This is a genomic window from Erythrobacter donghaensis, assembly GCF_001557325.1.
GTDB lineage: Bacteria > Pseudomonadota > Alphaproteobacteria > Sphingomonadales > Sphingomonadaceae > Erythrobacter > Erythrobacter donghaensis_B.
In genome coordinates, this window is sequence record NZ_LSJS01000059.1 from 1 (window position 1) to 42,284 (window position 42,284).

At 68.2% G+C, this 42,284-nt stretch carries 42 protein-coding genes and 1 tRNA gene; 14 read left to right on the forward strand and 29 right to left on the reverse strand.

All coding sequences use genetic code 11. The features are described 5' to 3' along the window. Positions 1 to 51 precede the first annotated feature (51 nt). The 10 genes from AX692_RS02445 to AX692_RS02485 form a co-directional block, all read right to left on the reverse strand. Positions 52 to 2,016 carry a potassium transporter Kup gene (locus AX692_RS02445; protein WP_073975800.1) on the reverse strand — a complete coding sequence of 655 codons (1,965 nt, stop codon included), beginning with the start codon at positions 2,014 to 2,016 and terminating at the stop codon, positions 52 to 54. A 152-nt stretch (positions 2,017 to 2,168) separates the two neighbouring features. Further along, positions 2,169 to 2,825, reverse strand: a complete 657-nt coding sequence (locus tag AX692_RS02450; RefSeq protein ID WP_073975799.1) for a tetratricopeptide repeat protein — start codon at positions 2,823 to 2,825, stop codon at positions 2,169 to 2,171. Beyond that, on the reverse strand, positions 2,822 to 3,271 hold the full coding sequence (locus tag AX692_RS02455; RefSeq protein ID WP_073975798.1) for a cytochrome c-type biogenesis protein: 450 nt from the start codon (positions 3,269 to 3,271) through the stop codon (positions 2,822 to 2,824). The genes AX692_RS02450 and AX692_RS02455 overlap by 4 nt, the downstream gene beginning before the upstream one ends. Beyond that, entirely contained in the window at positions 3,268 to 3,792 is a 525-nt protein-coding gene (locus AX692_RS02460; protein ID WP_073975797.1) for a DsbE family thiol:disulfide interchange protein, read from the reverse strand. Before AX692_RS02460 ends, AX692_RS02455 begins: the two co-directional genes overlap by 4 nt. A gap of 8 nt (positions 3,793 to 3,800) precedes the next feature. Further along, entirely contained in the window at positions 3,801 to 5,798 is a 1,998-nt protein-coding gene (locus AX692_RS02465) for a heme lyase CcmF/NrfE family subunit (protein WP_073975796.1), read from the reverse strand. A gap of 28 nt (positions 5,799 to 5,826) precedes the next feature. Continuing rightward, the gene (gene ccmE, locus AX692_RS02470; RefSeq protein WP_073975795.1) at positions 5,827 to 6,288 is read right to left on the reverse strand and encodes a cytochrome c maturation protein CcmE; all 462 of its coding nucleotides are present in this window, start codon (positions 6,286 to 6,288) and stop codon (positions 5,827 to 5,829) included. An 8-nt stretch (positions 6,289 to 6,296) separates the two neighbouring features. Beyond that, the gene (locus AX692_RS19950) at positions 6,297 to 6,437 is read right to left on the reverse strand and encodes a hypothetical protein (RefSeq protein WP_196489934.1); all 141 of its coding nucleotides are present in this window, start codon (positions 6,435 to 6,437) and stop codon (positions 6,297 to 6,299) included. Next, on the reverse strand, positions 6,437 to 7,192 hold the full coding sequence (ccmC, locus tag AX692_RS02475; RefSeq protein WP_073975794.1) for a heme ABC transporter permease CcmC: 756 nt from the start codon (positions 7,190 to 7,192) through the stop codon (positions 6,437 to 6,439). Before ccmC ends, AX692_RS19950 begins: the two co-directional genes overlap by 1 nt. A gap of 101 nt (positions 7,193 to 7,293) precedes the next feature. Further along, positions 7,294 to 8,361, reverse strand: a complete 1,068-nt coding sequence (locus AX692_RS02480; protein WP_073975793.1) for a Leu/Phe/Val dehydrogenase — start codon at positions 8,359 to 8,361, stop codon at positions 7,294 to 7,296. A 66-nt stretch (positions 8,362 to 8,427) separates the two neighbouring features. Next, positions 8,428 to 8,504: transfer RNA gene (locus AX692_RS02485), tRNA-His, on the reverse strand. Positions 8,505 to 8,737: 233 nt separating this feature from the next. On the opposite strand from AX692_RS02485, the gene AX692_RS02490 reads away from it, so the two are divergent. Further along, complete coding sequence (locus AX692_RS02490; protein WP_073975792.1) at positions 8,738 to 9,373, forward strand: prolyl hydroxylase family protein; 636 nt, start codon at positions 8,738 to 8,740, stop codon at positions 9,371 to 9,373. Positions 9,374 to 9,511: 138 nt separating this feature from the next. Here the strand turns inward: AX692_RS02490 and rpmE are convergent, their stop codons facing one another. From rpmE to pyrH, 10 genes are all read right to left on the reverse strand, one after another. Then, a complete protein-coding gene (gene rpmE, locus AX692_RS02495) occupies positions 9,512 to 9,739 on the reverse strand; it encodes a 50S ribosomal protein L31 (RefSeq protein WP_073975791.1) in 228 nt (75 codons plus the stop codon). Between the two features lie 208 nt (positions 9,740 to 9,947). Continuing rightward, entirely contained in the window at positions 9,948 to 10,421 is a 474-nt protein-coding gene (gene fabZ, locus AX692_RS02500; RefSeq protein ID WP_073975790.1) for a 3-hydroxyacyl-ACP dehydratase FabZ, read from the reverse strand. Positions 10,422 to 10,443: 22 nt separating this feature from the next. Then, the gene (locus AX692_RS02505) at positions 10,444 to 11,133 is read right to left on the reverse strand and encodes an OmpH family outer membrane protein (protein ID WP_073975789.1); all 690 of its coding nucleotides are present in this window, start codon (positions 11,131 to 11,133) and stop codon (positions 10,444 to 10,446) included. After that, positions 11,133 to 13,880 carry an outer membrane protein assembly factor BamA gene (gene bamA / locus AX692_RS02510; RefSeq protein WP_073975788.1) on the reverse strand — a complete coding sequence of 916 codons (2,748 nt, stop codon included), beginning with the start codon at positions 13,878 to 13,880 and terminating at the stop codon, positions 11,133 to 11,135. The genes AX692_RS02505 and bamA overlap by 1 nt, the downstream gene beginning before the upstream one ends. Before the next feature lie 184 nt (positions 13,881 to 14,064). Beyond that, positions 14,065 to 15,162 carry an RIP metalloprotease RseP gene (gene rseP, locus AX692_RS02515; protein ID WP_081095085.1) on the reverse strand — a complete coding sequence of 366 codons (1,098 nt, stop codon included), beginning with the start codon at positions 15,160 to 15,162 and terminating at the stop codon, positions 14,065 to 14,067. A 16-nt stretch (positions 15,163 to 15,178) separates the two neighbouring features. Next, positions 15,179 to 16,345, reverse strand: a complete 1,167-nt coding sequence (gene dxr / locus AX692_RS02520) for a 1-deoxy-D-xylulose-5-phosphate reductoisomerase (RefSeq protein WP_073975787.1) — start codon at positions 16,343 to 16,345, stop codon at positions 15,179 to 15,181. Next, a complete protein-coding gene (locus AX692_RS02525) occupies positions 16,342 to 17,124 on the reverse strand; it encodes a phosphatidate cytidylyltransferase (RefSeq protein ID WP_073975786.1) in 783 nt (260 codons plus the stop codon). Before AX692_RS02525 ends, dxr begins: the two co-directional genes overlap by 4 nt. Beyond that, positions 17,111 to 17,803, reverse strand: a complete 693-nt coding sequence (gene uppS / locus AX692_RS02530) for a polyprenyl diphosphate synthase (protein WP_230959590.1) — start codon at positions 17,801 to 17,803, stop codon at positions 17,111 to 17,113. The genes AX692_RS02525 and uppS overlap by 14 nt, the downstream gene beginning before the upstream one ends. 10 nt (positions 17,804 to 17,813) lie before the next feature. Then, a complete protein-coding gene (gene frr, locus AX692_RS02535; RefSeq protein WP_073975785.1) occupies positions 17,814 to 18,371 on the reverse strand; it encodes a ribosome recycling factor in 558 nt (185 codons plus the stop codon). 17 nt (positions 18,372 to 18,388) lie between these two features. Next, positions 18,389 to 19,108 carry a UMP kinase gene (pyrH, locus tag AX692_RS02540; RefSeq protein WP_073975784.1) on the reverse strand — a complete coding sequence of 240 codons (720 nt, stop codon included), beginning with the start codon at positions 19,106 to 19,108 and terminating at the stop codon, positions 18,389 to 18,391. 85 nt (positions 19,109 to 19,193) lie between these two features. Between pyrH and AX692_RS02545 the strand changes: the two genes are divergently transcribed. Continuing rightward, positions 19,194 to 20,036 carry a metallophosphoesterase gene (locus AX692_RS02545; RefSeq protein WP_073975783.1) on the forward strand — a complete coding sequence of 281 codons (843 nt, stop codon included), beginning with the start codon at positions 19,194 to 19,196 and terminating at the stop codon, positions 20,034 to 20,036. A gap of 15 nt (positions 20,037 to 20,051) precedes the next feature. Here the strand turns inward: AX692_RS02545 and AX692_RS02550 are convergent, their stop codons facing one another. The 3 genes from AX692_RS02550 to rpsB form a co-directional block, all read right to left on the reverse strand. Continuing rightward, positions 20,052 to 20,363 carry a hypothetical protein gene (locus tag AX692_RS02550; protein WP_073975782.1) on the reverse strand — a complete coding sequence of 104 codons (312 nt, stop codon included), beginning with the start codon at positions 20,361 to 20,363 and terminating at the stop codon, positions 20,052 to 20,054. 162 nt (positions 20,364 to 20,525) lie between these two features. After that, positions 20,526 to 21,452, reverse strand: coding sequence for a translation elongation factor Ts (gene tsf, locus AX692_RS02555; protein ID WP_073975781.1), 927 nt, complete (start codon positions 21,450 to 21,452; stop codon positions 20,526 to 20,528). A 126-nt stretch (positions 21,453 to 21,578) separates the two neighbouring features. Beyond that, complete coding sequence (gene rpsB, locus AX692_RS02560) at positions 21,579 to 22,361, reverse strand: 30S ribosomal protein S2 (protein ID WP_073975780.1); 783 nt, start codon at positions 22,359 to 22,361, stop codon at positions 21,579 to 21,581. Between the two features lie 294 nt (positions 22,362 to 22,655). Here rpsB and AX692_RS02565 point away from each other — a divergent pair, with 294 nt between their 5' ends. Further along, positions 22,656 to 22,925, forward strand: coding sequence for a hypothetical protein (locus AX692_RS02565; RefSeq protein ID WP_073977018.1), 270 nt, complete (start codon positions 22,656 to 22,658; stop codon positions 22,923 to 22,925). Here AX692_RS02565 and AX692_RS02570 read toward each other — a convergent pair. The 3 genes from AX692_RS02570 to AX692_RS02580 are packed head-to-tail and all read right to left on the reverse strand — an operon-like array spanning position 22,864 to position 25,703. After that, a complete protein-coding gene (locus AX692_RS02570) occupies positions 22,864 to 23,757 on the reverse strand; it encodes a CDP-alcohol phosphatidyltransferase family protein (protein WP_081095086.1) in 894 nt (297 codons plus the stop codon). The genes AX692_RS02565 and AX692_RS02570 overlap by 62 nt on opposite strands. After that, positions 23,754 to 24,506 (reverse strand): phosphatidylserine decarboxylase, encoded by a 753-nt coding sequence (locus tag AX692_RS02575; protein ID WP_073975778.1) that lies wholly within the window; start codon positions 24,504 to 24,506, stop codon positions 23,754 to 23,756. Before AX692_RS02575 ends, AX692_RS02570 begins: the two co-directional genes overlap by 4 nt. A gap of 51 nt (positions 24,507 to 24,557) precedes the next feature. Next, positions 24,558 to 25,703, reverse strand: coding sequence for a beta-ketoacyl-ACP synthase III (locus AX692_RS02580; RefSeq protein ID WP_073975777.1), 1,146 nt, complete (start codon positions 25,701 to 25,703; stop codon positions 24,558 to 24,560). Positions 25,704 to 25,895: 192 nt separating this feature from the next. Between AX692_RS02580 and AX692_RS02585 the strand changes: the two genes are divergently transcribed. Continuing rightward, positions 25,896 to 27,020 (forward strand): hypothetical protein, encoded by a 1,125-nt coding sequence (locus AX692_RS02585; RefSeq protein WP_073975776.1) that lies wholly within the window; start codon positions 25,896 to 25,898, stop codon positions 27,018 to 27,020. 7 nt (positions 27,021 to 27,027) lie between these two features. On the opposite strand, the gene AX692_RS02590 is transcribed toward AX692_RS02585, so the two are convergent. After that, positions 27,028 to 27,918 (reverse strand): LysR family transcriptional regulator, encoded by an 891-nt coding sequence (locus AX692_RS02590; protein ID WP_073975775.1) that lies wholly within the window; start codon positions 27,916 to 27,918, stop codon positions 27,028 to 27,030. 130 nt (positions 27,919 to 28,048) lie between these two features. On the opposite strand from AX692_RS02590, the gene AX692_RS02595 reads away from it, so the two are divergent. The 9 genes from AX692_RS02595 to AX692_RS02635 all read left to right on the forward strand — a co-directional run bounded on the left by AX692_RS02595 (position 28,049) and on the right by AX692_RS02635 (position 38,988). Next, entirely contained in the window at positions 28,049 to 29,614 is a 1,566-nt protein-coding gene (locus tag AX692_RS02595) for a proton-conducting transporter membrane subunit (protein WP_073975774.1), read from the forward strand. A gap of 25 nt (positions 29,615 to 29,639) precedes the next feature. After that, positions 29,640 to 32,039, forward strand: a complete 2,400-nt coding sequence (locus tag AX692_RS02600; protein WP_081095087.1) for a YbcC family protein — start codon at positions 29,640 to 29,642, stop codon at positions 32,037 to 32,039. 155 nt (positions 32,040 to 32,194) lie between these two features. Next, positions 32,195 to 33,112, forward strand: coding sequence for a hypothetical protein (locus tag AX692_RS02605; RefSeq protein ID WP_155646445.1), 918 nt, complete (start codon positions 32,195 to 32,197; stop codon positions 33,110 to 33,112). 170 nt (positions 33,113 to 33,282) lie between these two features. Beyond that, a complete protein-coding gene (locus AX692_RS02610; protein WP_073973932.1) occupies positions 33,283 to 34,251 on the forward strand; it encodes a sterol desaturase family protein in 969 nt (322 codons plus the stop codon). 107 nt (positions 34,252 to 34,358) lie between these two features. Beyond that, on the forward strand, positions 34,359 to 34,691 hold the full coding sequence (locus tag AX692_RS02615) for a hypothetical protein (RefSeq protein WP_073978108.1): 333 nt from the start codon (positions 34,359 to 34,361) through the stop codon (positions 34,689 to 34,691). Further along, entirely contained in the window at positions 34,688 to 36,811 is a 2,124-nt protein-coding gene (locus AX692_RS18710; RefSeq protein WP_196491757.1) for a glycosyltransferase family 2 protein, read from the forward strand. Before AX692_RS02615 ends, AX692_RS18710 begins: the two co-directional genes overlap by 4 nt. Continuing rightward, on the forward strand, positions 36,808 to 37,623 hold the full coding sequence (locus AX692_RS02625; protein ID WP_073975901.1) for a DUF547 domain-containing protein: 816 nt from the start codon (positions 36,808 to 36,810) through the stop codon (positions 37,621 to 37,623). The genes AX692_RS18710 and AX692_RS02625 overlap by 4 nt, the downstream gene beginning before the upstream one ends. Before the next feature lie 52 nt (positions 37,624 to 37,675). Then, positions 37,676 to 38,263 (forward strand): TIGR04282 family arsenosugar biosynthesis glycosyltransferase, encoded by a 588-nt coding sequence (locus tag AX692_RS02630; RefSeq protein WP_073975900.1) that lies wholly within the window; start codon positions 37,676 to 37,678, stop codon positions 38,261 to 38,263. After that, a complete protein-coding gene (locus AX692_RS02635) occupies positions 38,260 to 38,988 on the forward strand; it encodes a glycosyltransferase (RefSeq protein ID WP_073975899.1) in 729 nt (242 codons plus the stop codon). Before AX692_RS02630 ends, AX692_RS02635 begins: the two co-directional genes overlap by 4 nt. Here AX692_RS02635 and AX692_RS02640 read toward each other — a convergent pair. Further along, positions 38,970 to 40,028: an SDR family oxidoreductase gene (locus AX692_RS02640; protein WP_081095088.1), complete on the reverse strand. Its 1,059-nt coding sequence runs from the start codon at positions 40,026 to 40,028 to the stop codon at positions 38,970 to 38,972. The two genes, AX692_RS02635 and AX692_RS02640, sit on opposite strands and share 19 nt — an antisense overlap. Before the next feature lie 10 nt (positions 40,029 to 40,038). Beyond that, positions 40,039 to 41,085, reverse strand: coding sequence for a methyltransferase domain-containing protein (locus AX692_RS02645; protein WP_073975897.1), 1,047 nt, complete (start codon positions 41,083 to 41,085; stop codon positions 40,039 to 40,041). 129 nt (positions 41,086 to 41,214) lie between these two features. Between AX692_RS02645 and AX692_RS02650 the strand changes: the two genes are divergently transcribed. Continuing rightward, entirely contained in the window at positions 41,215 to 42,177 is a 963-nt protein-coding gene (locus AX692_RS02650) for a radical SAM protein (protein ID WP_073975896.1), read from the forward strand. Positions 42,178 to 42,284: the final 107 nt, after the last annotated feature.

Here is a 42,284-nt window from a genome sequence, read left to right on the forward strand (position 1 = left end):
GCCGCCAACGATTGATCTCCCTAAGAACAACATCGTCACGAATAAGAGCGGCTAGATCTCCACCTGGCTCCCCAGCTCGACCACGCGGTTGGTGGGCAGGCGGAAGAAGGCCATCGCGCTTGCCGCATTGCGCAGCATCCACGCGAACAGCTTCTCGCGCCAGATCGCCATGCCGGGCTTGGATGAGGGCAGCAGCGTCTGGCGCGACAGGAAGAAGCTCGTCTGCATCATGTCGAAGGCGCCGTCGCACAGATCGAGCGTGCTCAGAAGCTTGGGCACGTCGGTCTCCTCGAGGAAGCCGCAATAGATCGTCACCCGGTAGAAGCCGTTGCCGAGGCTCTTGCACTCGTAGCGCGCGGATTCATCGACATAGGGCATGCCGCGCACCTGCACGGTGAGGATCAGCACGCGTTCGTGCAGCACCTTGTTGTGCTTGATGTTGTGGAGCAACGCGCTCGGCACGCCCGAGTTGGTCGAGGCCATGAACACCGCCGTCCCCGGCACGCGGGTCGAGGAATTGTGCGCGCTCTTGGCGAAGATCTCGATCGGCAGCGAGCCTTCGGCCATGCTCGCGCGCATCAATTCGCGGCCCTTGGACCAGGTGGTGAGCAGGGTGAAGATCACCCCGCCGATCATCAGCGGCACCCACCCGCCTTGCGGCACCTTGATGAGGTTTGCGCCGAAATAGGCGATGTCGACCACGAGGAAGGTGATCACCAGCGGCAGGCCCTTCCATAGCGGCCATTTCCACAGCGAGAACAGCACAGCGGCGAGCAGCAGCGTGTCGATGAACATCGCACCCGTCACCGCGATGCCATAGGCCGCGGCCAGGTTGCTCGATGACTGGAAGAACAGCACCAGCAGGATCACCATCACCATCAGGCCCCAGTTGATCACCGGGATATAGATCTGCCCCGCAGCCGCGGCGCTGGTGTGGCGGATCTCCATGCGCGGGATGAAGCCCAGCTGGATCGCCTGCTGGGTCAGGCTGAAGGCGCCCGAGATCACCGCCTGACTGGCGATGATCGTGGCGAGCAGCGCGAGGATGATCACTGGCACGCGCACCATGTCCGGGATCATCAGGAAGAACGGGTCCCTGATCAGCGCGGCCGCCTCGGCGGGCGAGGACTGCGACAGGATCAGCGCGCCCTGCCCCATGTAGTTGAGCATCAGCGCGGGGTAGACAAAAGTCAGCCACGAAATGCCGATGGGCTTCCTGCCGAAGTGCCCCATGTCGGCATAGAGCGCCTCGGCCCCGGTCACGGCCAGAACCACGCTGCCGAGCGCGACGAAGGCGACGAAGCCGTCGGTCGCGAAGAACATGAGCGCGTTGAGCGGGTTGATCGTCGCAAGGATGATCGAGGGGTCGGCGCTCAGGTGCATCACCCCAAGCACCGCGAGCATCGCGAAATAGGTCAGCATGACCGGGCCGAACAGCTTGCCCACCCGGTCGGTGCCGCGCGACTGGATCGCGAACAGGGCGAACAGGATCGCCACCGCAGTCGGCACGATCCAGGGTCTGAAGCCGGGGACGATGTATTGCAGACCTTCAGTCGCGGAGAGCACCGAGATCGCCGGGGTGATCATGCTGTCGCCGTAGAACAGCGCGGTGGCGAACACGCCGAGCAGGATCAGCGGGCCGGTCCAGGTCTTGGTCGCCGAGGTGCGCTTGATCAGCGCCAGCAGCGCGAGGCTCCCGCCCTCCCCGCCATTGTCGGCGCGCATCATGGTGAGGACGTATTTGATCGTCACCACCATCATCATCGACCAGAAGACGAGGCTCAGCACCCCGTGAATGTGATCGACGTCCGGAGAGATCCCCGGCGCGCCGTTGTGCGAGGCGAAGGTTTCGCGGAAGGCGTAGAGCGGGCTGGTGCCGATGTCGCCGAACACCACCCCGATCGCACCGATCGCAAGCGCGAGGGGGGAGCCAGTGTGACCATGGCCGTGGCCATGATCGGGGGCGGGTGCGGCACCGGAGGTGTCGTCGGCGGAGGTGACTGCGGTGCTGCTCATAAAAACCGGATTTCCCGTATCCCCCCGGTACTGCCCAAGCGGCGCGTCAGACTCGCACGTCGCAAGGCGGCGCGCCTAGCACCGCGCGTTCGCAGCCGCAATATGGGCCTGCCATTTGACACATGCCGGTCTCGGGCGGGCCGAAGGGCGCCTCATTGTCCTTGCAGCATCGGCGCGCGAGCGATCATTTCGTCGAGCCGCGCAACGTCTGCCGCCAGCCCCTCGCGCCACGGCGCATCGGGGGGTGAGCGTTCGAGCAGCCCCTTCCAGACATTGCGCGCGGCAACCACCTTGCCGCTCTGGAGATAGGCATTGCCGAGGAAATAGGCCGCCCCCGGGTGGCGCGGGTTGATCGCATCGGCGCGGGCGAAGGCCTGCACCGCAGCCGGCGTCACGAAGCCGTCGGCATGGCCCACCAGCGCGAGGCCCAGCGCGAGCCAGCCTTCAAGGTCGTTCGGATTGTCCTTCAGCCCCTTCTGCAAGAGGCCCGCCGCGTCGCCAAAGCGGCCCTGCCGCGCGAAGGCATCGGAGGTGACGAGGTAATCGGGCGGGCGCGTCCGATCGAACAGCGCGGCGCGGCCCTCGACCATTTCCTCGCCCTGCTGGCCGAGCTGCGCGGTGGGCGGCTTGGGCGAGGACGGCAAGCCGGGCGAGCCCTGCCAGGCATAGCCCGCCAGCCCGAACACCAGCGCCGCGCCGAACAAAGTGAGGCCGTGGCGCGGGAGCTTCAGCACCAGCACCGCAAAGGCAAACGCCGCCAGCGTCAGCGCGCCCACCGCAAGCCACGCGCCGAAGGCCTCGCCGCTCATGCCTTGCCCTCCGCATCAGTGCCGTCCGAGCGCCGCTTGCCGAGCCGCCGCAGCAGCACGCCCGCCACGATGAGGATCACCAGCACAGGGACCGCAAACAGCGGCCAGGTGGTGCTGCTCACCTCGGGCTCGTAACTCACATAGTCGCCGTAGCGCGCGATCAGCCAGCTGCGAATCTGCTCGGGGCTCTCGCCTGCGAGGATGCGCGCGCGCACCTGGTGGCGCATGTCGCCCGCCATCGGCGCATCCGAATCCGCGATGCTCTGCGACTGGCACTTGAGGCAGCGCAGCGTCTGCATCAGCGCGCTGGCCTCGGCCTCGAGCCGGGGATCGTCGAGCTGGTTGTAGGCATAGGGCGCGGGCGGCATCGAATCCTGCCCAAGAACCGGTACCGCGAGCGGGAGCGCCAGCACGGCCAGCAATGCGGCAAACAGCCAGCGGATCATCGCGCCTTCTCCAGTTCCGCGAGCAACTTCGGCACGTCCTCGGCGCGGATGTCGCCGATGTGCTGGTAGCGGATCACGCCTTTGGCATCGATCACGAAGGTCTCGGGCACGCCCGAGGAGCCGATGGCGAGCTGCACCTCGGAAATCCGGTCGCTGCCGATGCGGGTATAGGGATTGCCGTGGCGGGCAAGGAAATTGGCGACGTCCTCGGGCTTGTCGCGGATGGCGATGCCGATGATGTCGACGCCCTGGCGTTGCAGGGCTTCCAGCTGCGGCGCCTCGGCGATGCAGGGGAGGCACCAGCTCGCCCAGATGTTGAGCAGCTTGGGCTTGCCGGTGAAATCGGCCTTGGCCGCGCCCGGCAGCCCATCGAAGGCCGGATCGAGCGCGAAGGCCGGGAGCGGCTGGCCGATCATCGTGCTCTCGACGAATTGGTCCTTCTCCTGCGTCAGCATATAGGCCGCGAGCCCCGCGAAGAAGGCGAACAGCGCGAGCGGGAGCCAGAGATAGAGCTTGCGCACGGGCGGCCCTACTCGGCCGGCTGGGGCGCGGGGACGCCCCCCGAACTGCCAAGCGCCTCGATGTCGGCGCGCCGCTGCGCACCCTTGGCGCTGGCCGAGCGGCGCTTGAGGTCGACCCGCATCCGCCCGACGATCGACAGGATGCCGCCGAGCCCGATCAGCAGGCCGCCATACCAGATGAAGGTCACGAAGGGCTTCCACCAGATGCGGATCTGCCAGCGCCCGTCCTCGGCCTGATTGCCGATCACGGCGTAGAGCTGGCCGTTCCACCGGGTCAGCAGCGCGCTTTCCGAGGTCGATTGCGGCGGCGACCAGAAGCTGCGGGCCTGCGGCGTGAGGAACACCGGCTCGCCCTCGCCCTGCCGCACCGCGAGCCGCGCTTCCATCGCGGTCCAGTTGGGCCCGGCAATCGGCGTGACCGCCTCGAGCGTCACAGCGAATCCGCCGATCTGCTCGGTGCCCCCCGGCGCGACCGCAGCGAGGCGTTCCTCGGAGAAGGCGCCTTCGCAGGCCATGCCGAACAGCGAGACCGCAATGCCGAAATGGGCGACGACCATGCCCCAGGTGGCGGTCGGCACGCGCGCGAGCTTGCGGCCCCTCAATGGCAGGACGGCGGCGACCGCGAGGCCCGCGGCAAGCCCGAGGCCGAGCAGCGGCAGCAGCGGGAACCGGCCGAAGAAGCTGACCAGCGCGATTGTCCCGATCACCAGCGCGGCGATCAGCATCAGCTCGAACTGGATGCGGGCCGGCTTGTCGCTCTTCCAGCGCAACAGCGGCCCGACCGCCATCACCAGCAGCATCGGGATCGCGAAGATCGCGCCCGCCGGGTTGAAATAGGGCGGGCCGACGCTGACGCGCACATCGAAAGCCTCGGTCAGCAGCGGGTAGAGCGTGCCCAGCAGCACGATCGCGAGGATCGCCGAGAGCATAACATTGTTGAACACCAGCGCGCCCTCGCGGCTGGTCGCGGCAAAGCGCTTGCCCTCGGCCACCGCGCCCGCGCGCAGGGCGAAGATCGTGAAGGCCCCGCCGATATATAGACCCAGCAGGCCGAGGATGAAGGCCCCGCGCTCGGGGTCGACCGCGAAGGCGTGAACGGAAGTCAGCACGCCCGAGCGCACGAGGAAGGTGCCGAGCATCGACATCGAGAAGGCGAGCACGCCGAGCATGATCGTCCATGTCCGCAAGGCATCGCGCGCGGCGAGCACGCTCACCGAATGCATCAGCGCGGTCGCGGCGAGCCAGGGCATCAGCGAGGCGTTCTCGACCGGGTCCCAGAACCACCAGCCGCCCCAGCCGAGCTCGTAATAGGCCCAGTAAGAGCCCGCCGTGATCCCCAGCGTCAGCAGCACCCAGGCTCCCAGCACCCAGGGCCGCATCACGCGGGCGAAGGCCGGGTTGACCTCACGCGTCATCAAGGCGCCCATTGCAAGGCTAAAAGCCACCGACAACCCGACATAACCGGCGTACAGCGTCGGCGGGTGGATCGCGAGGCCGATGTCCTGCAGCAGCGGGTTGAGGCCGTTGCCCTCCACCGCGGGCACCGGCAGGCGCTCGAAGGGGTTGGAGGACAGCAGCAGGAAGGCGTAGAAGCCGAGCGCCACGAAGCCCTGCACCGCGAGCGTTGCGCCCATCGTCCGCTCGGGCAGGCGCTTTTCGAAGGCCGCCAGCAATCCGCCCGAGGCCGCCAGCACCCCGACCCACAGCAGCATCGAGCCCTCGTGGTTCCCCCAGGTGCCGGTGAGCTTGTAGATGAAGGGCTTCATCGAATGCGAATTGGTCGCCACCAGCTTGATCGACAGGTCGGTGACCGCAAAGGCACGCAGCAGCAGCAGGAAGGCGAGCACCGCGAGAAAGGCCTGCACCACCGCCGCGGGCCGCGCGTAGATCGCGAGCGGATTGGTCTCGCCCGGCGCGGCGCGCAGGGCAGCGGCGCCCGAGACCATCTGGAGCACGGCCAGCGCGGCAGCGAGCCACAGGGCGGCAAGTCCGATCTCGGCAATCATCGCTCGGCCCTTGCCCTTCGCATGTGCGCTACTTCAGCCCCACCGTCGTGTCGGCGGCCATTTTGGCTGCCTCGTCGGTGCCCATGCCCTCGAGCTCCTTGGGCACGTAATTCTCGTCATGCTTGGCGAGGAGGTTGGTGGCCTTGAACACCCCGTCGGGGCCGAGGCTGCCTTCCGCGACCACGCCCGACCCCTCGACGAAGAGATCGGGCAGAATGCCGCTGTAGCGCACCGGAATGGCGTCGGCGCTGTTGCCGGTGACCTTGAAGTTCACCGTCACCCCGTCCGCCTCGGTGACCAGCGAGCCCTTCTGCACCATCCCGCCGAGCCGCACCGCCTGTCCCACCGAGGGGGGATCGGAAGCCATCTGCTCGGGCAGGTAGAAATAGTTCGCCTGATTGCGCAGCGACCACGCCGCCAGCAGCCCCGCGCCGACGATCGCGAGGAGCGCGATGATCACCAGAACAAGGCGTTGATGCTTGGCTTTCATAATCCCTCTCAGCGCCGCCGCGTCGCATCACGCTGCGCCTCGGCGCGCACCATCGCGCGCCACGCCCAGATGACAAGTGCGACGAGTGCAACACCTGCGACGCCATAGGCGAGCCACACGAAATCCCACTGGTTCAGCGCCTCGCGCATCAGGCCTGCTCCGGCATGGCGGCGGGCAGCGCGGCGTCATCATCGAGCGCGCGGCGGCGCAGGCGCGCCTCGACCTGTTGCTGCGCGATCAGCGCCCGCATCCGCATCAGCACGATCGCGCCGAACAATAGCGAGAAGCCCACCACCGCCACCAGCAGCGGGACGAGGAAGGTCGCCTCGATCGCGCTCTTGCCCGCAGTGATGCTCGGCGGCTGATGGAGCGAGTTCCACCACACCACGCTCCGGTTGATGATCGGCACATTGACCGCGCCGACCATGCCGAAGATCGCGGCGATCCTGTCGGAGGAACCCTCGCGGCTCGCAGCCTCGGTGAGCGCGATGTAGCCCGCGTAGAGGAACAGCAGCACCAGCATCGAGGTCAGACGTCCGTCCCACTCCCACCAGGTGCCCCAGGTGGGCCGGCCCCAGATCGAGCCGGTGGCAAGGCACACCGCGCAGAACACCATCCCCGGCACGGCGATCGCGCGCGCGGCGATGGCGGCGAGCGGGTGCTTCCAGATCAGCAGCATCGCCGAGGAAATCGCGATCCCCGCCCAGCCCCCCATGCCCAGCCATGCGGCGGGCACGTGGATGAACAGGATCCGCACCGTCTCGCCCATCAGCCGGTCGGGCGGAACAACCGCGAGGCCCCACGCCACAGCCCCCAGCGACAGCACCAACCCGCTCCAGAACAGGAGCGGCAGCAGCCACTTTGCCAGGGCAAGGAAACGGGTGGGGTTGGCGTAGATATGCATGGGTTTTCGCTGTCGGAGCGGCTTGTAGCCTTACACCCGTTCCCGACAAGAGCGCAAATGGCAGCGCGGCGGAATTGTTCCCGCCGCCTGCCTCTGCGCGCTTACCCGCGCCCGATGAGCTTTTGCGCCATCCGGTCGGCGACGACGTCGGCGGTCTCGCCGGTCGCCTTGCTTGTCGCCCAGATCGATTCGAGCCGTCCGGGGATCTGTTCGACCAGCGCGTTGACCTCGGCGACATCGCCGATGCGGCCCTCGCGGCGGGCGAGATATTCGGTCGCGACCGAGATGATGCCGCCCGCGTTGATCACATAGTCGGGCGCATAGAGGATGCCGCGCGCGGCCAATGCCGTCCCGTGCGCGGGCCGGGCAAGCTGGTTGTTCGCCCCGCCCGCGACGATCGCGCAGTCGAGCGCGGCGATCCCGGTATCGTCGAGGATCGCGCCGAGCGCATTGGGGCTGAAGACGTCGCACGGCGTCGACATGATCGCATCGCTGGCAACGGCCACGCCGCCAAGCTCGGTCGCCAGCGCAGCGGCGCGGGCTTCGTTGATGTCGGCGAGCGTCAGCTTCGCGCCGTCCCTCGCCAGCAGCCGCGCGACGCCGCCGCCGACCGAACCGGTGCCCTGCACCGCGACATGGACGCCCGCAAGGCTGTCCCGGCCGAGCTGGTGCGCCACCGCCTGCCTGATGCCGAGATAGATGCCGTAAGCCGTGAACGGCCCCGGATCGCCGCCCGCAGAGCCCGCACCCTCCACCGGCAGCCCCGAAACATGCGCGGTGCGCTGCGAGACCGCGACCATGTCGGCCTCGGAAATGCCCACATCTTCCGCCGTGACGTAACGCCCGCCCAGCGCCTCGACCGCATCGCCGAAGGCCGCGAGCATTTCGGGGGTCTTGGTGCGGTTCGCATCCGCAAGGATCACCGCCTTGCCGCCGCCCATCGGCAGGCCCGCCATCGCGTTCTTGTAACTCATGCCCCGCGACAGCCGCAGCGCATCGCGCATCGCGTGGGCCGGGTCGCCGTAATGCCAGAAGCGCGTGCCGCCCGCCGAGGGGCCGAGGTGGGTCGAATGCACCGCTATGATCGCCGTCAGCCCGCTCGCCCGGTCATGGACCAGCGTCACGGTCTCGTGCGCGTCGAAATCGGGCTCGGCCCAGAATGCGGTCATCTCGTCTCCCCTGCCGCACCCGGATGCCCGGCGCGGACGTGCTGCTCACGCAATCAGGGGGGAAAATGGGGCGACCAATGGGGCTCGAACCCACGACCTCCGGTACCACAAACCGGCGCTCTAACCAGCTGAGCTATGATCGCCACACGCCCCTGCCCGCATACCACCATTTCGGTCGCTGCCAAGCCTGCGCGAAGCGAGGCGGTTGACGCATGGCAGCCGCACCGTCAAGGCCCGCGGCAAGGGAGGCGCGCCTCTTGCACAAAGCCTGCCGCAAGGGAAGCGAAAACTGCGCTTCGGAGCCCCACACGCAAGATTGTTACGCGACCGCAAAAGCGTTGCCTCAGGGCCGAGCGCTTCTATTCTCCCGCCCGCCATGACGACCCTTCGCGATTCCATCGCCGAACGCCTCGCCGCACACCCTGCGATGCAGCGCGTGCCCTCTCCCAAGGCGGCGGTGTTCCAGCACAGGCGATTCGTGCCGGATGATCTGGCCGCCGAGCTGATCGCGCTGATCGACCGGGATCGCCGCCCCTCGACCATCGCCGACGACAATGGCGATGCCTATTTCCGCACCAGCGAGACCTGCGATCTGGCCGCGGACCTTCCCGCCGTGCAGCGGATCGAGGCGCTGCTGACCGACCTGTCGGGCCTCGACCCGGCCTATGGCGAGCCGCTGCAGGGCCAGCGCTATGCCGAGGGGCAGGAGTTCAAGCCCCACACCGACTATTTCACCCCCGGCGGGCGCGACTTCGCGAAGTATTGCGCCCTCTCGGGCAACCGCACCTGGACCTTCATGGCCTATCTCAACGATGTCGCGGCCGGGGGTGCGACGCGCTTCAAGATGCTCGACAAGACCTTCCAGCCCGAGGCCGGCAAATTGCTGTGCTGGAACAACCGCCTGCCCGATGGAGCTGTCAATCCCGCGACCCTCCACCACGGGATGAAGGTCAGGAAGGGCGTCAAATACGTCATCACCAAGTGGTATCGCGAGCGGCCCTGGCAGGGCTGACGCGCGAAACGAAAAAGGCGAGCCCGTCGGCCCGCCTCCCTCGTTGCGGGCCGAAGCCCGCGCAGCTTGTGATTGGATCCCCGCCTGCGCGGGCATGACGCTGCGACTAGGCCGCGCGAGTGCGCGGCAAGTCTCGCGTCACTTGTTCTTGAGGCTGAGCCCGCCGAAACGCTTGTTGAACTGGGCAACGCGGCCGCCCTCGGCAACCTGCTGCTTGCCGCCGGTCCAGGCAGGGTGGCTCAGCGGATCGATATCGAGCGCGAGCACATCGCCTTCCTTGCCCCAGGTCGAGCGGGTCTTGAATTCGGTGCCATCGGTCATCTTGACCGTGATCATGTGGTAATCGGGGTGCCCTTCGGCCTTCATGACGGTATCCTTTGCAGCCCAGCACCGGTTCCGACCGGCACAGCTATGAAACGGGAAGCGCGCGCCTTAGTGGCGAATGCGCCGCAATGCAACCGCAGATGTTCGCGCGATCCACGGTAGCTAAGCTACCGCAAGGCCAACCGGCCGCCCCCGCAGCGAAGTGGAGGGAACAGCACCGAGGACGAGGGCGCGGAGGCGCCCTCGCAACTCAGAGAGCGTCGGTCATCATCGCCGTGAATTCGACCTCGCAGGTGGTCTTCCCTTCGACGCTCGCCACACCCTTGAACTTGTAGACGCGGCTGCGCTTCTGGGTGAATTCCACGTGGAGGTCGAGCAGGCAGCCCGGCGTCACGGGGCTGCGGAACTTGGCGTTCTCGATCCCCATGAAGATCACGAGCTTGCCCGTGCCGGCGAGTTCCATCGTCTCGATCCCGAGGATGCCCGCCGCCTGCGCGAGCGCCTCGATCTGGAGCACGCCGGGCATGATCGGCGCGGCCGGAAAGTGGCCCTGGAAGAACTGCTCGTTCATGCTCACGGCCTTGACCGCGTGGATGCGCTCGCCGAGTGTGATCGCCTTCACCCGGTCGACCAGCAGCAGCGGGTAGCGATGCGGCAAGGCCTTGAGGATCTTGACGATATCGTAATCGAGCGGCTCTGCGCCTGCGCTACCTGCCTCGCTCATCGGTCAGCCATTCCGCGCGCGATCAGCGGCCGTCGGGCGCGGCGGGGTTGCCCTGCTGCCCGGCGGCGGCCTGCTGCTGCTGCTGCGCGATCGTGGCGGCGATCAGGCGCTGCTGGATCTCCTGGTAGACCTGCACGCCTTCGCGGCTCGGCTGCCAGCCCGACGGCGGCACCACGCCGACCGCCGGCACGCGGGTGTTGAGCGCGGCGGTGACCTTGGCGGTGATGTCGGCCTCGGGCGGGGCGAAGAGCAGCGAGGTCGGATCGATCACGAACTTGATCTGGTCCTTGGTGGTCACGTCCTGGAGCGCGGAAGGATACTGGACGATGATCTGCTCGACCGCGTAGACCCGCGCGCCGTCGATCTGGTTGTTGAGCCCGGCGATCTCCTGCTCGAGCGTCTGGAGCTTGGCGAAGTCGGGCGACTTCTGCATCGCCGCCTGCTCGGTATCGTCGACCTGCTTGTCGCCGTTCTTGTCGAACTTGGCGAGCATGGTCTGGCGCTCCTGCGCCTTGGTGCGGCGCAGCTCGTTCTGCTGGGCGTAGGTGGTGTTGACCTGCTCGTAGGCGGTCTGGAAGGCGGTGGTGCCGATGATGGTGCGCGGGATGTCGACCGTGGCGATGTTGCCCTGGACCTGCGCGCTCGCGGGCAGCGCGGCAGCTGCGGCGAGGATCAGGCCGACAGGCGCAATAAGCTTGGAGAAACGAGTCATCAGAATTGGGTTCCTACGTTGAAGGTGAAGCGCCGCTCGTCATCGCCTTCAACCTTGCGGATGGTCTGGGCGAAGTCGATGCGGAAAGGTCCGAAGGGCGAGTTCCAGTTGACCCCGACCCCGGCGGTGATGCGCGGGCTCGGCGAGTTGCCCAGGAACAGTTCGCGGATGTTGGTGCCGGGATCGATCAGACGGCAGTTGGGCGTTCCGTCCGACTGGGTAGCACTCGTCGTAATGGGGCCGGCCGCCGCACAAGGGCCCGTGCTGTAGATGAGCTCGCCATTGGTGTTGCGCTGCTGGTTGCCGGCCGGATTGACGGTGAGCACCGGGGTCTCGACGCCCCACAGTGCGCCGATATCGGCCCAGATCGAAGGCCTGAGGCCGAGCTCGCGCGCGCCCGAGCCGAGCGGAATCTCGAGCTCGGCGCGGCCGAGATAGTAGTTGCGCCCACCGATCGCGTCGTCCTGCACCTGATCGCGTTGGGTGTTGAACACGACGTTGCCATCGGCCTCGAGGAGCGGATTGCCGACGCCGTCGAGCTGCGAGAACTGCCTGAGAACGCGCGGCCCCACGCCGCGGATCGCAAAGCCGCGGAACTGCGGTTCGCCGAGGAAGAAGCGGTCGGTCAGCAGCACGTCGTCTACCCCCGCTCCGGCGCGCTCCTGCAGCGGGATGATCGTGCCCCCCTCGGCCAGCACCGAGAAGATGAAGCCCGAATTGCCGACGTTCCAGAACTGCTGCGCGCGCCCGCGGAAGCGCATGTAGCGCACGTCCCCACCCAGCCCGGCGAATTCGGCGGAGAGCGAGACGGTCTTGCCGCGCGAGGGGCGGATGCGCGAGTTCAGCGAGTTGTAGTTGAGGCTGAGCCCGACGATCGAGCTCAGCCGCTCGCCGATCGAATCGCACAGGAAGCGGCCGGCGCGCAGCGGATCGCACTCGGTGACGCCGTCGCCGTCGAGGTCGGAGAAGAACAGGGTCTCGTCGAGGCTGACGTCATCGTAGTTGAGCGTGTAGCTGCCGATCAGCGCCATGTATTCGGTCAGCGGCACCCCGGCGCGCAGCGAGAAGCCGGTGGTGGCCTGCTCGAAGGTCGTGTTGCGATTATTGCCGGTGAAGTTGAAGCTGTTGAAATCGCGCCGGTAGATGTCGATCCCGCCGGAGATGTTGCGATCAAAGATGTAGGGATCGGAGAAGCTCACCTGCGCCGAGCGCGAGAACTGCGAGTAGTTGATGCTGAGCCCGATGGTCTGCCCGCGCCCGCGGAAGTTGCGCTGGCGGATGGAGCCGGCCAGAATGAACTGCTCGATCGAGGAAAAGCCTGCCGAGAACTGCAGTTCGCCGGTCGGCTTCTCTTCGACGTTGGCTTCAAGGATGATGCGGTCGGGCGCGCTGCCCTCGACCTGCTTGACCTCGAAGTTCTCCTGGAAATAGGCGAGCGAGTTGACGCGCGCATTGGTGCGCTGCACCGCCAGGCTGTTGAAGGCGTCGCCCTCGGCCAGACGGAACTCGCGGCGCACGACCTTGTCCTGGGTCAGGGTGTTGCCGTTGATGTCGACCCGTTCGACATAGACGCGCGGCGCCTCGCGCAGGACGAAGGTCACGTTCATCTTGCGGGTTTCGGGATCGCGCTTGAAGCGCGGCTGGACGTCGGCGAAGGCATAGCCGAAGCGGCCCGCCAGCTCGGTCAGCTGCTCGACCGTGTCCTCGACCGTCTTGGCGTTGTAGAAATCGCCTTCCTTCATCGGCAGGTTGGCGCTCATCGCCTCGCTGTCGAAGTCGCGCAGCTGGCTGTCGACCTTGACCTCGCCGAAGGTGTAGCGTTCGCCTTCCTCGACCACGTAGGTGATGATGAAGTCCTTCTGGTCCGGCGTAAGCTCGGCCACCGCCGAGACGACGCGGAAATCGGCATAGCCCTCGGTCAGGTAGAACTGCCTGAGCTTCTGCTGGTCGAAGGCGAGCCGGTCCGGGTCGTAGCTGGTGTTCGAGCTGAAGAAGGTGGTGAGGCGCGACTGCTTGGTCACGAACTCGCCGCGCAGCTCGCCGTCGGAGAACTTCTCGTTGCCCAGGATGTTGATCTGGCGGACCTTGGACTTGGGGCCCTCGGTGATCTCGAAGACGATGTCGACGCGGTTCTGCGGCAGCTGCACCAGCTTGGGTTCGACCCGCGCCGCAAACCGGCCCTGGCGCTTGTAGAGCTCGATGATGCGCGCAACATCCGCGCGGACTTTGGAGCGGGTGAAGATCTGGCGCGGCGCGAGCTTGATCTCGGGCACGATCTTGTCGTTCTTGAGCCGCTTGTTGCCTTCCAGCACGATGCGGTTGATCACCGGGTTCTCGGTCACGGTGATGACGACATTGCCGCCATCATTGCGGATCGAGGAATTGGCGAAAAGCTCGGTCGCGCCCAAATCCTTGATCGCCTCGTCGGCGGCGGCGGCGGTGTATTCCTGGCCGACGCGCAGGCGGATGTAGCTGAGGATGGTGGTCGGCTCGAGCCGCTCGGCGCCGACCACGGTGATCGAGCGGATGGTGTTGGCGCGCGGCGCGGGCGCGGGTGCGGGTGTCGGGGCGGGCGCAGGCTGCGCGGCGGGTGCGGCCGGCGCGCTCTGGCTCTGCGCCTCGGCCAGCGAGGGCACGCCCGCAAGGATCGAGCCGCAGGCGAGCAGACTCGCCAGCCGCAGCGGCGCGCGCTGGGCAGCGGGAGTGCAGTTGACCGGCACCGGGCCCGTCTCGCTCAATCGGTTCATGCAGCTAAAATCCCGTTCTCAACCCTGTGCGACCTGCGACCTCGGCAACCCTGTCGCGGCCAACCTGCCAGATTCCTCATGCGCGCCCCGTGCGCAGCCTCCTGTCCCCGGGGACGCCTCTGCCCGATGTGCCTTCCGCAATCAAGCGGCGCGCTCTGTGCCGGGCCGCGTATCCACCGCCTCGTCAGCTGCCGAAGATCGGGAGCGAGATAATGTCATTCACCGTCACCACCGCCATCAGCATCAGCACCAGGGCGATCCCGGTGCGGTAGGCCCATTCGGTCGCCTGCGGCCCCACGGGCTTCCGGCGGATCGCCTCGGCCGCGTAGAACATCAGGTGCCCGCCATCGAGCGCGGGGATTGGCAAGAAGTTGATGAATGCCAAATTAAGCGAAATGAGCGCGGCGAAGTGGATGAAGGCCGCCGCCCCCATGCTCAGCTGCTCGCCCGAGTACTTGGCGATCTTGAGTGGCCCGCCCAGTTCCTTGACCGATCGTTCGCCGGTGATGATCTGGCGGATGCCGGTGACCATCATGCCGGTGAGATCCCAGCTCTGCTGCACGCCCAAGGGGATCGCCTCGAGCAGCCCCACCTTTTCAATCTCGTACTTGCCGCCCGCAGGCGCGATGCCGATCAGGCCTTCGGTGCTGACATTGCCGAAGGTGTCCTTGCGCTCGCTGCGCGCGGTGGTCAGCGGGATGGCGAGCGTCTCGCCCTCGCGCTCGACGGTGAAGACCATGCGCTTGCCCGGATGGAGCGCGACCTTGGTCTTCAGTTCGGTGAAATCGCGCACCGGCTGCCCGTCGATGGCGACGATCACATCGCCGACTTTCATCCCCGCGGCCTCGGCGACGCTGCCCTCCGCGAATGCGCCGATGGTGCGCGAATCCTCGACGCCCACGATCACCGGCTTGCCGATCACCGCGAAGAAGGCCGCGAAAATGCCGATCGCGAGCAGCAGGTTGGTGACCGGCCCCGCCGCGACGATCAGCGCGCGCTTCCACAAGGCGGCGGCCTGGAAGCTGCCCGCCTCTACGGGGGCATCGGGATCGGGGATGCTCGCGGGGTTCATGTCGCCCCGGAACTGCACGTAGCCGCCCAAGGGGAGCGCCGAGAGCTTCCAGCGCGTGCCGCGCCTGTCGGTGAAGCCCATGAGCTCCTTGCCGAAGCCGACCGAGAAGGCCTCGGCCTCGACCCCGAACAGGCGTCCGACCAGCAGGTGGCCGAGCTCGTGCAGGGTGACCAGAGGTCCGAGCAGCAGCACGAAGCCGATCAGGTACATCCAGAAAGGGGGGCTTTCAAACAAGGGCTTGGGTCTCCAGCAGGGCCTGTGCCTGCATCCTTGCGGATTGGTCCACGGCGAGCACTTCGGCAAGGCTCGCGGGGCGCGGGGCGTCGTTGCTGCGCATCAGGGTCTCCTCGACCAATGCGGCAATCCGGGTGAACCGGATCTGACCGGCGAGGAAGGCGGCGACCGCGACTTCGTTGGCGGCGTTGAGGATCGCGGGCGCGGAACCGCCTGCCCTGATCGCCTCGCGCGCAAGGCGGGTGGCGGGGAACCGGTCTTCGTCCGGCTGGAAGAAGGTCAGCTCGCCGATAGCGGCAAGATCGAGCGGGGCGAGAGGCGTCTCCATCCGCTGCGGCCAGGCAAGGCACGAGGCGATCGGCACGCGCATGTCGGACGGGCCGAGCTGCGCCAGCGTCGACCGGTCGCGGAATTCGACCATCGAATGGATCACGCTCTGCGGGTGGACCACGATCCCGAGCTTCTCCAGCCCCACGGGGAAGAGGTGATAGGCTTCGATATACTCGAGCCCCTTGTTCATCATCGTCGCGGAATCGACGCTGATCTTGGCGCCCATCGACCAGTTGGGATGCGCGACCGCCTCGGCCGGCGTGGCGGCATCGAGCTGCGCCTGAGTCCAGGTCCGCAAGGGGCCGCCGCTGGCGGTGAGGGTGATCTTCGCGACGTCCTCGATGCGGTTGCCCGAGAGACACTGGAAGATCGCGTTGTGCTCGGAGTCCGTGGGCAGCAGCGTCGCGCCGTGTCTGGCGACCGCCTCCATCAGCACCTCGCCCGCCGAGACCAGCGCCTCCTTGTTGGCGAGCGCAATGGTGCCGCCGCGCTCGACCGCTGCCATGACGGGGGCGAGGCCTGCGCAGCCGACGATCGCCGCGACGGTCATGTTGACGGGCCGCATCGCCGCCTCGACCAGCGCCTGCCGGCCACCCGCCGCCTCGATCCCGCTGGTGCCCAAAGCTTCGCGCAGTTCGGGCAGGCAGCGCTCGTCGCCAACCACCGCAAGCCTCGCGCCGAACTCGACCGCAAGCGCCGCCAGCTCGGCCGCGCTGCAATGCGCGGTCAGCGCCTCCACCTGCCACGCCTCGGGGTTGCGCCGCACCAGATCGAGAGTCGAGGCGCCGATCGATCCGGTCGCGCCGAGGAGAGTGAGCGTGCGCTTCATGCTGCCAACATCAGCCACAGGAGGCGCGCCTGCTCGATCACGAACAGCGTGAAGAACACCGCGATGAACCCGTCGAGCCGGTCGAACAGCCCGCCGTGGCCGGGTATCAACTGCCCTGAATCCTTGACGCCCGCGCGCCGCTTCATCCAGCTCTCGAAGAAGTCGCCCGCCTGCGCGAGCACCGCGATGAAGACACCGCCCAGCACGGCGCCCGCCAGCGCGATCACCGGGGCGCCGGGGATCAGCGCGCCCGGCCCGATGTCGGCCATTTCTGCCGCCATGCCGACAAGCGCCGCAAACAGCGCTCCGCCCGCGAGCCCGGCCCAGGTCTTGGCCGGGCTGATTTTCGGCGCGATCTTCGGCCCGCCGATCGCCCGTCCGGCGAAATAGGCCCCGACATCGACCGCGATCACCGGCAGCAGGAACCCCATAAGCACGCCGAATGGCCTATAGCCATAAAGTTCGGGATCAAGCGGGAGCACCTGCCGCCCGTTGACCACCGCCATCATCGCATAGGCCGCGCCGCCGACATAGATCACGCCGGCAAAGAACCACAGCGTCTCGGCGAGCCCCGAAAGGCCGAAACGCTCGATCAGCTTGTTCCATTCCCAGATCACGCCGCCCGCAAGCAGCGCCACGAAGACCGTCCAGAACCACCCGCCGAGCCACAGCGCGCCGCCCGCCAGCACCAGCATCACGATGGCGCTCGCAAGGCGCACCGGCAAATCGGTGACGCCCGCGCGCGTGTCCCTCACCCGGGCCGTGTCACCTTCCGCCATAGCGCCGCTCCCTCCGCGCGAAGTCATTGAGAGCCTGCGTCAGGTGCGCAGGCTCGAAATCGGGCCACAGCGTATCGACGAAAAGCATTTCCGCATAGGCCGCCTGCCACAGCAGGAAATTCGACAGGCGGATTTCCCCGCTGGTGCGGATCAGGAGGTCGAGCGGGGGGAGATCGTGGGTGTCGAGGTGGGCGGCAATGGCCTCGATCGTCACCTCGCCGCCCGCTGCCGCCTTCGCCGCCGCGCGCGCGATCTCGTGCTGGCCGCCGTAATTGAGCGCGACCGCGAGGGTCTGCTGACCGTTCGCGGTCTGTGCAAGGGCATCTTCCAGCATCGCGACGATATCGGGCGCGAGGCTCTGCCAGTCGCCGATGATCTTCAGCTTCACATTATTGGCGACAAACTCGGGCAGGTCCGATTTGATGAACCGCCGCATCAGGTTCATGAGGTCATCGACCTCGTCTTCCGAGCGCTTCCAGTTCTCGCTCGAGAAGGCGTAGAGCGTCAGGCATTCGAGCCCGGTGCCCTCGAGCGAACGCACCAGCCGCCGCACCGCCTCGACCCCGCGCTGGTGGCCGACCGCGCGCGGCAGGCCCCGCTTCTTGGCCCAGCGGCCATTGCCATCCATGATGATGGCGACATGTCTGGCGCGCGGTTGGTCCAAGCTCTTCCCCATCATCCGTAACGCCTTACTGCGTCAGGATTTCCTGTTCCTTCTTGGCGGCCGCCTCGTCAGTCTCCTTGACGTATTGATCGGTCAGCTTCTGCACCTGCTCTTCGGAGCGCTTGCGATCGTCCTCGGAGATTTCCTTCTTCTTCTCGTCGGCCTTGAGGCTTTCCATCGCGTCGCGGCGCACGTTGCGGATCGCGATCTTGGCCTTTTCGGCATATTGCCCCGCGAGCTTGGCGAGCTCCTTGCGGCGCTCCTGCGTCAGATCCGGGATCGGCAGGCGCAGGGTCTGGCCGTCGATGATCGGGTTGAGGCCCAGGTTGGCATAGGCGATCGCCTTTTCCACCGCGTGGAGGTTCGACTTGTCCCACACCTGCACGCTGAGCATCCGCGGCTCGGGCGCCGAGACGGTCGCGACCTGCTGAAGCGGCATCATCGAGCCGTAGACCTCGACCTGCACCGGATCGAGCAGGGTGGTGTTGGCGCGGCCGGTGCGCAGGCCCTGGAGATCGCTCTTCAGGCTCTCCACCGCGCCCTTCATCCGGCGCTCGACGTCGGCCTTGTCAAATTGCGGCATGGCTGGTTCCTTCGTTCTCAGCTGTCTTGAACAATGGTCTGGACACCCTCGCCCGCCAGCACGCGGGCAAGGTTGCCCTTCTCGCGGATCGAGAAGACCACGATCGGGATCTTGTTGTCACGGCACAGCGCCACCGCGGAGGCATCCATCACCTTGAGATTGTCTGCAAGCACGCGGTCGTAAGTGACGGTATCGAAACGGGTGGCCGAGGGGTTCTGCTTGGGATCGCTGTCATAGACCCCGTCGACACTGGTGCCCTTGAGCAGCGCGTCGCACTTCATTTCCGCCGCGCGCAGCGCCGCGCCGCTGTCGGTGGTGAAATAGGGCGCGCCCACGCCCGCGGCGAAGATCACCACGCGGCCCTTTTCCAGATGGCGCTCGGCGCGGCGGCGGATCACCGGCTCGCACACCTTGTCCATCTCGATCGCCGATTGCACGCGGGTCTGGACGCCGAGCTGTTCGAGCGCGTTCTGCATCGCGAGCGCGTTCATTACGGTCGCGAGCATCCCCATGTAGTCGGCCTGCGCGCGGTCCATGCCCTTGGCGGCGCCCGCCATGCCCCGGAAGATGTTGCCCCCACCGATCACGAGACAGATCTCGAGCCCGGTTTCCTTGGCCGCCTTCACTTCCTTCGCCAGCTCGGCGACGAATTCGGGGTCGATCCCGAACTGCTGGTTGCCCATCAAGACCTCGCCCGAAAGCTTGAGGAGGACGCGCTTGATGGTGGGCAGGCTCATGGGACAGGCAGACTTTCTGGCGGGAGTGGGCTAGCGGGGGCCTTTATCGGGGTGTCACCGTGCTGCCAAGAGGATAGCGGGGATAATGGCCAAGACAATCATCCGCAGGGCGCTGGTGGCGGCGCTGGTCCTCGCCGTGATGGTCGGGGCCAAGGCGTGGCACGACACGATGCACGCGCCGGTGACCCAGCGGCTGGTGGTCGAGAGCCCTGCCCTCCCCACCGGATCACGGCCTGTAACCATCGCGCTGCTCTCCGACATCCACGTCGCCGGCCCCGACATGCCGCCCGAACGGCTCGCGCGGATCGTGGCGCAGGTCAACGCGCTGAAGCCCGATCTCGTGGCCATCGCGGGCGATCTCGTCAGCGAGAAGCGCACCGCCTCGCACATCTACACCGCCGCCGAGGTGATTGCTCCGCTTGGGCGCTTGTCCGCGCCGCTGGGGGTGGTGGTGGTGCCGGGCAATCACGACCACTGGTTCGGATGGGACAAGCTTGCGGCCGAGCTCGCGCGCTATCCGCAGATAAAGGTGCTGCGAAACGAAGCGCTCACGGCCGGGCCGCTGGTGATCGGCGGGGTGGACGATGACTTCACCGGCCAGGCCGATCTGCCCGCGACGGTGGCGGATATGGCGGGCCGCACAGGCGTGCCGGTGGTGCTGAGCCACTCGCCCGACATCTTCCCCAACGTGCCGGTGCAAGTGCCGCTGGTTCTGGCCGGGCACACCCATTGCGGCCAGATCGCCTGGCCTTGGGGCGGCGCACCCGCGACGATGTCGGACTACGGCGATCTCTACGCCTGCGGTGTTGTGCGCCAGCACGGCAAGGTGCTCGTGACGAGTGCGGGGCTCGGCACCAGCCTGCTGCCGCTGCGGCTGTTCACTCACCCGGAGGTATGGCTGATCGAAATCCGCCCGGCGCTGCGCTAAGGCTGCGCGCCGGAACTAGCCCTTGATGATGGCCCAGACACGGGCGCTGATCGGGCGCATCTCTGCAACAGAGGCGTTGGTTTCCTCATGCGTGAGACTGCCATCGTCGCGCGAGGTGCGGATCGCCTCCCAGCGGTCGTAAACTTCGCCGCCAGCCTTGATCGCGGCAGCAAGCTCGTGATCGCCTGCTGCCTCAAGATTGCGCACGCAGACCTTCCATCGCTGCTCGAACCCATGGTGGCACAGAAACCAAGAAAGATCCTTGAATGACAGGACGCGCCTCGCGTCCTCGGCAGATACGCCCTTGATCCAGATATCGTCATTCATCCCGCTCGGCTCCGGCTGTAGTGCGTGCGGGGGGCCATCGAAAGCCCCGGGCGCCATGCCGGACGAACATAAGGCTAAGTGGCAACCAACGGGTAAATAAGCAAAACGGCCGCCTCAGCGCTGAGCTGCGACGGCCGCTTACGATGCGATGGAATGAAGGGATCAGCCCTTCAGCGTCGCTGCCACTTCCGCGGCGAAATCGACTTCTTCCTTCTCGATGCCTTCGCCGAGCTGGAAGCGCACGTAGTCGACGAGCTTGATCGACTTGCCCGCGTCCTTGGCGGCCTTGGCGATGTATTCTTCCACGGTCGCCTTGCCGTCCTTGACGAAGATCTGGCTGAGCAGCGCGTTCTCCTTGGCGAACTTCTTCACCGCGCCTTCGACCATCTTGGCCTGCACGTCGGCGGGCTTGCCGCTTTCGGCAGCCTTTTCGGCGGCGATCTTGCGTTCGCGCTCGATCACGTCGGCGTCGAGACCGTCAGCGTCGAGCGCCTGCGGGAACATCGCGGCAGCGTGCTGGGCGATGTCCTTGCCCAGAGCGTTGAGCGTGTCGGCATCGGCGTCCGATTCCAGCGCGACGAGCACGCCGATCTTGCCGAGGCCGTCGGCGGCCGCGTTGTGGATGTAGGGAACCACGGCACCCTGCGTCACGGCGACCTGCTTGATGCGGCGGATCTGCTGGTTCTCGCCGATGGTGGCGACGTTCTCGGTCAGCTTGTCACCCACGGTGCCGCCGCCCGGATAGGCGGCCGCCTTGAGGGCTTCGACGTCGCTGGTGCCGACCTCGAGCGCGACCGCGGTGGCATTGCGCACGAAGCTCTGGAACTGGTCGTTCTTGGCGACGAAATCGGTTTCCGAGTTGATCTCGACCGCCACGCCCTTGGTGCCCGCGACGAGCACGCCGACCAGACCTTCGGCCGCGGTGCGGCTCGACTTCTTCTGGGCGGTGGCGAGGCCCTTGGCGCGCAGCGCGTCGACCGCGGCCTCGATGTCGCCGCCCGCTTCGGTCAGCGCTTTCTTGGCATCCATCATGCCAGCGCCGGTGCGCTCGCGCAGCTTCTTCACGTCGGCGACGGAAATATCGGCCATGGAGAATTCCTTTATGTGTGTTGTCGGGCGCCCGGCCCTGCCGTCCGGAAGGGAGGCAATGCCGGGCGCGCTAGAGGGGGATTGTGACGGGGGATTGACGCTGTGCGCCTGCCCCCGCGCAAAAGATCAGGCTTCGGCGTCTTCCGCGGCCGGTTCCTCGACCACGACGTCTTCCGCCGGAGGCTCGGCCATCGCGCCGAAATCGCTCGACACGTCGGCCTGGAACTTGCCCTTGCCGGCAAGCGCGGCTTCGCCGATCGCCTGGCAGTAGAGGCGCACGGCGCGGCTCGCATCGTCATTGCCCGGAACCGGGAAGGCGATGCCGCTCGGATCGACGTTGGTGTCGAGGATCGCGATCACCGGGATGCCGAGCACGCCGGCTTCCTTGATCGCGAGGTCTTCCTTGTTGGCGTCGATCACGAACATCACGTCCGGAATGCCGCCCATGTCGCGGATGCCGCCGAGCGACAGCTCCAGCTTCTCGCGCTCACGGGTAAGCTGGAGGACTTCCTTCTTGGTGAAGCCCGAGGTGTCGCCCGAGAGCATTTCCTCGAGGCTCTTCAAGCGGCGAATCGAGCCCGAGATGGTCTTCCAGTTGGTGAGCATCCCGCCAAGCCAGCGGTGGTTGACGAAGTGCTGGCCCGACATGCGCGCGGCCTCGGCGATCGGCTCCTGCGCCTGGCGCTTGGTGCCGACGAACAGCACCTTGCCGCCCGAACGCACGGTCGATTCGACGAAGTCGAGCGCGCGCGCGAACAGCGGCACGGTCTGCGACAGGTCGATGATGTGAACCCCGTTGCGCGCGCCGAAGATGTACGGCTTCATGCGCGGGTTCCAGCGGTGGGTCTGGTGGCCGAAGTGAGCGCCGGCCTCGATCAATGCTTGCATGGTGACGACGGGAGCCGCCATAGGTATTTCCTTTCCGGTTGTTCCTCTGGAAGGCTGGAACCGCGTGTGCGGAGCGTCCCGCAAACGGCACCGGTATGAGCGCCTTCCATGTGAATTTGCCTCGGTTTCGGGCCGAACGCCCTTGCCGGAGCGAGCGCGCCATTAGCGGGGTGAACGCAGGAAATCCAGTCCTCGATCGCTCCTTACGGAAAATTCCTCACCACATTGGTCACGATTGCGCTTGACTCGGCGGAACAGTTGGAGAACAAAGCGACAGAACAAACGTGGAACTATCGGACATAGGGGTAAACCCGCATGCTATCTCTCGCCATCGCCGTCCTGTTCACCCTCTCCGGTCTGATCGCGCTTGCGACGGTCGCGCACTGTCTCCTCGAAGCGCGCGCCGCCTATGCGCGGCTGATGCGGGAGGGTGAGGTGATGCGTGCCGGGTTCGCGCTCCAGGCCGCAGCGATCGAGATGGCGCTGCGCCCGCGGGTGGCGGCGCCCCCGCACCGCGCGGTCGCTATGCGGCGGGCGGCGCAGCCGGGTGGAGCTCGGCTTGCGCAGCCTGCTTTCGCCGCCTGATCCGGGCGTATCTGACGAGACCATAAGGCATCAGCGCTAGATAGACGATGCTGATCGCTGCCAGCGTCCACCACGGCTCGAGCAGCAGCGCGGCAAAAGCGAGGCCGGTGAAGGCAATCAGCGGCAGGCGGATTGCACGGCGCGGCCGCAGCGAGGCCCAGCTCAGCGTCGGCATGTTCGAGATCATCAGCCCGGCGATCAGCGTCAGCCAGGCGGTCATGAACACCGGCTCGCGGAAGGCGGCGTAGCCCGTTTCGAACCACAGGTAGAAGGGCGTGAAGGCAAGCCCCGCCCCGACCGGCGCGGGCACCCCGGTCAGGAACCCGGCCGACTTGTGCGGCTGGTCGTCGACATCGATGCGGGCGTTGAACCGCGCCAGCCTGAGCGCGCAGCAGATCGCGAAGGCGAGCGCGGCGAACCAGCCGAACCGCTCCCATCCCTGTAGCGACCAGAGGAACAGGATCAGCGCGGGCGCGACCCCGAAGGACAGCGAATCGGCAAGCGAATCGAGCTCGGCCCCGAAGCGCGACTGGGCGTTGAGCAGCCGCGCGATACGCCCGTCGATCCCGTCGAGCACGCCCGCCAGCACCACCAGCCCGATCGCGAAAGCCCACTGCCCGTCGATCGCGAAGCGAATCCCGGTCAGCCCCGAACACAGCGCCGCCGCGGTCACCGCATTGGGGAGCATCGCCCGCAGGGTCAGCCCGCTGCCGTCACCCGCGGCGCGCGCATCCTCGTCCTCGGCCGCCTTGGGGCCGAGCCGCGCCGGCAGGTAGCGCGCGCCCGGCAGCTTGCGCCCCGGGCCCTTCTTGCGCGGCGGGGGCAGGTTCATTGCGAGATTCCCTCGATGAGACCACGCTGGCCGATCTCGGCGAGCACCGTCTCGCCCGCGATCACGCTCTGCCCGATCATGACCCTGGGGTCGGTTCCGGCCGGAAGATAGACGTCGACCCGGCTGCCGAACCGGATCAGCCCCACCCGCTGCCCCTTGGCGAGGATGTCGCCGGGCTTGACGAAGGGCACGATCCGCCGCGCCACCAGCCCCGCGATCTGGGTGAAGCCGACGCGCAAGCCATCGGAGCGCTCGATCAGCAGGTGCTGGCGCTCGTTCTCCTCGCTCGCCTTGTCGAGTTCGGCACTGACAAAGCGGCCGGGGATGTAGACCACCCGGCGCACCGTGCCGCCCACCGGCGTGCGGTTGATGTGGACATCGAAGACGCTCATGAAGATCGAGACCCGCGTGACCGGGCCCGCGGGCAGGCCCGGATGGCCCGAACCGTCGTCGATCTGGAGTTCGAGCGGGGGTTCGACCTCCCGGATGAGGCTGACGATCCCGTCGGCGGGCGAGAGGATCACGTTGTCGGCCTGCGGCACCACGCGCTCGGGATCGCGGAAGAAGGCGAAAATGCCGGCCGAGAGCACGAAAAGCGGCCAGCCGATGATCTCCCAGCCGAGCACGAGCAGGAAGAACAGGCTCGCAGCGACCGCGATCAGCCCGAACTTGCGTCCCTCGGGATGGATCGCGGGCCAGTCCCAGCCCGCCTCGCCGCGGCCCTTGTTGTCGAGGATTTCGCCTGCCATGGCTCACGCTTCTAGGGAGAGCTTGCGCCCCCCGCAAGGCAAGTCGCCCGCTCAGCCCACCTTGCGCACGAACACCGTGCCCGCCGAGTAGCCCGCGCCGAACGAGCAGATCAGCCCGGTGTCGCCCGGATCAAGTTCCTCATTATGCTGATGAAAGGCGATGATCGAGCCGGCGCTCGAGGTGTTGCCGTAGGTGTCGAGCACGGTCGGGCTCTCGTCGTCCGAGGCCTCGTGGCCGAGCACGCGCTGCGCGATCAACCGGTTCATCCCCGCGTTGGCCTGATGCAGCCACAGCCGCCGCAAGCCCGCCGGATCGATGCCGAGCCGCGCCGCCTCGTCGATGATCATCTGCGCGACCATCGGCACCACTTCCTTGAAAACCTTGCGCCCTTCCTGGACGAACAGCTTGTCGGGCATGCCTTCCCCCTCGGGCGCGGCGCGGTTGAGGAAGCCGAAATTGTTGCGGATGTTGTTCGAGAACACCGTCTTCAGCTTCGTACCGAGGATCTCCCAGTGCTGCGCGGGCGCAATCGCGGCGTCCTCCACCAGCACCGCGGTCGCCACGTCGCCGAAGATGAAGTGGCTGTCGCGGTCGCGCCAGTTCAAGTGGCCCGAGGTGATCTCGGGGCTGACCACCAGCACGCTGCGGGCATTGCCCGATCGCACATAATCGGCCGCGGTCTGGATGCCGAAGGTCGCCGAGGAGCAGGCGACGTTCATGTCGAAACCGAAGCCCTCGATCCCGAGCGCCTGCTGGATCTCGATCGCCATCGCCGGGTAGGCGCGCTGCATGTTGGAGGCGGCGCACAGCACCGCGTCGACATCCTCGGGCCGCCGCCCGGCCCGCTCCAGCGCCTGCCGTGCGGCAGCGACGCCGATTTCGGCCATCACCGAAATCTCGTCGTTCGCGCGCTCGGGCAGGCGCGGGCACATGATCTCGGGATCGAGGATCGGCGCCTTGCTCATCACGTGGCGCGCCTTGATCCCGCTCGCCTTCTCGATGAACTCGACCGAGGAATGGGCCAGCGGCTCGGCGTCCGGATTGGCGGCGTTGTGGCGGTCAACGAAGGCGTTGAAGCTGGCGACCAGCTCTTCGTTGGTGATGCTCTCGGGCGGCGTGAACAGGCCGGTGGCGGAGATGACGGGGCGCCCGGTCAGTTCGGCGGTGAGCGCGGGGGTCTGTTGCGATTCCTGCATGGATCTCTCTTGCGTGCCCAAATCGTGAGGGGCGCGCGGCATTACGCCGCCGCTCGGCCGCCTGCAAGGCCTCGCCGATGTTGTCCGCACGGTTCACGGCCCCGCAGTGTCAAGATCACGTCACGATCACGCGCCACTGCGCAAGCCGCCGGGCGGTCTCCTGCCGCCCGCACGGGTGGAGCATCCTTGCACGTGACTGCCGAATTGCTGAGCGATTCCGCCGCGCTGGCGGCCGACGGCTCGCCCGCGGCGCGCCATGTGGCGGCTTTCCGCGCGCAGGGCACGCCCGCGCTGATCGCCAATGCCGCCTGCGAGGTCATGCTGCTGCGGCAGGGCGCTGCGCGGCTGCCGGTGACGATCGACGACGGCAGCCGCGGGCGCAGCTATGTCTCGAGCCCGCACAGCACCTACGTGCTCTACCCGCGCGACGAAATCGGGCTGATGGGCCTCGGCGGTGTGCGTTACGTGGCCGAGGGCGTGCTGGGGCTGATCGCCGGGCTCATGCGCGCCAGCCGCCTCAGCCGCGCGGTGCATCTCGACAACTGGCTGCTGTCGACCAGCCTCCACGGCGACTGGCAGGGCGAGGGGCTGGCGCAGATGCGCCGCCTTCTGGCGGCGCGCTATCCCGATCACTTCATCGCGATCCGCTCGGTGGACGCCTGGACCTGTCCGGCCCTGCTGGACGCGGTGCGCGCCGATGGCTGGACGCTGCTGCCCGCCCGGCAGGTGTGGGTGACCGATGATCTGGAGCGCGACTGGCGCGTGCGCAGCCACACCAAGGCCGACGCCCGGATGCTGCGGCGATCGGGGCTGACCCTGGAGCGCCCCGAGCGGATCGCCCCATCCGATGCCGCGCGGATCGCCGAACTCTACCACCAGCTTTATGTCGCGCGCTATTCGGCGATCAATCCGCGCTTCACCCCCGCCTTCGTCACGATGAGCGCCGAAACCGGCCTGCTCGCCTATTCGCTGCTGCGCAATCCGGCGGGCGAGGTGATGGCCTTTGCCGCGCTGCGCTGCGCGGGCGGGGTCGGAACCGTGCCGCTGATGGGCTATGATACCGCCAGGCCGCAGGAGGAGGCGCTGTACCGGATTGCCAGCTATTGCGCGACCGCGCTCGCGCTGGAGCGGGGCCTCAGGTTCCACGGATCGGCGGGCGCTTCCCAGTTCAAGCGCAACCGCGGCGCGCGCGGGATCATCGAATACATGGCGGTCGATGGTCGGCACCTGTCGGCCCCGCGCCGGGCCGCGCTGGCGGTGCTCGCGGCCGGGCTCAACCGCTTCATGGTGCCGATGCTGGAGAGCCGGGGCTGGTGAGCGCGCCCTAGCCGCTGACCGGCAGCGCCTCGTCCAGCACCTCGCGCAGCAGCGGATTGGGGAAGGTGCGCGGGGTGGTGACGGCGTGGAATTCCTCGGTGAGGCCGGGGAGCTGGGCGAGCTCATAGAGCGTGCCATTGGCCAGCTCGTCGCGCACCACGATCGGCGGGATCACCGCCACCCCTGCGTCCGAGCGCGCGAGCAGGCGCAGCATCGCCATGTCGTCGGCCTCGGCGGTAATGCGCGGGACGATGCCGAGGCTCTCGACCAGCGCGTCGAACCCGGCGCGCAAGGCGGTCTCCGGGGTCGGCAGGATCAGCGGCGCGCGCGAGAGCAGCACCGGTAGTCCCTGCGCGGCGAGCGCCAGCCGCGCGCGGCTGCCGACGAGGCTGACCGGCTGTTCGGCAAGGCGCCGCACGAGGTAGGGGCTCGCGGCATCACGGGCAGGCACCTGGTTGGTGAGCAGCACGTCGATCCGGAGCGCTTCCAGCGAGCGCAGCAGCGAGGCCTGCGTGCCTGAGCGCAGCACGACTTCCACATCGTCGCGCCCCAGCAGCGGGGCGAGGAATCCCATCTGGAAGTTGCGCGACAGCGTCGCCAGCGCGCCGATCCGCAGCACCTTGCGCTGCCCGCCGACCGCGCGGAAGGTCGCGGTGAGCTGTTCGGAAGCCCGAAAAATCTGCTCGGCATAATCGAGCGCGATCCGCCCCGCCTCGGTCAGCACCAGATTGCGCCCGCGCCGTTCGAACAGGTCGTGGCCGAGGTCGGTTTCGAGCGCCTTGATCTGGGTCGAGACCGCGCTTTGCGAGATGTTGAGCGCCTTCGCCGCGGCGGTCAGCGTGCCCTCGCGCGCGACGGCGCGGAACAGGCGCAGGTGGTGAAGATTGAGGGTGGCCATGGGGCTCGATCCCGGCTGAGCGTTCTTTCCTATGGAACGATTGGCCACAAAATATGAATTTTTCTTAAGTCCGTCCAGCCCCTATCCGCTCGGCAACCGCAGACCTGCCCGCCGACGGAGTGTTCGCCAGATGCCCGATGCCATCACCGAGACCATGATCGCCCCGCTGGCGCTCGTGCCGGCCCTCGTGCTGGCGCTGCTGCGCCCGGGCAAGCGCCCCGGGCGCCTGCCGCTATTCGCCGAGCTTGCTGCCCTGGCCACCTTCGCCCTCACGCTGGCGGGACTCGCCCGCGCCGCGTTCGGCGCCCCGGCGCACGCAGCGCTGTTCGAGGCACCACTCACTCTCGGCCTGCGCGCCGATCTGGTGGTGGCGAGCCTTGCCGCGCTGGTCGGCTTCATCGGCTGGATCGTGATGCGATACAGCCGCACCTATCTCGACGGCGAGGCGCGCGAGGGGGCGTTCCACGGGTTGATGCTGACCGCGCTCGCCGCGGTGCTGGTGTTCGTCCAGGCGGGCACGCTGCCGACCATGATCATCGCCACGCTCGCGGTCGGTCTTGCCCTGCGCAAGCTGCTGCTGTTCTACCCCGACCGCCCGGAGGCGCAGCGCGCGGCGACCAAGTTCGCCTATGTCTGGCACGGCGGCGACGTGCTGCTCGCCTTGGCCGCAGGGCTGCTGCTCAGCCGCTTCGGCACGCTCGACCTCGCCGCGCTCCCCGCCGCCGCCCAAGCCACCGGCCTCGGCCTTGCCGGAACGCTCGGCATCGCCGCGCTGGTCGCCGCCGCAGCATTGAAGACCGCCGCCTTCCCGCTCCACGGTTGGCTGACCGAGGTGATGGAGGCCCCTACCCCGGTCTCCGCGCTGCTCCACGCCGGGATCATCAACTCGGGCGGCGTGCTGCTGATCACCGCCGCAGGCCTCGTGCAGCAGAGCACCGGGGCGATGGCCGCGCTGGTGATGATCGGCGGCTTCACCGCACTGTTCGGGGCGGCGGTGATGCTCACCCAGAGCGCGATCAAGACCGCGCTCGCTTGGTCGACCGTCTCGCAGATGGGCTTCATGTTGCTCCAGTGCGGCCTCGGCCTGTGGACGCTGGCGCTGCTGCACATCATCGCCCACTCCCTCTACAAGGCCCACGCCTTCCTCTCCTCGGGCGGGGCGGTCACCGAGGTGGCGAACATCCGCCGCCCCGGACCGGTGGCGGTGCCGAGCGTCGCCGCGGTGCTCAAGAGCTTCGCGCTGGCGCTGGCGATCTTCGCCGCGATCGCCGCGACCTTCACCGCTGCCTTCGGCCCCAAGACCCCGCAGGCCCTCGCGCTCGGGGCGATCCTGATCTTCGGGGTGGCCTACCTCGTCGCACAGGGCCTTGCCGACGCCGCGCCGGTCGCGCTCACCAAGCGCACCGCCGCCGCCGCGCTGGCCGCCGCCATCGGCTACTTCAGCTTCCAGACCGCCGCGCAAGGCATCTGGGGCCCGCTGCTGCCCGCCGCCCCGATGCCGACCGATCTGGAATGGGCGCTACTGGTGATCGCGGTCGCGAGCTTCGGCCTGGTCGCCTTCGCGCAGGCGCTGTTCCCGCTGTGGGCGCACCACCCGGCCACCGCCGGGCTCAGGGTACACCTCGCCAACGGCCTCTACATGAACGCCCTGCTCGACCGCGCCATCGGCGGCTTCCGCACCACGATGACCCGCTGACGAACCCACCAACGGAGACAACGCCATGCTGATGAACCACGCCGACATCGCCCCGGCCCGTTTCTCCGAGGTGCTCGAAGCCGCCGAAGCGGCGGCCCGCATGATCCCGCCCGCCTTCCCGCTCGATGCGACCGTGGCGGTCAACCCCTTCCTCGGCCAGACCCACGAGGACCTCGCCACCGCCACCGCGCGGCTGGCGCGGGTCGCGGGGGTGCGGGCGACGCGGACCGGTGCGAATTACTGCGAGGCGATCATAAGTGGCGCGATCACCGAGGGTGACCTGGCTGACGCGCTCGCTGCGAGCGCCTCGCCGCTCAAGCCCGCGGATACCGCGATGCTGCGCCATGCCGCTGCGCGGATCGGCGCCGCCCAGCCCCCGCGCGCGCTGCCGACCGTCGCCGACCTTGCGGCACAGGCGACCGGTATCGATTGGCCTGCCCTCATCGACAAGTGCATCGGGTTGTGGGCGGCGGGTCACTTCGACCGAGGGCAAGCGCTGTGGAGCCCCGCTCCGGGCGCCGAGGCCTTCACCGCCTGGCGCGGCTGGGCGATGCATGACCTCACCCCCGAGATCGCTGGCCTCGCCGGCTTCTGCGCCCATGTTGCCTGCGCCCCCGACACGACCGAGCGCGCAATCCTCTCTGCCGCCGAAACCCTCGGCCTGACCGGGCCGAGCGCACCCACCGCTTTCCACCGCCTGGCGATGAGCCTCGGCGGCTGGGCGCAGCATGCGCGCTGGCTGCTGTGGCAGGCCGAGCTCGAAGGCGGCACCGATCGCACGCTAGTCGACCTCCTCGCGATCCGCCTGATCTGGGACGAGGCGCTGCTGGTGCGCACGCCTGCGATCGCCGACCAATGGGCCGCAACCGTCGCCGCCCACGCCGTTCCTCCGGCTCCGTCGGCGCAGGACGTTGCGCTCGCGATCCTGCAGGACGCCGCCGACCGCGGCCACCAGCGCCGCCTTGCCGCGGCGCTGGCCAAAGACCTTGGGGTCGCAGCTCCGGCCTCGGCGGAGCGCCCCTTCCTCCAGGCTGCCTTCTGCATCGACGTGCGCTCGGAGGTGTTCCGCCGCGCGCTGGAAGGAATCGACCCCTCGATTGCCACCCTCGGCTTTGCCGGGTTCTTCGGCCTGCCGCTGGCGCACCATGCCCACGGCTCGGACATCCTCGAAGCGCGGCTGCCGGTGCTGCTCAGCCCGGCCGTCCACACCACCAGCGCTGGCGATCCGGCCCGCGATCAGGCGAGCCGCATCGCCGCCCGCACCGCGCGCGCCTGGGGCCGATTCCGGCAGGCTGCGGTCTCCTCCTTCGCCTTCGTCGAGGCGATGGGGCCGGTCTATGCGGTCAAGCTGGTGAAGTCGGCACTCGGCTTCACGCCCAAGCCAAAGGCTGACCCCGCGCCGCAAGTGATCGGCGGCATGAGCGCCGAGGCCAAGGCCGACACCGGCGCGGCGGTGCTCAAGGCGATGAGCCTCACGAAGGGCCACGGCGAACTGGTGCTGCTGCTCGGCCATGGGGGCAATGTGACCAACAACCCGCACGAGAGCGCCTATCACTGCGGCGCCTGCGGGGGCTACACCGGCGAGGTCTCGGCGCGGCTGCTGGCGATCCTCCTGAACGATCCCGAAACCCGCGCGGGGCTCGCCTCGCGGGGCGTTGCGGTGCCCGAGGACACGCTGTTCGTCGCAGGGCTCCACGACACCACCACCGATGCCATCACCATCTATGACGACAGCCTCCCCGCCTCTCGCTCCGGTGATCTGGCGAAGGTCCGCAGGTGGCTGGCGCAGGCCGCGAAGGTCGCCCGCGCCGAGCGTGCGCTGCGCATCCCCGGAGCGAGCGGCGACAGCATCCCCGCTCGCGCCCGGAACTGGGCCGAGATCCGCCCCGAATGGGGCCTTGCCGGCTGCGCCGCCTTCATCGCCGCGCCGCGCGATGCAACGGCAGGCCGCGACCTCGGCGGGCGTGCTTTCCTGCACTCCTACGACTGGGAGGCGGATGAGGGCTTCTCCACGCTCGAGCTGATCCTCACCGCCCCGGTGGTGGTGGCGAGCTGGATCAGCCTCCAATATTACGGCTCGTCCGTGGCGCCCGAGCTGTTCGGCGGCGGCAACAAGCTGATCCACAATGTCGTCGGCGGGTTCGGGGTGATCGAGGGCAATGGCGGCCGCTTGCGCGCCGGGCTGCCCTGGCAGGGAGTGCATGATGGCGAAAAGCTCCAGCACGAACCGCTGCGCCTCAGCGTCATGATCGAGGCCCCGCGCGAGGAAATGCTCAAGATCCTCGAGAAGCATCCCGATGTGCGCACGCTGTTCGACAATGGCTGGCTGCATCTCTTCGCGCTCGAGGGCGGCAAGGTCGCCGCGCGCTATCTGCCGGGCCTGCGCTGGACCGATACCGCGCCGGCAATCGCTGCGGCGGCCTGAGGCTTCGGGTGAAGCCGCAAGGCCGAAAGAAATTGCGCGGCGCGGGAATTTGCGGGCCCGCCGATCCGTTCAGACAGGCAGGAACGCAACTGCCGTGAATGGATGATCGATCAATGTCCCCCTGCCTTGCCGATCCCGCGCCGGATCTGGATCCGGTGAAAGCTGCAAACACGCTGCGCGCGCGATTGCACGGCGGTGCGCTGCCGATCGGCGCGGCACGGCGCAGCGAGAGGCCCGCGGCGCTCGCTGGCGAGGGCCTGTCTTCGCTGGACGCCCTGCCCTGGTTTGCCCCGTCGGGGGCCGACCCTGCAGCGGCGCTTGCCGGCCGCAACCCGGCGGCTCGGGCGCGGACCGGCATGATGCTCCACGTCGGCCTTGCCGCAGCACTCGCGCTGCTCGGCGGCGGCGCGTGGTATGCAGCGGGCGACACTGCCGCGCCGCCAGCGCCCGCGATGCAGAAGGCACGTGCCTCCCGCGACAACCCGCCTGCATCCCCCTCCCCGGCGGCAACGTCTGCGGCGACCGAGACCGCCGCAGGCCTCGCCGCCGATGCAATCGCGCCCGTCGAGGCGCAGCAGAACAGGATCGCTGCGCCAACCCGGCCCGCAAGCAGTGCGGAAGCGGCACGGATCAGGCCGGTCGCAGCCGCCCAGAGCAACACAGCCGCGCTGCCTGCGGCGACCCCTGCCGCAGGGCCGGCTGCCGCCGCCATTGCCGAGAGCGTCGTCGCCCCGCCCCCGCCGCCCCTGGCTGACAGCCCCGTCACCAACGCGACGCTCCGGCAATATCGCACCGCCATGGACGAAGCCCGCGATGCAATCCGCGCCATCATCCGCCTCGGTGACCGCCAGCGGCCCGGTCGCGAGGCCTCGGCCGCAGAGCAGGCGAGCTACCGCCTGAGGCAGCAGAACGCCGAGGCGGCCAAGACCTACCGCACCTATCTCGATACCCTGGCACGCTCGGTGCGCGGCACGAATTCGGAAACCCTGACCCGCCAGTCGCTCGAGCGGGCGCGTCAGACGCTGGGCTATCTCAACGCGATGCTCGCCGATTCCAAGGCGTCGCTGCGCTGACCGCAGGCGCCGCGCACGCGGGCTCTCCCCTGCAGACCCGGCGGATTCCTCGAAATCGTCCGACGATCATCAAGGGTAACGATTGGCTGCGCGCGGACGAAACCCGGTCTCATGCCGATGAACGCGCTCGCATCTACCCGTGCGGCGCAGGTCATGGAGGGAGCGGGTTCATGGTGGTGAGCAATCCTGCGCCGCGCCGGCACTGGAACGCGCGGCGCCTGACGGGCTTCGTTGCGGGATTCGGCGCCGTGATCGTCCTTGCCGAGCTGCTGCTGCGGCAGATCGGCTGGCTGCAGGCCGAGATCGGGTGGATGCTGCTCGACCGCGATGTGCCTGCGGCCGCGGTGCAACTGGTCGCGGCGCTGGCTGGCGGCTTGCTCACAATGGCCGCGCTGATGGGCCTGTTCGCCGCGGCCGAATGGAAAGTGCTGCGCTTTTCCCGCTTCCTGCCGCGCTATGGCGCAGGCCTGCTCTACACCGCGACCGCGCTGGTGATCGCGATCCTGATCCAGACGGGCGCGTTTATGGCATTGGGGTGGCTGGGATTCGCGCCGCTGCTGCGCGCCGAGGAACTCGGCCCGGCGCTGGTGGTGCTGCCCTTCGCCTACATGATCGGCATCGGGTTCTTCGAATACTGGCTGCACCGCGCGCTGCACGGCGTGCCGCTGCTGTGGCGGCTGCATGCGATCCACCACCAGATCGAAGGGCTCAATGCGGCGCGCAGCTATTCGCACTGGGCGCAGGATGCGCTCTATTTCGCGGTCATCACCGTGCCGATCGCCCTGCTGATCGACCAGCCCCAGCCGCACGTGACGCTGGTGACGAGCTTCTACCTCGTGTCGAACTACTACATGCACAGCGACAGCCCCGGGCTCTCCTTCCCGCCGTGGCTGCGGCAAGTGCTCGCCGACAACGTCTACCACCACCACCACCACGCGCGCGCGGTAGAGCACTGGGGCCGCAATTACTGTTCGTTCTTCAGCTTCTACGACCGCCTGTTCGGCACGCAGCACATGCCCGGGGACGAGACCTTCCCGGCGACCGGGATCGAGGGATACCGCCCGCTGTCGGGCTGGCGCGACTATCTGCTGCGCCCCTTCATGCGCGACCCGCGGGCAGGGGCCGAACCGACCCGGTGATCCTGCGAAAGCACTGCGGCCTCGCCAAGCTGTAACGAAGGGCGATCCAAGCGCGAACCGCCTTCAGGAACCGGAGATCCGGTGGCTTGATCGAAAGGAATAGGGCTATGAAGCGCATGATTGTTTCTGTGGTACTTGCGGCAACTGCAGCGGTGGCGACGCCGGCACTGGCGTCGGGTTCGGGCTCGGGCGGTGGCGGCGCTGCCGTCGGCGGGTTCAACCGCTTCGATTCCGTCCTCGACGAGCAGCAGCGGCTCGAACAGCGCGGCCGTTCGCAGGTCAAGAAGCGCATCACCTGCACGGCTTGCGAATACAAGGACGGCATCACCCGCCAGAACGCCGGCGCGGTCGCGCAGGCGGTGCGCAGCGGCAGCTTCGAGTTGACCAAGAAGGACCGTGAGGCCGTGCTCTTCTTCCTGAAGCAGCGATATGGGGTGTGACGGTTAGCGCCCGGCTTGCCCTCGCCGCGCCGGGATCGCCCGGGGAGCACCGCGGGCGCGCCTCCGACCTGCGGGCGATGGCGGCGGCCGCTGCGTGTCTCGGCACGGTCGGCACGTTGGTCTTGCTCTCGCGGCAGGTGGCACCGCCGATCATCGGCTATGCGGGCGCGCTCGCGGTCGGTGGCGCGCTGGTCAGCCTCCTGCTCTGGCGGCCGGTCGCTCTGACGGCGCGCACGGTGCTGCTGGTGGCGGCCGCCGCCCACATGCTCGCCCTGTTCGGGCACACCGTGTTCGAGGACGATTACTACCGCTTCCTGTGGGACGGCTGGCGGGTGCTGGAAGCAGCCACGCCTTATGGCGTGCCGCCCGCGCAGTTCATCGACGATCCCGCCATCCCGCCCGAATGGCAGGCGGTGCTCGAATGGATCAATTACCCCGAACTGCCGACGATCTACGGACCCGCGCTGCAAGCCGTGTTCGCCGCGATCGCCGCCCTCGCCGGGACCGATCCGCTGGGGCTGCGCCTCGCCTTTGCCGCAGCCACGCTGGGCCTGACCGCGCTGGTGCTGCGCCGCCACGATCCGGGCCGCGCGGCGCTGTTCGCCTGGAACCCGCTGGTGGTTGCGGAGAGCACGCTCCACCTCCACCCCGACATCCTGATGGCGCTGGCGCTGTTCGCGGGGCTGGTCGCTGGGCGGCGGCGCCCGATTGCGGCGGGCGCGTTCCTCGGGCTTGCGGCAGGGATCAAGATCGTCGCGCTTGCCGCCTGGCCGCTGCTGCTGCGCCTGAGGCCGCGTGCGCTGGCGACCGCGGTGGCTGTGCTCGGCGCGCTCTATCTGCCTTTCGCTCTGCAGGGGCAGGGTATCGGCTTCGAGACCACCGCCACCTTCGCGACCGACTGGTACTTCAACCCGCTCGCCTTCGAGCCACTGCTGTGGCTTCTGGGGCCGGGGATCGGCCGACTGACGGCGCTGCTGCTGGCAGGGCTGCTGGTGTTGCGCCTCCACGCCGGCGTGCGCGATGCGGACAGCGTGCCGCTGGCGGCGATCTTCGCGGCCATCCTGCTGTTCGCCCCGGCGGTCAATGCCTGGTATCTGCTGTGGCTTCTGCCCTTCGCGCTCGATCGGCGCGAGATCTGGCCCTACTCGGCGAGCGCGGCCCTGCCGCTGTCCTACCTGACCGGGCTCAACCTTGAGCTCTACGAACTCGACAGCTTTGCCGTGCACCCGCTGGCGCAGCTCATCGAGTGGGGGGTGATCGCGGGCGCGCTCGGCTTCGATCTGTGGCGGCACCGCCAGCAAGGCAAGCGTGCCGCCGCCGCGCCGACGCCGCTCGCGGCGCCGCAGGTCGCCGTGGTGATCCCGGCCTATAACGAGGAAGCCTCGGTCGGCGCGACGGTGCGCGGCATCCGCGCCGCCGCGCCGCCGGGGCTCGCCGCGATCATCGTCGCCGACAACGCATCGAGCGATGCGACCGCAGCCGTGGCCGCCGCCGCGGGCGCGCGCGTGGTGCCCGCGCCCGAGCGCGGCTATGGCGCCGCCTGCCTCGCCGCGCTCGCAGCGCTCGATCCGGCCGCAGACGTCGTGCTGTTCATGGACGCTGACCTTTCGGACGTGCCCGAGGATGCCGCCGCGCTGCTTGCCCCGATCATCGCAGGGAGCGCCGATCTGGTGATCGGATCGCGCACCACCGGGGTGATCGAGCCGGGCGCGATGACGGCGCCGCAGCGCTTCGGCAACTGGCTCGCCCCGGCGCTGGTGCGGGTGATCTGGGGGGTGCGCTACACCGACCTCGGGCCGTTCCGCGCGATCCGCCGCGATGCGCTCGACCGGCTCGCGATGGCCGACCGCGATTTCGGCTGGACGATCGAGATGCAGGTGCGCGCCGCAAGGCTCGGCCTGCGCATTGCCGAGCGCCCGGTGCGCTATCGCAAGCGCGTCGGGCAGTCGAAGATCTCGGGCACGGTGCGCGGCGTGATTTTGGCGGGCTGGAAGATCCTCTACGTCATCGCCCGCGAAGCCTTCGGCGACTTCGACCGCAGCAGTGCCCCGCGCGCGCGCACCGCGCCGCCGCGATCCCCCGCAATCCTTGCCGCCGCCACCTCCGGGAGCCCATCATGATCCTGCCCACCCCCACCCTCTCGCGCCGCCGCCTGCTGGCTGCGGTTCCCGCCACTGCGCTGCTTGCCGCCTGCGGAGGCGGCGGGCTGGAGGGCGAGAGCTTCAAGGCCGACGCCGCATCGGCCAAGGTGATCGATCACGGCGCCTGGAACAGCCTGCTCGGCGAATACGTCTCCGAGGGCCCGGACGGCGTGAACCTCGTCGCCTATGACCGCCTCAAGGCCGAGGCCGCGGACAAACTCGCCGCCTACCTTGCCGCGATGCAGGCGGTCACGATCGAGGGGTTCGGCCCCGACGAACAATTCGCCTACTGGGTCAATTTGTACAACGCCGCGACCGTGGCGGTGATCATCGCCAACCTGCCGCTCAAGTCGATCCGCGACATCGGGGTGCTCGGCGCCGGACCGTGGCGCGACAAGGCGGTGACGGTGGCGGGACGCGACCTGACGCTCGACAATATCGAACACGATATCCTGCGGGCAACGTGGAAGGACGTGCGGATCCACTACGCGGTCAATTGCGCCTCGTACGGCTGCCCCAACCTCGCGCGCGAGGCCTATACCGGCGCGCGGCTCGAGCCGATGCTGGAGGCGGCGGCGCGCGCCTATGTCAACCATCCGCGCGGGTTCGGCGGGGAGCCGGGCCGGGTGGTCGCCTCGAGCATCTATGACTGGTATGGCGGTGATTGGGGCTCGGTCGCAGCGGTGCTCGACCACGCCCGCAAATATGCCGAGGGGCCGAGCGCCAGGCTGCTCGAGGGTGCCGAAAGCATCGCGGCCTATGACTATGACTGGAGCCTCAACGCCGCCTGAGGATGCGATTGCCCGGTTGCGCGGTGGGCGCGCGCTTGCCAAGAGGCTGGGCATGTCGATCCGTCCCGAACTCGTGCTGTTTGCCCGCTATCCGGTCCCCGGACAGTGCAAGACCCGGCTGATCCCGGCGCTCGGGCCGGAGGGCGCGGCAGCGCTCCACCGCCGCCTGACCGAGCGCACCGTGGGCGTGCTGCGGCAGGCGGGCTGCCCGGTGACGATCGCCTATACCGGCGCGCAGGAAGCGGCGTTCCGCGACTGGCTCGGCAATGATCTGTCCTATGAGCAGCAGGCCGAGGGCGATCTCACCGCCCGCCTGCTGCCCTTCGCCGCGCGGGCGCCGGTGGTGTTCTTCGGGGCCGACACGCCCGATCTCGCCCCGGCCCATGTCGCGGCCGCGGTGGCAGCGCTCGCCAGCCATCCGGTCGCGATTGGCCCGGCGGAGGATGGCGGCTATTATCTCATCGCGATGCGCGAGCCCCTGCCCGACCTGCTCACCGACATGCCGTGGAGCACCGCTGAAGTGCTGCCCGAAACCTTGCGGCGGCTTGAGGCCATGGCGATTGCCCCGGCGCTGCTCGCCATGCTGGCCGATTGCGACCGTCCCGAGGACCTTGCCCGCTGGCCGGACCTTGCGGCGTGACCCGGGTCACGATCCTGATCCCGACCTACAATGAAGAGGCGGCGCTACCTGCCACCATCGCCGCGCTGGCGGCGCTCGATCCGCCCGCCGACGAGCTCCTGCTGGTCGATGGTGGCAGCACCGATGCCACGCTCGCGCTGGCCCGGGCGGCGGGGCTCACGTGCCTCGTCGCGCCGCGCAAGGGCAGGGGAGCGCAGATCAACCATGGCGTGGCGCATGCCCAGGGCGATATCGTCTGCGTGCTGCACGCCGACAGCCTGTTGCCGCGTGACGCCGTGACGGTGATCCGTGCCGCAATGGCCGATCCCCGCACCGCGCTCGCCAGCTTCATGCCGCGCATCGCCGGCCCGGGCGGCACGCGCTGGGGGTCGACCTTCCACAACTGGATCAAGACCTGGTACGCCCCGCTGATCTTCCGCCCGCTGCTCTTCGCACGCGGGGTGCGGCTGCTGTTCGGCGACCATGCGATGTTCTTCCGCCGCCGCGATTTCCTCGCGCTGGGCGGCTGTGACGAGCGGGTGGTGGTGCTCGAGGAGGCCGAGCTGTGCATCAAGTTCGCCCGGCTCGGGCGGACGCGGATGGTGCGGCGCTGGGTGTGGACCTCGGACCGCCGGATCGCCGCCTGGGGGCGGTGGCGGGCGAACTGGATCTATCTCAAGGTCGGCGCGATGTGGGCGATGGGCGCGCGCGAGGAGCTGGCCGAGCACTACCCCGATGTGCGCTGAACCGGCTTCGCAGACAGGCCCTTGCGGAGAAAACCGGCCTCCGCACAGAAGGTGATCTGGCGCAGCAGGGCGGGATCATCCCATACCGGCGCAGCGATCCCGGTGAGGTCGGCCAGCGCATCGGTGGCGAAGTCGGGATACCGCTGGAAATAGCCCCAATAGGGCCGCGCCAGCCGCTCGGCGACGCTTGCGCCGGTGTGTTGGTGCTGCTGCGGCGTGAGGATGCGCGGGCAGCGCAATCCGGGGACACCGCCGATCAAGCCGAGAAAGCGCGTGGCCGCAACGGCCTCGCGTGCGGCGAGGTGAACGATCCGGCCATCGTGTACCCGCAGCGCGAGCAGCGCGACGATCCCGCGCACCACGTGGTCGATCGGCACGAAGTTCAGTGTGGCCTCCGCTGATGCGGGAACGGCAGCAATCTTTCCCTCGGCGATGAACTTGAACGCGCGGTAGATCGTATCGAAGCTGCGGATGCGCCCGCTGGCCTGCTCGCCGACAATGATCGAGGGACGCGCGATCACCGCGGCAGGCCGCAGCCGGTGCAGCTCGGCCTCGCCCAGCGCCTTGGAGCGCTCGTAAAGATTGCCGAACGGCCCGGCGGGATCGCACGGAGCCTCGGGAATGGGGCCATCCCTCAAGCCGCAGACATAGGCGGTGCTGACATGAATGAAGCGCGCATCGGGGCAGAGCGCTGCGACATGGCGGATGCCGGCCACATTGACTGCCTCCAGCGCCTCCCACTCCGCATCAAACCGGACCAGCGCGGCACAGTGGATGATCGCGGAGACGTGGCGCTCCAGCCACGCGCCCGCCGCGCTGTCCAGTCCGAGCCTCGCCTGGGCAATATCGCCGTGAAGCACGACGAGGCCGCGTGGCGGAGATGCGGGATCGCATTCGGTTGCGGCCAGCGCCTTTCCTGCATTGTCGCGGATGGTTGCCTCGCGGTGCACCAGCCCGATCACCGGGTGGCCCGCCCCGGTCAGCGCCGCGACCAGCGCTCCACCAAGCAATCCTGCCGCCCCGGTGACAAGAACCGCCACCTGCTTGCCGTCAGCAACACGTTGCTGCTTGCGCGTCCTGCGTCACGTCGAAGGGCATCCCCCCACCGCACCCGGCAAACACGCCGAAATGGCGGCTGAAATCACCGATGAAGTCAAAATGCGTGGCAAAGCGCGTCTCGGCCAGCATCTTCCAGCTGTTGCCGCACACCGGGAATACCCGCCCGGCCTCGATCACGTGCCCCTTGTCGAGCGTGAAGACGCGCTCTTCCCCCAGCACTCCGCCGCGGTAGATCACCGCCTGACCGTAATCCTCGCATTCGGGCTCCAGCCCCTCGAGCTTGAACAGGCGGTAGGTGGCGGAGAAGAAGCGGATGCCGGCGAGTTTCTCGGCAATCTCGGGATCGCCGATGCCGAGCGGGCGATCTTTCACCAGCCGCGGATCGGCAAAGCCCGCCGCCTTGGCCTGCGCCAGAAAATCGCCCCAGTAGAGCGCGCCCGACAGGCACTCGCCATGCAGCACCGGATCATCGAGCAGCGGCGCGGGCACACGGCGGTCGGCATAGACATCGGAGAAATAGAGCTCCCCGCCCGGCTTCAGCAGCGCGTGCGCGGCAGCGAACACGGCCTGCTTGTCGGCAACGAGGTTGATCACGCAATTGGAGACGATCACGTCGAAGCTGCCCGGCTCAAGCCCGAGCTCGCCCAACCGCTCGATATCGCCTTCGAGGAAGGTGACATTGCCCGCTGCATAGCCGAAGCGCTCACGGTGCCATTCCTGGTGCGCGCGCGCCAGCTCGAGCTGTTGCGGCGTGGCATCGACGCCGACCACCGAACCATCGGGCCCGACCAGCTGCGCCAGCACATAGGCATCCTGTCCCGAGCCCGAGCCCAGATCGAGTATCCGCGCGCCCTCGATCGCCGCCGGGGCGACGAGGCCGCAGCCGTAATAGCGCGCCTTGACCTCGGGATGGACGTTGGCAAGCGCAGCCAGCACGTGGCGCGGGGGCATGTCGGCCATGGTGCAGGCGTCGGTCAAAAGATCGCCCGAGCCTTGCAGGACCTCGCCATAATAGTGCCGACTGTTATCGAGGTTCATGCTGTGGCCCCTGTTTGATTTTCCCTTGCGCCTTGCGCATTATTCGGAATGCAGCGCCATGCCGTTACAGCAAAACGCGATCATGCGTGTCTTATGTAATCTTTTGACGAGGTGAAACGAATTCCCGCCATGGCCACCGTCGTTTCTCCCTTCGCCCTGACAGCCTCCCGGCCGCTCGCACCCGGCAAGTTCGAAAACCCCCGGCAGACGGCCAAGGGCGAGCCGCGGGCGCAGGTGGCGCTGACCGGGCTGGACACGCTGTGGTTCAACACCGGCACGCTGTGCAATCTGGCCTGCACCACCTGCTACATCGAAAGCTCGCCGCGCAACGATGCGCTGGTCTATCTGACGCTGGCCGAGGTCGAGACCTTCCTCGACGAGATCGCGCGCGAAGGCCTGCCGACCCGCGAGATCGCCTTCACCGGGGGCGAGCCGTTCATGAACCCCGACATGCTGCCGATCCTGCAGCTGTGCCTCGCCCGCGGCTTCGCGGTGCTGGTGCTGTCCAACGCGATGCAGCCGATGCGCCGCTCCGAGGCGGCCCTGCTGGCGCTCGAAGGGCGCGAGCGGCTGACGATCCGGGTCAGCCTCGATCACTATACCCGCGAGGTGCACGAGGCCGAGCGAGGCGTGAGCTGGGACAAGGCGATGGCGGGGCTCGAATGGCTCGCCGCGCACGGGTTCCGGATCGCGGTGGCGGGGCGGCAGCTGGAGCATGAAGGCGAAGGCGAGGCCCGCACCGGCTACCGTGAGCTGTTCGCGCGCCATGCCCTGCCGATCGATGCCGACGATCCTGCCCAGCTGGTGCTGTTCCCGGCGATGGACCCCGATGCCGACATCGCCGAGATCAGCGAGGCGTGCTGGGGCATTCTCGGCAAGGATCCTGCACAGATGATGTGCGCTTCGAGCCGCATGGTGGTGAAGCGCAAGCATGAACCCGCGCCGCGCGTGGTTGCCTGCACGCTGCTGCCCTACGATCCGGGCTTCGACCTCGGCGCGAGCCTCGTCGAGGCGAGCGGTGCGGTGGCGCTCAACCATCCCCACTGCGCGCGCTTCTGCGTGCTGGGCGGTGCATCCTGCACGGCATCGTGAACTGAGCGGGCTGGCCGGGCGCTGCCTTGCGCAGGTTAGCCGCCTATCCGTCAGCGCCGCAGCATGCGTGCCCCGCGCGGGTCAGCCCTTCGGTGGACGCCCCCCAC

Coding starts and splice junctions, on each gene's coding strand:
- AX692_RS02445 (WP_073975800.1), bottom strand. CDS start 2,016: ATGAGCAGCACCGCAGTCACCTCCGCCGACGACACCTCCGGTGCCGCA.
- AX692_RS02450 (WP_073975799.1), bottom strand. CDS start 2,825: ATGAGCGGCGAGGCCTTCGGCGCGTGGCTTGCGGTGGGCGCGCTGACG.
- AX692_RS02455 (WP_073975798.1), bottom strand. CDS start 3,271: ATGATCCGCTGGCTGTTTGCCGCATTGCTGGCCGTGCTGGCGCTCCCG.
- AX692_RS02465 (WP_073975796.1), bottom strand. CDS start 5,798: ATGATTGCCGAGATCGGACTTGCCGCCCTGTGGCTCGCTGCCGCGCTG.
- ccmE (WP_073975795.1), bottom strand. CDS start 6,288: ATGAAAGCCAAGCATCAACGCCTTGTTCTGGTGATCATCGCGCTCCTC.
- AX692_RS19950 (WP_196489934.1), bottom strand. CDS start 6,437: ATGCGCGAGGCGCTGAACCAGTGGGATTTCGTGTGGCTCGCCTATGGC.
- ccmC (WP_073975794.1), bottom strand. CDS start 7,192: ATGCATATCTACGCCAACCCCACCCGTTTCCTTGCCCTGGCAAAGTGG.
- AX692_RS02480 (WP_073975793.1), bottom strand. CDS start 8,361: ATGACCGCATTCTGGGCCGAGCCCGATTTCGACGCGCACGAGACCGTG.
- AX692_RS02490 (WP_073975792.1), top strand. CDS start 8,738: ATGACGACCCTTCGCGATTCCATCGCCGAACGCCTCGCCGCACACCCT.
- rpmE (WP_073975791.1), bottom strand. CDS start 9,739: ATGAAGGCCGAAGGGCACCCCGATTACCACATGATCACGGTCAAGATG.
- fabZ (WP_073975790.1), bottom strand. CDS start 10,421: ATGAGCGAGGCAGGTAGCGCAGGCGCAGAGCCGCTCGATTACGATATC.
- AX692_RS02505 (WP_073975789.1), bottom strand. CDS start 11,133: ATGACTCGTTTCTCCAAGCTTATTGCGCCTGTCGGCCTGATCCTCGCC.
- bamA (WP_073975788.1), bottom strand. CDS start 13,880: ATGAACCGATTGAGCGAGACGGGCCCGGTGCCGGTCAACTGCACTCCC.
- rseP (WP_081095085.1), bottom strand. CDS start 15,162: ATGTACCTGATCGGCTTCGTGCTGCTGCTCGGACCTCTGGTCACCCTG.
- dxr (WP_073975787.1), bottom strand. CDS start 16,345: ATGAAGCGCACGCTCACTCTCCTCGGCGCGACCGGATCGATCGGCGCC.
- AX692_RS02525 (WP_073975786.1), bottom strand. CDS start 17,124: ATGGCGGAAGGTGACACGGCCCGGGTGAGGGACACGCGCGCGGGCGTC.
- uppS (WP_230959590.1), bottom strand. CDS start 17,803: ATGATGGGGAAGAGCTTGGACCAACCGCGCGCCAGACATGTCGCCATC.
- frr (WP_073975785.1), bottom strand. CDS start 18,371: ATGCCGCAATTTGACAAGGCCGACGTCGAGCGCCGGATGAAGGGCGCG.
- pyrH (WP_073975784.1), bottom strand. CDS start 19,108: ATGAGCCTGCCCACCATCAAGCGCGTCCTCCTCAAGCTTTCGGGCGAG.
- AX692_RS02545 (WP_073975783.1), top strand. CDS start 19,194: ATGGCCAAGACAATCATCCGCAGGGCGCTGGTGGCGGCGCTGGTCCTC.
- AX692_RS02550 (WP_073975782.1), bottom strand. CDS start 20,363: ATGAATGACGATATCTGGATCAAGGGCGTATCTGCCGAGGACGCGAGG.
- tsf (WP_073975781.1), bottom strand. CDS start 21,452: ATGGCCGATATTTCCGTCGCCGACGTGAAGAAGCTGCGCGAGCGCACC.
- rpsB (WP_073975780.1), bottom strand. CDS start 22,361: ATGGCGGCTCCCGTCGTCACCATGCAAGCATTGATCGAGGCCGGCGCT.
- AX692_RS02565 (WP_073977018.1), top strand. CDS start 22,656: ATGCTATCTCTCGCCATCGCCGTCCTGTTCACCCTCTCCGGTCTGATC.
- AX692_RS02570 (WP_081095086.1), bottom strand. CDS start 23,757: ATGAACCTGCCCCCGCCGCGCAAGAAGGGCCCGGGGCGCAAGCTGCCG.
- AX692_RS02575 (WP_073975778.1), bottom strand. CDS start 24,506: ATGGCAGGCGAAATCCTCGACAACAAGGGCCGCGGCGAGGCGGGCTGG.
- AX692_RS02580 (WP_073975777.1), bottom strand. CDS start 25,703: ATGCAGGAATCGCAACAGACCCCCGCGCTCACCGCCGAACTGACCGGG.
- AX692_RS02590 (WP_073975775.1), bottom strand. CDS start 27,918: ATGGCCACCCTCAATCTTCACCACCTGCGCCTGTTCCGCGCCGTCGCG.
- AX692_RS02595 (WP_073975774.1), top strand. CDS start 28,049: ATGCCCGATGCCATCACCGAGACCATGATCGCCCCGCTGGCGCTCGTG.
- AX692_RS02600 (WP_081095087.1), top strand. CDS start 29,640: ATGCTGATGAACCACGCCGACATCGCCCCGGCCCGTTTCTCCGAGGTG.
- AX692_RS02610 (WP_073973932.1), top strand. CDS start 33,283: ATGGTGGTGAGCAATCCTGCGCCGCGCCGGCACTGGAACGCGCGGCGC.
- AX692_RS02615 (WP_073978108.1), top strand. CDS start 34,359: ATGAAGCGCATGATTGTTTCTGTGGTACTTGCGGCAACTGCAGCGGTG.
- AX692_RS02625 (WP_073975901.1), top strand. CDS start 36,808: ATGATCCTGCCCACCCCCACCCTCTCGCGCCGCCGCCTGCTGGCTGCG.
- AX692_RS02630 (WP_073975900.1), top strand. CDS start 37,676: ATGTCGATCCGTCCCGAACTCGTGCTGTTTGCCCGCTATCCGGTCCCC.
- AX692_RS02645 (WP_073975897.1), bottom strand. CDS start 41,085: ATGAACCTCGATAACAGTCGGCACTATTATGGCGAGGTCCTGCAAGGC.
- AX692_RS02650 (WP_073975896.1), top strand. CDS start 41,215: ATGGCCACCGTCGTTTCTCCCTTCGCCCTGACAGCCTCCCGGCCGCTC.